General features: G+C 44.6%; 47 protein-coding genes (1 of these 47 running past the window's edge). 26 read left to right on the top strand and 21 right to left on the bottom strand.

The window, feature by feature from the left end; translation table 11 throughout:
* Positions 1-75: 75 nt before the first annotated feature.
* Positions 76-1,230, bottom strand: coding sequence for a phosphodiester glycosidase family protein (locus tag MHH60_RS18015; protein WP_076137751.1), 1,155 nt, complete (start codon positions 1,228-1,230; stop codon positions 76-78).
* Positions 1,231-1,464: 234 nt separating this feature from the next.
* Here MHH60_RS18015 and MHH60_RS18010 point away from each other — a divergent pair, with 234 nt between their 5' ends.
* Together MHH60_RS18010 and MHH60_RS18005 are read left to right on the top strand one after the other, a co-directional pair.
* Positions 1,465-2,052, top strand: a complete 588-nt coding sequence (locus MHH60_RS18010; RefSeq protein WP_038568983.1) for a histidine phosphatase family protein — start codon at positions 1,465-1,467, stop codon at positions 2,050-2,052.
* A 77-nt stretch (positions 2,053-2,129) separates the two neighbouring features.
* Positions 2,130-2,948 carry a GGDEF domain-containing protein gene (locus MHH60_RS18005; protein ID WP_081387703.1) on the top strand — a complete coding sequence of 273 codons (819 nt, stop codon included), beginning with the start codon at positions 2,130-2,132 and terminating at the stop codon, positions 2,946-2,948.
* A 65-nt stretch (positions 2,949-3,013) separates the two neighbouring features.
* Here the strand turns inward: MHH60_RS18005 and MHH60_RS18000 are convergent, their stop codons facing one another.
* From MHH60_RS18000 to MHH60_RS17970, 7 genes are all read right to left on the bottom strand, one after another.
* Positions 3,014-4,246, bottom strand: a complete 1,233-nt coding sequence (locus MHH60_RS18000) for an SLC45 family MFS transporter (protein WP_076137725.1) — start codon at positions 4,244-4,246, stop codon at positions 3,014-3,016.
* 4 nt (positions 4,247-4,250) lie between these two features.
* A complete protein-coding gene (locus MHH60_RS17995) occupies positions 4,251-4,988 on the bottom strand; it encodes a glycerophosphodiester phosphodiesterase (RefSeq protein ID WP_076104695.1) in 738 nt (245 codons plus the stop codon).
* A gap of 103 nt (positions 4,989-5,091) precedes the next feature.
* A complete protein-coding gene (locus MHH60_RS17990; protein ID WP_076137723.1) occupies positions 5,092-5,958 on the bottom strand; it encodes an STM4011 family radical SAM protein in 867 nt (288 codons plus the stop codon).
* The gene (locus MHH60_RS17985; RefSeq protein ID WP_076137721.1) at positions 5,955-7,304 is read right to left on the bottom strand and encodes an STM4012 family radical SAM protein; all 1,350 of its coding nucleotides are present in this window, start codon (positions 7,302-7,304) and stop codon (positions 5,955-5,957) included. Before MHH60_RS17985 ends, MHH60_RS17990 begins: the two co-directional genes overlap by 4 nt.
* A gap of 32 nt (positions 7,305-7,336) precedes the next feature.
* Positions 7,337-8,119 carry an STM4013/SEN3800 family hydrolase gene (locus MHH60_RS17980; protein WP_038568987.1) on the bottom strand — a complete coding sequence of 261 codons (783 nt, stop codon included), beginning with the start codon at positions 8,117-8,119 and terminating at the stop codon, positions 7,337-7,339.
* Positions 8,119-9,456 (bottom strand): STM4014 family protein, encoded by a 1,338-nt coding sequence (locus MHH60_RS17975; protein WP_256715204.1) that lies wholly within the window; start codon positions 9,454-9,456, stop codon positions 8,119-8,121. Before MHH60_RS17975 ends, MHH60_RS17980 begins: the two co-directional genes overlap by 1 nt.
* The gene (locus tag MHH60_RS17970; protein ID WP_076137718.1) at positions 9,416-10,261 is read right to left on the bottom strand and encodes an STM4015 family protein; all 846 of its coding nucleotides are present in this window, start codon (positions 10,259-10,261) and stop codon (positions 9,416-9,418) included. Before MHH60_RS17970 ends, MHH60_RS17975 begins: the two co-directional genes overlap by 41 nt.
* Before the next feature lie 169 nt (positions 10,262-10,430).
* On the opposite strand from MHH60_RS17970, the gene MHH60_RS17965 reads away from it, so the two are divergent.
* Both MHH60_RS17965 and MHH60_RS17960 read left to right on the top strand, forming a co-directional pair.
* Positions 10,431-11,906 carry an amidase family protein gene (locus MHH60_RS17965; RefSeq protein WP_076137716.1) on the top strand — a complete coding sequence of 492 codons (1,476 nt, stop codon included), beginning with the start codon at positions 10,431-10,433 and terminating at the stop codon, positions 11,904-11,906.
* Positions 11,907-11,942: 36 nt separating this feature from the next.
* The gene (locus tag MHH60_RS17960) at positions 11,943-12,473 is read left to right on the top strand and encodes an NAD(+) diphosphatase (RefSeq protein WP_076104689.1); all 531 of its coding nucleotides are present in this window, start codon (positions 11,943-11,945) and stop codon (positions 12,471-12,473) included.
* A 48-nt stretch (positions 12,474-12,521) separates the two neighbouring features.
* Here the strand turns inward: MHH60_RS17960 and MHH60_RS17955 are convergent, their stop codons facing one another.
* The 5 genes from MHH60_RS17955 to MHH60_RS17935 all read right to left on the bottom strand — a co-directional run bounded on the left by MHH60_RS17955 (position 12,522) and on the right by MHH60_RS17935 (position 18,433).
* Complete coding sequence (locus tag MHH60_RS17955; RefSeq protein WP_076137714.1) at positions 12,522-14,210, bottom strand: glycoside hydrolase family 13 protein; 1,689 nt, start codon at positions 14,208-14,210, stop codon at positions 12,522-12,524.
* Between the two features lie 34 nt (positions 14,211-14,244).
* Positions 14,245-15,066 (bottom strand): carbohydrate ABC transporter permease, encoded by an 822-nt coding sequence (locus tag MHH60_RS17950; RefSeq protein WP_172628781.1) that lies wholly within the window; start codon positions 15,064-15,066, stop codon positions 14,245-14,247.
* A complete protein-coding gene (locus MHH60_RS17945) occupies positions 15,063-15,929 on the bottom strand; it encodes a carbohydrate ABC transporter permease (RefSeq protein ID WP_038568998.1) in 867 nt (288 codons plus the stop codon). Before MHH60_RS17945 ends, MHH60_RS17950 begins: the two co-directional genes overlap by 4 nt.
* A 77-nt stretch (positions 15,930-16,006) precedes the next feature.
* The gene (locus MHH60_RS17940; protein WP_076207703.1) at positions 16,007-17,272 is read right to left on the bottom strand and encodes an ABC transporter substrate-binding protein; all 1,266 of its coding nucleotides are present in this window, start codon (positions 17,270-17,272) and stop codon (positions 16,007-16,009) included.
* 156 nt (positions 17,273-17,428) lie between these two features.
* A complete protein-coding gene (locus MHH60_RS17935) occupies positions 17,429-18,433 on the bottom strand; it encodes a LacI family DNA-binding transcriptional regulator (protein WP_076137710.1) in 1,005 nt (334 codons plus the stop codon).
* Positions 18,434-18,779: 346 nt separating this feature from the next.
* Between MHH60_RS17935 and MHH60_RS17930 the strand changes: the two genes are divergently transcribed.
* The 11 genes from MHH60_RS17930 (at position 18,780) to MHH60_RS17880 (ending at position 29,440) form a co-directional block, all read left to right on the top strand.
* Positions 18,780-19,733 carry an AraC family transcriptional regulator gene (locus MHH60_RS17930; protein ID WP_076137707.1) on the top strand — a complete coding sequence of 318 codons (954 nt, stop codon included), beginning with the start codon at positions 18,780-18,782 and terminating at the stop codon, positions 19,731-19,733.
* A gap of 6 nt (positions 19,734-19,739) precedes the next feature.
* Positions 19,740-20,816 (top strand): Gfo/Idh/MocA family protein, encoded by a 1,077-nt coding sequence (locus MHH60_RS17925; RefSeq protein ID WP_076129559.1) that lies wholly within the window; start codon positions 19,740-19,742, stop codon positions 20,814-20,816.
* 51 nt (positions 20,817-20,867) lie between these two features.
* The gene (locus MHH60_RS17920) at positions 20,868-21,599 is read left to right on the top strand and encodes a ThuA domain-containing protein (protein WP_076137706.1); all 732 of its coding nucleotides are present in this window, start codon (positions 20,868-20,870) and stop codon (positions 21,597-21,599) included.
* Positions 21,600-22,568, top strand: a complete 969-nt coding sequence (locus MHH60_RS17915; RefSeq protein ID WP_076137704.1) for a sugar phosphate isomerase/epimerase family protein — start codon at positions 21,600-21,602, stop codon at positions 22,566-22,568.
* A 767-nt stretch (positions 22,569-23,335) separates the two neighbouring features.
* Positions 23,336-24,247, top strand: coding sequence for a L,D-transpeptidase family protein (locus tag MHH60_RS17910; RefSeq protein WP_076137702.1), 912 nt, complete (start codon positions 23,336-23,338; stop codon positions 24,245-24,247).
* 379 nt (positions 24,248-24,626) lie between these two features.
* Positions 24,627-26,477 (top strand): ribosomal protection-like ABC-F family protein, encoded by a 1,851-nt coding sequence (gene abc-f / locus MHH60_RS17905; RefSeq protein WP_076137699.1) that lies wholly within the window; start codon positions 24,627-24,629, stop codon positions 26,475-26,477.
* A 148-nt stretch (positions 26,478-26,625) separates the two neighbouring features.
* On the top strand, positions 26,626-26,925 hold the full coding sequence (locus MHH60_RS17900; RefSeq protein ID WP_141240365.1) for a hypothetical protein: 300 nt from the start codon (positions 26,626-26,628) through the stop codon (positions 26,923-26,925).
* A gap of 4 nt (positions 26,926-26,929) precedes the next feature.
* The gene (locus MHH60_RS17895) at positions 26,930-27,457 is read left to right on the top strand and encodes a hypothetical protein (RefSeq protein WP_076137696.1); all 528 of its coding nucleotides are present in this window, start codon (positions 26,930-26,932) and stop codon (positions 27,455-27,457) included.
* Between the two features lie 35 nt (positions 27,458-27,492).
* Positions 27,493-28,032, top strand: a complete 540-nt coding sequence (locus MHH60_RS17890) for an RDD family protein (protein WP_076137695.1) — start codon at positions 27,493-27,495, stop codon at positions 28,030-28,032.
* A gap of 117 nt (positions 28,033-28,149) precedes the next feature.
* Positions 28,150-28,584, top strand: coding sequence for a MarR family winged helix-turn-helix transcriptional regulator (locus MHH60_RS17885; protein WP_036680418.1), 435 nt, complete (start codon positions 28,150-28,152; stop codon positions 28,582-28,584).
* A gap of 46 nt (positions 28,585-28,630) precedes the next feature.
* Positions 28,631-29,440 carry an SDR family NAD(P)-dependent oxidoreductase gene (locus MHH60_RS17880; RefSeq protein ID WP_076104684.1) on the top strand — a complete coding sequence of 270 codons (810 nt, stop codon included), beginning with the start codon at positions 28,631-28,633 and terminating at the stop codon, positions 29,438-29,440.
* A gap of 76 nt (positions 29,441-29,516) precedes the next feature.
* Here the strand turns inward: MHH60_RS17880 and MHH60_RS17875 are convergent, their stop codons facing one another.
* The 3 genes from MHH60_RS17875 to MHH60_RS17865 are packed head-to-tail and all read right to left on the bottom strand — an operon-like array spanning position 29,517 to position 32,660.
* A complete protein-coding gene (locus MHH60_RS17875) occupies positions 29,517-31,808 on the bottom strand; it encodes a carboxypeptidase-like regulatory domain-containing protein (RefSeq protein ID WP_076137693.1) in 2,292 nt (763 codons plus the stop codon).
* Positions 31,798-32,136: a hypothetical protein gene (locus MHH60_RS17870; RefSeq protein ID WP_076137691.1), complete on the bottom strand. Its 339-nt coding sequence runs from the start codon at positions 32,134-32,136 to the stop codon at positions 31,798-31,800. The genes MHH60_RS17875 and MHH60_RS17870 overlap by 11 nt, the downstream gene beginning before the upstream one ends.
* Positions 32,133-32,660 (bottom strand): RNA polymerase sigma factor, encoded by a 528-nt coding sequence (locus MHH60_RS17865; RefSeq protein WP_256715203.1) that lies wholly within the window; start codon positions 32,658-32,660, stop codon positions 32,133-32,135. Before MHH60_RS17865 ends, MHH60_RS17870 begins: the two co-directional genes overlap by 4 nt.
* 538 nt (positions 32,661-33,198) lie before the next feature.
* Here MHH60_RS17865 and MHH60_RS17860 point away from each other — a divergent pair.
* From MHH60_RS17860 to MHH60_RS17845, 4 genes are all read left to right on the top strand, one after another.
* A complete protein-coding gene (locus tag MHH60_RS17860; protein ID WP_076137690.1) occupies positions 33,199-33,879 on the top strand; it encodes a YjgB family protein in 681 nt (226 codons plus the stop codon).
* Positions 33,880-34,027: 148 nt separating this feature from the next.
* Complete coding sequence (locus MHH60_RS17855; RefSeq protein ID WP_081389116.1) at positions 34,028-35,179, top strand: winged helix-turn-helix domain-containing protein; 1,152 nt, start codon at positions 34,028-34,030, stop codon at positions 35,177-35,179.
* An 84-nt stretch (positions 35,180-35,263) separates the two neighbouring features.
* The gene (locus tag MHH60_RS17850; RefSeq protein WP_076137686.1) at positions 35,264-36,565 is read left to right on the top strand and encodes an MFS transporter; all 1,302 of its coding nucleotides are present in this window, start codon (positions 35,264-35,266) and stop codon (positions 36,563-36,565) included.
* A 785-nt stretch (positions 36,566-37,350) separates the two neighbouring features.
* Complete coding sequence (locus MHH60_RS17845; protein ID WP_076137684.1) at positions 37,351-37,917, top strand: histidine phosphatase family protein; 567 nt, start codon at positions 37,351-37,353, stop codon at positions 37,915-37,917.
* A gap of 800 nt (positions 37,918-38,717) precedes the next feature.
* On the opposite strand, the gene MHH60_RS17840 is transcribed toward MHH60_RS17845, so the two are convergent.
* The 5 genes from MHH60_RS17840 to MHH60_RS17820 form a co-directional block, all read right to left on the bottom strand.
* Positions 38,718-39,500, bottom strand: a complete 783-nt coding sequence (locus tag MHH60_RS17840) for a TatD family hydrolase (RefSeq protein ID WP_076137682.1) — start codon at positions 39,498-39,500, stop codon at positions 38,718-38,720.
* Complete coding sequence (locus MHH60_RS17835; RefSeq protein WP_076137681.1) at positions 39,497-40,630, bottom strand: copper amine oxidase N-terminal domain-containing protein; 1,134 nt, start codon at positions 40,628-40,630, stop codon at positions 39,497-39,499. The genes MHH60_RS17840 and MHH60_RS17835 overlap by 4 nt, the downstream gene beginning before the upstream one ends.
* Before the next feature lie 103 nt (positions 40,631-40,733).
* On the bottom strand, positions 40,734-41,045 hold the full coding sequence (locus MHH60_RS17830) for a hypothetical protein (RefSeq protein WP_076137679.1): 312 nt from the start codon (positions 41,043-41,045) through the stop codon (positions 40,734-40,736).
* A 12-nt stretch (positions 41,046-41,057) separates the two neighbouring features.
* Positions 41,058-41,705: a hypothetical protein gene (locus MHH60_RS17825; RefSeq protein WP_076137677.1), complete on the bottom strand. Its 648-nt coding sequence runs from the start codon at positions 41,703-41,705 to the stop codon at positions 41,058-41,060.
* 171 nt (positions 41,706-41,876) lie between these two features.
* Positions 41,877-42,296 carry a MarR family winged helix-turn-helix transcriptional regulator gene (locus MHH60_RS17820; RefSeq protein ID WP_076137675.1) on the bottom strand — a complete coding sequence of 140 codons (420 nt, stop codon included), beginning with the start codon at positions 42,294-42,296 and terminating at the stop codon, positions 41,877-41,879.
* Positions 42,297-42,514: 218 nt separating this feature from the next.
* Between MHH60_RS17820 and MHH60_RS17815 the strand changes: the two genes are divergently transcribed.
* From MHH60_RS17815 to MHH60_RS17785, 7 genes are all read left to right on the top strand, one after another.
* Positions 42,515-43,081 (top strand): sigma-70 family RNA polymerase sigma factor, encoded by a 567-nt coding sequence (locus MHH60_RS17815; RefSeq protein ID WP_076137673.1) that lies wholly within the window; start codon positions 42,515-42,517, stop codon positions 43,079-43,081.
* Positions 43,078-44,040 (top strand): DUF4367 domain-containing protein, encoded by a 963-nt coding sequence (locus MHH60_RS17810; protein ID WP_076137671.1) that lies wholly within the window; start codon positions 43,078-43,080, stop codon positions 44,038-44,040. The genes MHH60_RS17815 and MHH60_RS17810 overlap by 4 nt, the downstream gene beginning before the upstream one ends.
* A 611-nt stretch (positions 44,041-44,651) precedes the next feature.
* Positions 44,652-45,239: a sigma-70 family RNA polymerase sigma factor gene (locus MHH60_RS17805; RefSeq protein ID WP_036686766.1), complete on the top strand. Its 588-nt coding sequence runs from the start codon at positions 44,652-44,654 to the stop codon at positions 45,237-45,239.
* Positions 45,226-45,984 carry a DUF3600 domain-containing protein gene (locus tag MHH60_RS17800; protein ID WP_076137670.1) on the top strand — a complete coding sequence of 253 codons (759 nt, stop codon included), beginning with the start codon at positions 45,226-45,228 and terminating at the stop codon, positions 45,982-45,984. The genes MHH60_RS17805 and MHH60_RS17800 overlap by 14 nt, the downstream gene beginning before the upstream one ends.
* 255 nt (positions 45,985-46,239) lie before the next feature.
* Entirely contained in the window at positions 46,240-47,625 is a 1,386-nt protein-coding gene (locus MHH60_RS17795; RefSeq protein ID WP_076137668.1) for a helix-turn-helix domain-containing protein, read from the top strand.
* A 148-nt stretch (positions 47,626-47,773) separates the two neighbouring features.
* Complete coding sequence (locus MHH60_RS17790; protein WP_111502786.1) at positions 47,774-47,947, top strand: aspartyl-phosphate phosphatase Spo0E family protein; 174 nt, start codon at positions 47,774-47,776, stop codon at positions 47,945-47,947.
* Between the two features lie 206 nt (positions 47,948-48,153).
* Positions 48,154-49,170: the 5' portion of a LolA family protein gene (locus MHH60_RS17785; protein ID WP_076137665.1), read on the top strand. It continues 69 nt past the right edge of the window; 1,017 of the gene's 1,086 nt are visible here — the first part of the coding sequence; it begins with the start codon at positions 48,154-48,156; its stop codon lies beyond the right edge, outside the window.

Genomic DNA, 49,170 nt, shown 5'->3' with positions numbered 1-49,170 from the left:
GTAGCCGAGCAGTAGCTGTAGCTGAGCCAAATCGCAAAGCTCAGCGCTCGCAACTAATCGTCTGCCCAGGAGATTTTATTGATATTTGACTACAATCGCATTGCTGATCTGACGCCCAGGGGACGTAAGATATTTGCCGTTGTAGTAGAGCCCGCTGGATGCACCACCATCCAGATTCATGGCTTGATACGCTCCAGCTTGCTTCATCATTTCTGCCAGCTGTGGGATGGTGGCTCCACCAGTGGTCAGCAGAATGAGCTTATGGTCGCGTGTTAATCCGAGCGCGCTGCGTGCTCCGCCGCCGGTTAAGATTTTCGGATCTTTGAAGCCTTCTGCCGCGACATTAAGGGATACCTTACCGTTCACAAGAAGACGCGGACCGGCTTGAAGAGCTCCTTCCATAGAACCGGAAGCGAAGCGGCTTGTGAAATCCAGCCCAGGAATCAGTGTCGCCAGATGGTTGCTGTCATAGGTGAAAATCGTCCGGCGATCCCCGGAGCTGTTTTTAAGCATTTTTCCGCCGCTGACAATGTAGCCGTATGGAGCTTTGTATGCTCCTTTTGTATAGGCATCAAAAAATGTTCCGTTAATGGCAACTACGGCATTATTACGTTTAGCCAGACTGCTTAGGTCCTCCACTTTTCCAACCGTATTTCCAGCCAGTACGACATCAAGTTTCACCTTAGGATGCAGCAGGGACACTGTAACTGTCTGGGCTTTGAAGGATCTGCCGCCAACCTTGAAGGTTTTACTAGCGCTGACAACTGGTGACGAATCCGCTTTGATTAGTGCACCGGACTGTACAGGAACAGTGGTTGCAATATCATTACTCTTAAGGGTTAATGAAGAGGCTTCCTTATCCCAAGTTAATTGAATGCCAAGCGTTGTACTGATAAAAGACAACGGGATATATACCGTGCCATTATCACTGAAAGCAAGATCAGTTAGTGTAACCGACTTTTCATTGACGAGCGCAGCGGTTTGACCTAATGTAAGCGTAATGGTGGTGTCTGCATTCGTAATGCTTATACGTTTTTCGTTAGGATTCCATACAGACTGTATACCAGTGAAGCTATTTAAGAGACGCAGTGGTATGTATGAATGGTTATTCTTGTCCACATAGACGGTGTTTTTAGGAACTGGTGTTGCACCAACAGTGGATGGGCAAGTGGCGACAAGTGGAATGAGCAGTAAGAAGGTAAGAAACAGAGTGGACCCTAGCTTTTTCATCATAAACAATTACTCCTTATCTTGTAGCTGTTGTAAAAAACGACAAGGTTTATTATACCTCATGTTCAAAAACTTGGATAACCTTTATTTTTAAATGTTCATAGGGTGAATCTGATAGAATATAGATTATATTATTTATATTAGTACTGAAATTGTACTGAGATTAGCACCATAACTAGCACAATAACCAGCATCACAACGGCCACTAGACTCATTAGCTAAAAGGAGATTTTTATGACTACAATAGGTTTAATTCGCCATGGAAGTACCGCGTGGAATAAAGAAGGCAGAGTGCAAGGGCATACGGATAATTCATTGGATGCTGAAGGTCTGCAACAGGCACAACTACTGGCTGAACGTCTCAGCACAGAACAATGGGATTACATATATTCAAGCGATTTACTCAGAGCGCGGCAAACGGCAGAGGTTATTGCAGAAAGATTAGGCCTTGAGATCACGGGTTTAGCGCCGGGCATTCGAGAGATGTATGCGGGACTTATTGAAGGAACTACGCAGCAAGAGCGGATTGAACGCTGGGGAACCGATTGGAAGACGTTAGATTTGGGTTTGGAAACTCCAGAAGCCAGCGAGCTCAGAGGCAGCGAAGTGATTGAAGAAATTGCGGCGAGACATCCAGGCAGTCATATTCTGATCGTTAGCCATGGTGCGATTTTACGCAGTAGCCTTAGAAGACTACTTCCAGAACTGGACGGCACAGTATTATTGAACAATACGTCAATTACGCGAATAACAAAATCCGAATCGGATGGCTCATGGAACTGCGAGTTATATAATTGTGCGCGGCATTTGGAGAAAGAGTAAGTGTTCAGATAATGTTCAGAGCTTTTTTATATATTGGTATCGCAGTACAGTAAGCTAATTATTTGTAGTTCAGAAGGATGTGCGAATTAAAGGTGGTAGAGGTTCAGATTTATTTACAAACGTTAATGTCCATTATCATCGCAGGGGTTGTAGGTTATTTAGTATTGAGATTTTACCGGGATGTTGCTAGTAAGGAACCAAAACAAAGAGCGGTTTATACGGGCCTTTCCATTATAACTATCGTCGTTGGATTGTGGGCAATGCATCAGCTAGGCAAAAAATCCTTAGAAGAAACTATAGAGGTCAATGGGGGGATTTTCACTCCGTTATTGATATACGCGCTTACGATAGCTGTTTTAATGTTTTTGCTTACACGGTTGAACCTTGTTTTGGCGGAAAGAGAGCAGCTTAAGGAACTTGCCTATAAGGATGGCTTAACGGGGCTGTTAAACAAGAATGGAATGGATCACTTTTGGGATCGCTGCAAAGTAAATGAGCAACTAGCTGTATTGTTTATGGATTTGAACCGTTTCAAATCCATCAATGACAGCTTAGGACATCATGTGGGCGATTTACTGCTGCAAGAGGTGGGAGGAAGGTTAAGTCAATTTTCCAGCAAAAGAAAACGCCATATTTTCCGTATAGGCGGTGATGAATTTGTGATCGTAGCTAAAGGCTGCAATCAGAAGGAAGCGGAGCAGTTAGCGGTGCAGATTCTGGAGAAGACGACCAGACATTATCAGCTGGGAGAGCACAACCTCTTTGTATCTGCGAGCATAGGCATCAGCATTAGTCATGGCAAGGTGGATCATTTCAGGCTGCTGCATGAGGCAGATACAGCGATGTACACCGCCAAACAGCTCGGTACAGGTCGTTATTCAGTTTATAAAAATTAGTTTGTTAAGTGTAAAATATAAGCGTCAGCCTTGGACATAAATAGATGTCTAAGGCTGACGCTTTTTTAGGCTCCCGGTGTGTGAAACTTGTGGGGCACTTGCTTGCGTCCCTTCATCAAGAAAAGGCAGAGCAGGGCAACCGCCATACTAATCGCTGCTACATAGAACAGGATGGAGTAATCAAAAATATCAATCATTAGCCCCAGCAAAGGTGGTGAGCTGATCGCTGCCAGTGAAGAGACCAAATAATACATCCCTGTTCGAGTACCAATACTTTCCTCAGTCCCCGTAGCAACAACATAAGGATAAGAGTTGATGTTGATACAAGCCCAGAAGATTCCTCCTGTCAGGAGCAACGCTCGAAGCACCAGCAGGTCCTGTGCAAACCCAACAAGCGCAAAGACCGTCATCAGGCCACATACGCCGACGATAATGATCTTCTTTTTCCCGAATCGCCCACCCAGCCAACCGCTCGGAATAGCGAACAGCACAAAGGCAAGGGAGAAGAAGGTAAGGGAGAAGGAGGCTGCTTGTTCACTGAGGCCCAGATGGTTTTTGCCATACAATGTAAACAAGGTTTCGACCCCTTGATAAGCTACAAACCAGAAGAAGATCGCTGCCAGTAGAAAGACTGTAGTACGATCCAGCTGGCCGCGAAAGGAGATTCTGGAAGGATTAACTACTGTCGCAGAAGGGCTCTCCGCTGTATCGGATAAAAGCGTAGGGCTTTTATTCACACCATCCCGTTTTTCTTTGATGAAGCGCGATACGATAAACAGACATAACAGGGTAATCAGTCCAGCAACGAGAAATGGCAGTGCAGGATTTGATTTATAGAGGATCGAACCCACGCCGAAAGCCAGAATTGATCCGAATCCACCCATGAAATTAATTAATCCGTTAGCCTTTGTACGCTGCTCTTCAGGTGTTATGTCGGGCATGAGCGCGACGGTGGGGGAACGGTATAAACTCATGGCTAAATTCATCAGCATCATAAATAAAAGCAGTGTAAATAGTCCGGTATGAAACGGAATCAGCATAGTCAGCACGGCAGCGAAGGGCATACCGATCATAAGATAAGGCATTCTGCGTCCAAAACGCGAGGTCGTGCGGTCACTCCGATTGCCGATCCAAGGCTGCAAGAATAAGGCGAAGTAATTATCAATCGTCATCATGAAGCTGATAAGGGCTACACTATGTACATATTTTTCGAGGAAAAAAGGTACAAATGCGTTATACAGACTCCATGTAATGCTGATGCTGAAAAAGCCGAATCCGAGCAGCCAGACTTTTTTCACACCATCACACTCCCTTGTCAGCCAGAAGTCCAGCGAGTAGGTCTGGATGATCGGTAATAATGCCTGATACACCCGCTTCAATTAAATATTTCATCCGCTCGGGATCATTAACGGTCCAAGGATGGTAGGCGACGCCATGCTTCGCAGCTTCTTCGACGAATTCAGGCAGTACCGCAAAATGATAAGCGTGCAACGCAGTCGCTCCAAGTGTAGCTGCATAATCCCAAGGACGATACAGGCCTTCCCCGTACAGAATTCCAGTTCTGATCTCCGGTGCCAGCGACTGACAGTAAGCTAGTGAATAATGGTTGAAGCTCGAAAAAATGACGCGATCGCTCATCTTGAAATCCCGTACGGCCGCGATCACTTTTTCCTCCATGCCCGGATATAAAAAAGTGCCATTTTTAAGCTCGATATTTAGTATGGTATCTCTACCTTGCAGCAGATCTAATAAATCTTCCAGCAATGGAAGGCGCTCATCTTTGAATTCAGGTCCGAACCATGAGCCTGCGTCCACCTCCAGCAGTTCTGCGAGTGTATGATCCTTCACATAGCCGGTTCCGCTTGTCGTGCGGTTTAGAGTTTCATCATGAATGAGGACTAGGCCGCCATCCTTGGTCATTTGTACATCAGTTTCTATTCCGGTTGCACCCAGCTCAAGACCTTTGCGAAAGGCCGCCATAGTATTTTCTGGACACACTGCCGACGCTCCACGATGCGCAAAATTAATGATGTTGTTCATAAGTTATTGTCCCTCCAACTTTAGTGTTTGCTATGCCCCTATAGATGGGGGCTACTTGTCATATTCCACAGAGAGTAAAGAAACCCTGTCTGGAATTTTAAAATCAGTTGTTCATAGCGCCATAAGGGATTCGTTCCAAAAGTCCATCCTCATAGATGCTCCGCAGCTTCAGCTCGGGCATATGAATATAACCGATATAACAATCGCATACCTTCATTCGGCAGCTTCTAACCGCAGAGAGACCTTCGAGCCCATCACGGTAAAGATTGCCTATGACCCCTCTGTCCTTATAGCAGCGTTTCACAAGCCCAGCGCCCTGTACATAAAAAACATCTTTTCCTGCATTGCAGGCTTGGCCAAGGCTTTCATAATCCATAGCATTCACAGAAAAATGTGGATCAATCTCGCTAAGGAAGGCAAAATCCTCTGCTGTATAATAATCTGGTTTATCTTTGTAAGCATTGACCCATAAGTACACGTTCTCTGGTAATGCAGAGCGAAGTGAAGCTATCGCTGAAAAAGCGCTGCGTATTCCAACGCTTCCCACACTAAACGGAACGTCGTTCTCGTATAAAGTCAAACACTGCGACAGAAATTTATCCTCCCGCACTTGCCCGGGGTGGTAGGTGGCCCAAAAGGCCACTTTTTTACGATTCAGCTGGGAGATGAAATCCAGGTTGGCAGAAAGGTTGGTCTGAATCGCTACCTTCTCTACATGGTCCATATTGGAGAGAGCAATCATTGCTTCTTTGTACCAGCGATGAATTAGCCCTTCGCCATAGGGATTAAAAAATATAGAAAGCCGATGACCTGCCGCACCTTGCTCAGAGGCCCAAGCTACAAAGGCTTCCAGCCCCTGGCGGTCCTTGGCGAGTGTAGCTGCGCTGTCTCTTGTTTTGCCAAAAGGACAATAGGGGCAATCATAGTTGCAGGACGTGAGGGAGCCGCGGTAGTAGAGGACCGCATTCATGGCAATACGAACCTTTCCATCTGCTCTCGGATCTCCCCAGAAATAAACCAATCCCCAATCGAATCAGAGTAACCCATCCCTTCGGTGGTAAGGCGCAGGATGCCATCTTCCTCCTGCCCAAGACCGGAATGAAGCAGGTTGGACAGCTCAGGATAATCACTCCAGAGTGATTGATCGAAACGCTGGCTGTAATCTTCAAGCTTCAGCCCTTCGCTATGTAGAATCGCCTTCAGAATAAAGCGGCGTTTCTGTTCTTCAAGACTCAGTACAATTCCGTAATCCGCAGTATCGTAACGATCCGTCGCAACGTAATCAGCAATAATGCTCTCGGTTGCTTTACGGCTTACCCCATAACGGGAAGCGTAATGCACATGGCGGGTGTAGGATCTGGCTCCGCAGCCCAAACCGACCATTCCTTCTTCTTGGCAACTATAATCGAGAATGGGTTTAGCTGTTCCGGCGTCTTCCTTGGCGAAACGACGCATGGAGTATTGGCGATATCCTCTCGCTCTAAGCAGCTGACCAGCGGCTTTGTAGCAGTCTAGGCGAATATCGTCCTGACGCTGGATATCACCAGGCTTCACAATCGTATGCTCTCGAGTGTAGAGCGGATAGATGAAAATTTCCTCTGGCTCAAAGCTGATCGCTTGATTGAGCGAATATAGCCAAGAGTCGACCGTCTGCCCCGGAAGCCCGTAGATCAGATCTAAATTTAGTATGGGAAAATCATATTTCCCCAGCAGCTCTAGTGCCCGATACACCTCATCCGGATTTTGTGGGCGATAGATGGCTGCCGATTCAGCTGCAACAAAACTTTGGATGCCCATGCTGACCCGATCCACCGTATACTCTTTAAGAATATTCAGCTTCTCTTCGGTAATCGTCTCCGGTGAAGTTTCCACTGAGATGGAGGCTGTATTTGTATCCAGTCCCATCGTATCAACGGCAATATGGAACAAGCGGCGGAGCTGATCTGCTGCCAGCAGGGTGGGAGTTCCACCGCCGATCGCAAAACGGGCATAAGGCCTGTGTCTGGTGAATTCCGCCCATTGCTTTGCTTGGCGTTCCAATGCATCCACGTATGTGGCATGAACATTTGCGCGTTTATCAGGCAGGGTAAATAGGTTGCAGAATCCGCAGCGTGCGCCACAAAACGGAATATGCATATATAGAAAGAAAGATTCCGCAGGCTCATCACGCCAGAGTGTTTCTAGCGGCATCGGAGGCTGCAAATCCCTGTAAGCCGTTTTGTGTGGATAGGAATACAGATAAGAACGGTAAGGGTGAGCAGTAATGCTGTCTTTCCACTTGTGAAGCTCTTCTAAAGAGAAGGACGATAACGTCATATCAGTTCTCCATCCTTTCCTTGTTATAAATATTATAAAATAAACTCCCGATAAGGGACGTTCCATACCGTCTCGTGGGCAAGGCGATGCCCCTGATAGCCATCTTCCCCATAAGCGGTTCCATGATCTGAAAAAGCCAGGCAGAAGACCGGATTGCCGCGTTCCCGGAACGCATCGAACAACCGGCCCAGTTCACCGTCCACATAACGAAGAGCGGCGCGCTGGCTGTCTACAGAGTCTTTTTTAGCACCAGGTACAAAATAATGATTTGGTCCGTGAATGGCAGAGACGTTGAGGAACATAAACAATCTTTGCTCGCTAGGAGTATCCTTTAGCAGCTTTAAGGCATGGTTCACCTGATGCTCTGTGGAACGCGGATTGGTCACACCGAAGGTCATCCGCCAGTAGCTTTGCTGGAAATAGCTTGGCAACACACGAGCGAGTGGATTTTTTTTGGTGAAGAAAATAACACCTCCAATACAAACCGTACGATAGCCCTCAGCAGCAAGTCCTGACACGATATCCGGCGTATCGAACAGCCATGTATGGGGATGCGTCTTCATGCCGGTGTTTCGGGAGTGGAACATGCGGATATGCTCAGTCTTATCCGTTGTAGCTGGAGTAGGCAAGAAGCCGCCGAAAAAAGCGTGATGGGCCGCATAAGTAAAGCTGCCGGGAGTATGTCTTTTCTCCCAGGGTCCCGTTCCGCACAGGTTCGGGCAGTTCGCTTCCTCCATAGTAGCTGCATCGTATCGAAGGGTATCAAGCGTGATCATTAGAATGTCATGGGTGCCAACGATAGTGTTCATATCCATTAAGAGGATCCTTCCTTTATAAGCGGTGTTGAGGGATGAGTAATATAGTCTCTGGCGGTCAATACCTTCATTTCCCATTCGTAGGTGCTGCAGCCACGGTATTTCACATCGTACAGCAAATCGCCAAAAGGATTAACATCGGCGACAAAACACTGCTGCGATCCTCCAGATATCAGCACGTCTATCCCGGCAACTCCAGAACGGGGAAATGCCGCCAGCGCTTGCAACGCGGTATTTCGTACCTGCTCCTGTATGAATTCTGATAGACCGGCTTCTGAAGGAGACATCCGCTGGCTGCGTAAATGCAGATTCGTAATTGGGGTGGAACTTACACGAGCAATTGCATGACAGGCCTCGCGGAGAACCACGAGCTGGCGGATATCGAAGGCTTTGCCGTTATGGCCGATCTTAGGGATCCATTGCTCGGCATAACCACCATGTCGATAAATCCAGTTAATAATGCCGGAGATCGTGGCGGTATCTGTGTACCGCCGCAGTTTACCGGAATTATAGTAAATGGGTGGTCGGGTGATATAATTCTCGACCCCCACTGTAGTTAAGGCAACTTCGGCACCTGTAACGGGATGGAGCTGATAGGCGATCACCCCGGAAGCGGCAGAGCCGAAGGCTAGCTTGATGAATACCCGGTGCATTCGCCGGGAGATCATCATCTCACGGAGAGAGGCATAGTCCGTAGGCTGCTGTTCCTCGCCTAATGGACGAGGAATAGTGATGCCTGCCTCACTCAGAATCTGTTGTGCCCGCCGTTTATCGGTCATGGCCGCAATGTCAGCGGGGTCATTTAACCATAGCGAACCTGGACAAACCTCTTTGACTTCGCGCTGTAGTCTAGCCAGCATGCGGCAATAACCGCGGAACCATTGCGAAGGATGATGCAGGACACCCTGCATCTCCTTCAATTGATGGGCTACCTTCACACGGAGTGGGCGCGGATCAGGTCTTTCAGCGTAGGGATGCAGCGAATCGTCAACATCAACGGCATCCGGTGCGCCGAGAGCGATCAATGCTCGTTCTACCTCAAAGCTGCTGCCAGGCGATTCCAATCTCAGCAGCGGAGGAGCCGCACTGAGATCTATGCCGTTATACACGACTGGCTGACTAGATAGCTGTTGCTTCTGCACTTTCAATAGATCACTTAACGATCTTCCTTGCAGAAACTCAGCATACGATAAAATGATGGCGGGTGGCATTCCGAGATCGGAACGCGCTTGCTGAATGCCACTAGTTCGTTTATCTCCGGGAATACCAAAAACGATCATTGGCCGCATGAGGGGCTCATTCTGTGATGGAAGGATAACGCCAGTCTTCCTCATCATCGCTTTCCTGCTTGTCGCTGACATCGACAGGCAATCCACTCTTTTGCCAGCGGCTGATCATCTCGTCAGACATATAATGATGGCTTAGGTTCAATGCCTTTAGTCCCTTGATTCTCTCGCTGGCTAGAAGCAACTCAGCCCCCTCGTCGCTGAGGGTACCTAGAGACAGATCTAGCGTATCCAACTGATCCAGAATTGGAGCATTTGCTACTGCACCGGCGATTTCATCTTGTATTTCGCTATTTTTTAATCCCAGATAGGTAAGTTTAGGGAACTTTCCTACTTCTAAAAGAGGTAGAATATCTGCGAGGCTTCCGTCAAAGCCGTAGTTATCTACGCCAAGATATAGTTCCAGCTTACGCAAATTCGGCAATTGGCTGGCTGCAATATTTTCAAGCACGGTTTTACTCAAGCCACCAGTAATAATAATTAGCTTTTCTAACTTGTCATGTTTTAGCTCTGAGAGGCTTAGCTCATTTCCACCTTGAATGGTGAGTGATTGTAATTCTGGAAAAGCAGGCAACAGCGGTGATAGATCGCTTTGGGTAATCCAAGAAATCTCGCACTCCTCATAACCCATCTCACCAATAAAAAGCTTGCGTAAAGCAGGGAAGCTTGCACTATGCGTAACCAGCGCATCCACAACCTCATCGGAGCTATTCTCGTAGGCTTGCCCCCAATCACCAATAATTAGGCTGGTTAGTGACGCACTTTCAGCGCTGCTGCTTAACTTCTCAATTGCTTTGCCAATTCTTTGACCTTCTTCGAATTCGTCGTATCCGATGCTAAGCTTTACTGCCGTCATGGGTGTTCCCTCCCGGAAAAATTTAACTTCGAAAATACCCTATCATCTGTAGCCGAGGGAGTCAAATAGCTGAATATAACTATAGTTAAACTCTCCATATTATTGAGGTGAAATTTTGTGGTAGGTTTATACTAGAGGCAATTTTATTTTTTTGGAAGGAGTTATTCGTATGAAGAATAAACTTCAGGAATGGATTATTGAGACGGATATAATTAAAATGCAAGAGGCTCTGGAAGCAGGTTTAATCAACTCAGAGGATATAGTTCAAGTGTATTTGGAGCGGATCCATAAATACGATATAGACATAAACTCTATTTTAGAAATAAATCCAGAGGTTATACAAATCGCGCGAGCACTCGATAGAGAACGAGCAGAAAAAGGGAGCCGGGGGAGCCTGCACGGTATTCCTATTGTATTGAAGGATAATATAGACACCGCGGATAAGATGCATACGAGTGCCGGTTCTGTAGCTTTAGCTGGATCAATTGCGGCAAAAGATTCATTTGTAGCGGCCAAGCTTCGATTGGCGGGGGCTATTTTACTTGGGAAGGCGAATATGTCGGAATGGTCTAATTTTATGTCTAGTACAATGCCTGCGGGATATAGCTCGCGGGGAGGGCTTGTACTGAATCCATATGGACCTGGGACGGTATTTGTCAGTGGTTCCAGCTCTGGGCCTGCGGCAGCTGTAGCAGCGAATCTGGCAGCAGCAGCGATCGGAACGGAAACCGCAGGATCTATTATCGGTCCAGCCAGCCAACATGCTCTTGTCGGAATCAAACCTACGGTGGGATTAGTCAGCCGTACTGGAGTCATTCCCATTTCAGTAAGTCAGGATACACCTGGCCCTATAGCTAGAACGGTTACAGATGCGGCAATTATTTTAGGGGCATTAACCGGAGTGGACGCCAACGATTCAGCAACATTTTCAAGCAAAAAATACGCTTATACAGACTATACTTCAAGTTTAGATAAAAGCTTTATACGACAAGCAAGAATAGGTATTCCACGGCATTATTATAAGCATTTAGACACTGAGAGGCTTGCAATTATGGAAGCAGCTATCTTGACCTTGAAGAATGAAGGGGCTACCATTATAGATCCTGTCACAGTACATGTTGAACAACAGAATTGGAATAATGATGTGATTTGTTATGAATTTAAAAAAGGGCTCAACCAGTATTTAGCACAAGTAGATGAATCCGTTCCGATTCACTCTTTGCAGGAATTGATAGCCTATAATGAAAGACATGCTGAGATTGCCTTGCAATATGGGCAAGACACCCTGACAAGATCAGAAGAAATAACATTAACTGAAGAGGTCTATGAAGAGAAGAGACAAGAATACAAGGAATTAGCGCTTGAGCAAGGAATAGATTATGTGTTGGAACAATATAGTTTAGACGCGTTATTGCTGCCTGGTGATGTAGATGGCATGTATATTGCGGCACGCTTAGGTTATCCATTAGTTACCGTTCCGGCGGGATATGTATCTCAAGGCATTATTGATGCGGATGGGGATTCGACCAGGGGGCCTTTTGGTGTTGTTTTTTCCGGAAAAGCTTATAGCGAGCCTACGCTCATAGCCTTAGCATACGGGTTTGAACAAGCTACGTATCACCGGATTCCTCCTCAATTGGAGTAGAATTAGGCTAACTTAGAATAGAAGGAAGCGATCAGTTTGAAGTATTGCCTGGAATGTGGAACTGCGTTAGTAATGAAAGAAGCCGATGGGGAAGGGCAGGTACCTTATTGTAATGCATGTGAAATGTTCCGATTCCCTATTTTCAGCACGGCGATTAGTACAGCAGTATTAAACAGGGAGAAAAACAAGATTTTATTAATTCAGCAATATAATCGGCCAGACTACATATTACTCGCAGGATACGTGAACAAAGGTGAAGATGCGGAAACGACTCTCGTACGTGAGGTAAAAGAAGAGGTAGGACTTGATATTGTCGCTTATGAATATATGCGCAGCTTGTACTTCGCGCCATCCAATACGCTAATGCTGAATTTTATAGGTGTTGCAGATTCGGAGGACTTGAGCCAGGTGAGTACTGAGGTTGATCATGCTGAATGGTTTACCTTGGAAGAAGCCGCCAGAGCGATTAAAAAGAACAGCCTAGCCGAAACCTTCTTACTGGCGATTATCGAGAAATTGAACGCGGGACAGGTACAGGTCAATCCGGTAGCTGTTGGAGGAAAGTAAAAAGGAGCCGTGAGGCTCCTTTTTGTTGTTTCCATGCAAGGGGGGGAATTATTTAAGCTTATACACACGAGCTTCATAAGGGCGAAGCTGAATTGTATTTAGTTCTTCTTCTGGATTTACCTCGTAGTTGGCAATGAGCAGTTCCTTCGTTTGAAATTTCACAGTGGAAGGAAGCTCGAAGGTCGCGGGCTCTCCGAAGAAATTCAATACAACCAGTAGCTGTTCTTCTCCAAGAGTACGCAGATAAGCATAGATCTGCTCGTTCTCTTCAGCCAAGATCGTATAGCTACCATATACGATAATTTCATGCTGCTTGCGCAGCTCAATAAGTCTCTTATAATAGTAAAAAATAGAATCAGGATCAGCCAGCGCCCGCTCCACATTAATTTCCTTGTAATTAGGATTTACGGCTAGCCAAGGAGAGCCCGTCGTGAAGCCTGCCTGCGGCTCGGCGTTCCATTGCATTGGCGTACGGCCATTATCCCGGCCTTTAATGTAAATGGAGTTCATGATAGCTTCTTCCGAATGACCGGCAGCCAAGTATTCTTTATACATATTCAAGATTTCAATATCTTTGTAATCGTTGATGGAATCAAACTGTACATTCGTCATGCCGATTTCTTCGCCTTGATAGATGTAAGGTGTGCCTTGGAGCGTGTGCAGCAGTGTTGCCAGCATCTTGGCAGATTCTTTCGGATATAGCTTATCATCTCCGAAGCGGGATAACATACGCGGCTGATCGTGGTTGTTCATATACAGACTGTTCCAACCTTTACCGTCCAGCGCGACTTGCCATTTGGAAATGATGGACTTGATGTCCGCCAGCTTCCAAGGCTGCACATTCCATTTGCCTCCAGGTCCGGAATCGACGTCCATGAGCTCGAAATGGAATACCATGTTAAGCTCGTTGCGATCCTCGGAAACGTACAAGGAAGCCTCCTCGGGAGTGACATTAACGGCTTCGCCCACTGTCATGATATCGTACTTGGACAGGACCTCACGGTTCATTTCCTGCATATACTCATGTACGCGTGGTCCGTTAACGAAATAGTCTCCTCCGAAGTGGTACGTAGGCTGTTCTCCGTTATTTTCTGGGGCAACGCTAGGTAATTCTGGTACTTTGGAAATCAAGTTGATTACATCCATGCGGAATCCGTCAATACCCTTATCCAGCCACCAGGTCATCATATCGTAGACTTCCTGGCGCAGCTTAGGATTATCCCAATTCAGGTCGGGTTGCTTTCTCGAGAAGAGATGGAGGTAATATTCCTCCGACTTCTCATCGAATTCCCAAGCCGAACCGCTGAAGAAGGAACCCCAGTCGTTAGGCGTCTGTCCGTCTTGGCCCGGCCGCCAGATATAATAATCACGATAAGGATTATCCTTTGATTTGCGGGACTCCACGAACCAAGCATGCTCATCAGAGGAGTGGTTGACCACGAGATCCATAATCAGCTTCATGCCGCGGCTGTGAAGTCCAGCTAGCAGTTCCTCCCAATCAGAGAGTGTTCCGAAATCATCCATAATAGTTTGATAGTTACTGATATCATAGCCGTTATCGTCGTTTGGCGACTCGTATACCGGGCATAACCAGACTACGTCGACGCCAAGCTGATTTAAATAATCGAGTTTCGAGATAATGCCTTGCAGATCACCGATGCCGTCCCCGTTACTGTCTTTGAAGCTGCGGGGATAGATTTGATAAACTACGCTTTCTTTCCACCATTTCTTATCCATGTATAACTCTCCTATCTCTCTATATAAATCTTAGTTATTTAATGGACCCTGATGTTAGTCCACTGATAATCCATTTTTGCGCGAACAAATAGACCACGAGCATCGGGGATAAAGCAAGCAGATACGAAGCAAAGGCTAAGTTGAAATCTGTGCTGAATTGACCTTGGAAGACATACTGTACAAGCGGAAGTGTGTATGAATCCTGATCACCGAGCAGAATCAACGGCAGCATAAAGTCGTTCCAAGTCGACAGACAAGAGAGGATACCAATTGTTGCACTGACCGGAGCAAGAAGTGGGAAAATAATCTTCCAGAACGTTCCGAATGTCGTTGCACCATCTACTGTGGCAGCTTCCTCTAGCTCATAAGGAATAGAGCGGATATAGCCAGTGTATACAAACACGTTAAAAGCCAAGCCATAAACAATGTATAGAATAATAAGACCCAGAATGTTGTTCATATGCAGATCCGTTGTCACTTTGACCACAGGCAGCATAATAATCTGGAAAGGAATAAACATTGCGCTGATAAAATAAAAGTAAAGCGCTTTGAAGAATTTTCGGTTCATATTGCGGGCAATCGCGTAGGCTACCATGGAGTTGGTAAGCAAGATGAACACTACTGATGTTATTGTGATCGTGGCGCTATTTCCTAAGGCGTTAAAGAAATTGGTTGCCTTAATGGCATTGGCGAAGTTCTCAAAATGCAGGCCAGTTGGCAGTGAAAAGATGGATTGAGCCATTTCCTCGGGATTTTTTAGCGCGATAGCAATAGTCATGTACAGCGGAAAAAGGATCAGTAGTGAGCCTAGCGCGATAAGAATCGTTGCAGGCCAGTTGCTTGATTTTTTGATCATAAGTCCATCTCCCGTTTCTGCAGAAATTTAAGCTGAAGGGCGGAGATCACAACGATCACGATAAAATAAATCACGGCGTTCGCCGATTGATAGGCAAATTCTCCGCCTTGGAAGCCGCCTGTATAGATTAAGTGGGCAATGGATTGTGTTGAACGTCCAGGTCCCCCACCTGTCAAGGCTACGATTTGGTCGAATACCATTAAGCCGCCTTTCATCGCCAGCACCATGTTGATCGTGAAGAAGGAAGCAAGCATTGGAAAAGTAATGCTCCAGAATTCTCTCCAGCGGCTAGCGCCGTCCAGATTGGAGGCTTCGTAAAGATCTTGCGGAATCGTCTGTAGACCTGCCAGATAGAGAATCGTGTTATAAGCAATTCCCTGCCAAACGGCTACAATGACGATGCCGATCCAGGCCCAATCGGAGTTGCCGAGAATGTTCTGCGAAAGGAATTCACTGCCAAGCTTCTCGCCCCAGATAGGGAATACATTTGCGAACAAATAGTTGAAAATAAAGCCGACAATCAGCACGCTGAGGATATTAGGCAGGAAATATACACCGCGGAAAAAGTTTTTGGCTTTAATCTTGGCGTTAAGTCCAAGCGCAATCAACAAACTAATGATGTTGATGAGAATAGTTGTTAAGATGGCATATTTAAAAGTGAACACATATGAATTCAGCACATTTTCGTCTTGAAAAATGTTAATGAAGTTCTTAAACCCTACGTAATCAAAGCTGTCACTGAAGCCGTCCCAGTTAGTGAACGAATAATAAATACCCTGCAGTGCAGGAAAGGTGTGAAAGGCAAAGAAAAGAAGCAATGCCGGTATAGTCATTAGATAAAAGGCGACTCGGCGTTTGGCCATCATGTAATCCTCCTTGGAAAAGAGAAAGAGAAGGGGGAATCCCGTTCTCTTTCTCGGCTCTTATTTGTCAGGTCTCGTTATTTCCGGTCAGCTACCTTATCCCATTCTTTATCAAGCTGTTTCAGGTACGCATCAACATCTTTCTTTTGCAGGAAGGCTTGATTGATGGTATCCACTTTCATTGCACTTGGGATGTAGTGGTCCGCAAAGTCGGCCAAGTTACCTGAGGTAAATGCTGCTTTGAAGCCGTCCATTGTTGGATCATCTTGTGTTACACCTTGCACAGCTGGGAATGCTTTTTGCTCGTTAATGTAGAGGCTAACATTCTCAGGCTGGAGCAGGAATTCAACGAATTTTTTAGCTTCTTCTTTATGTTTAGTGCTCTTAGAGATAGTCAACAATGTGTCTACGCCAGAAATGACCTTATTATTAGCAGCATCATTTGTCGCTGGGAAAGGGAATACACCAAGCTCAATGGATGGATTAGCCTTTACGATTTCTGGGATCGCCCACACCCCTTGCAGATACATTGCAGATTCACCTTTAGCGAAAGCTGTGTTGCCGTCATTGTAGCCTTTTCCAAAAATATCTTTTTGACCGAACTCCGTCAGCTTAAGCAGCTTTTCAGCAATTTCGGTGAAGCTGTCTGTGAAAGTCACAGTACCCTCAGTACGTTGCTTGAAGAAATCATTGCCTTTAATGATTGTAGAGAGAGAGTTGAACGGCGTAAGGGTTGTCCAGGAATCCTTAAGGGTCAGGTAAAAAGCATTTTTACCGCTGTCCTTGAACTTTTGAGCGACGGCAATGAACTCATCCCAAGTGGTTGGCACGGTAACGCCGGCTTCAGTGAACATCGCTTTATTGTAAATGACACCACTTGCGTTCGAAGAGAAGGGAAGACCATTCAGCTCGCTCGAACCCGTCAGGTCTTTCAGCATTTGAACATAAGCAGGCTGGATATTTTCAGCAAGTGGATCACTGGAGAAGTCTTCAAACAGACCACTTCCGGATAATGTTTTGTAGGTGTCAGTGGCTCCGATACCCACTACGTCAGGGATGTCTTTTTTAGCTGCACGAGTCTTCAGCACGGTTTCGGCATCCGGTGGGTTCACTTGAGTGACTACGATGTTCGGATTGGCTTCATTAAATTTCGCAACCAGCTTGTCGAAGGTAGCTTTGGCTTCGGTCTTATTTTGGAAAAACTCGATTTTCACTTTGTCACCGGAGGAGTTCCCGCCGCTAGATGTGTTGTCAGCCGCATTGTTACCACTATTGCTACCGCAGGCGCTAAGCACGGACATAGCCAGTAGACTAACCATTACGGGTTTAATTGTTTTTTTCATGATAAATCCTCCTAATAATGTGTTGGGTATTATGGTGAATTTGATAAGAGTAAACGTTTACGTTGACTGCAAACTTAAATGATGTTCATGTTCTTCTAAGCGACGGGTATGCAATAAAGTGGACGGTAAACGTTTACGTAATATTGATAAAAAGACTTAGGTAAGCGATCTTACCGTTTGTCTTTCCACAATTGTGTGATCGACAATCTGGCTGTTGACAGACTCGCCTGTTTCAATCATCTGAATGAGCTTCTCCACGGCGATCTTTCCAATATCGTACAGCGGTTGGCGTACTGTTGTTAAAGGCGGAATAACCATTTTGGCTAATCCAAGATCGTCATATCCCATAATGGAGATATCCTCGGGCACACTTAGACCATTTTTGATAACGGTGGAGAGGGCACCAATCGCCATTTCATCACTAGCACAAAAAACGGCAGTCACATCAGGCGCTTGCTCCAAAAGAGTCTCCATAGCTATACTTCCGCTCTCATACAAAAAATCTCCATAAGCAAGATAGCGGCTGTCAAAAGGAATGCCATTTGCTTCAAGCGCATGCTTATAACCTTCTGCTCTTGGCGCACCAGCGATAAGATCGCTAGGGTTTCCACTAATCATGGCTATTTTGCGGTGACCTTTTGAAATTAAGTAGAGGATAGCGTCAAAAGCTGCTCGATAATCATCTACTTTCACATAAGGGACCTTGGCGAATTCTGTTTGGGAAGAGACCAATACAACGGGGATCCTCATGGTTTCGAGCACATCGTAATATTCTTTCTTAAGGACTTCACTAGAAAAAATAATGCCATCAACCTGTTTCTCTCTCAGGAGCTGCAAATACTTCAACGTTCTTTTACCGTCCTGATCGGTATTGCATACCATCACACTGTAGTTCCGGTCATTGGCCAATTCTTCAATACCCTTGAGCAGATCGGAAGAGAAGGCACCAGAAACACTAGGGAACATAACACCAATGGTTTGTGTACGCTTATTGATTAGACCCCGGGCAATCGCATTGGGTTGATAACCAATTTCTTTGATCGCCTCATTTACCTTTTGTTTCGTTTTGTCCGAATACCCACTTAAATTGTTTAGCACGCGAGAGACTGTGGCAATGGAGACGTTCGCTTTCTGTGCAACATCTTTAATCGTTGGGTTCATTCCTATGAGCTCCTTAAACTACGGTTATCCTTGAATTAAACGCTTACGCTGATGAGAGTAAGTTATGAAGGAAGAGAACGTAAACGCTTACCCCGAATATAAATGCTGGTAGGCGCTTTTGTCAACTGTACTTAAAAAATAAAAAAATGATCAAAAATACGCAAGAGCAGTAATCTTTTAATAGGAATGAAACCGATGCATATACCAAAAATTTACTTAGAAATATCGGAATTGACAAAAGAATATTGGAGGTCTAACATTTAGAGAGTAAACGCTTACGTAAAATTTTTAAATATGGCATGAAAGCCTTGGTTTTAATGATTTACTCGGATAAGGAGTTGTATTTATGAATATTTATCTCGAGATTCCGGATGTGGATAAGCACTTTCCTTACCGCAGTTTACTCTGCAATGGTGATACGTTATGTTATCCGCATTGGCATAAAGAAATTGAAATTATCTATGTTACCAAAGGAAGCCTGAATCTGGGAATTAACGATACCCCTATTCACATGGAGCAGGGCGAGGTTCAGTTTATCAATGGTGGGGATGTGCATTATTTTCTCTCTTCACCTGAGAGTGAACGGGTAGTGATTCAATTTGACCTGAATTTGTTTCAGGAAGTAGCCGCTTTGAACGGTAATGACTACTCACTTCGTGAGGTCTTTACGCTTATGGAGTATTCCAGTTCTAGATGGCCCGTGGCAACTGCCGCGAAGGTCAAAGGGCTGATTGAGAGTATTTACGAGGAAGATGTACAGCGAAGAGAAGGGTATGTTTTTCTAATCAAGGCTAGATTGTTTGAACTGCTGACCGTTATTTTACGTGAGGTACCGAAAAGTCCGATCAATAAACAGCCTAAGTTCTCAGAAGATACACTGAATCAATCGAGAGAAACATTGGAGAGACTAGAGCGGATTTTTATTTATGTGGAGCAGCATTATCAGGAGGCTATTTCGCTGAATGAGGTAGCTAATTATATGGGTTTTAGTCCTTATTATTTTACCAAATTGTTCAAGAAAAACACGGGCATGACCTTTATCGCGTTCTTAAACGAATACCGGCTTAACAAAGCCAAGTGGATCTTGATCAATGAAGATCTGCCGATGTCTGCCGTGGCGGAAGCAGCCGGGTTTGGCAGCGTGAAGACCTTCCATCATTTTTTCAAGGAAGCGACGGGGATATCCCCGCTGAAATACCACAAGACAATATTCGGGAATAATACAGCAAGATTGCAGGAAGAAAGCCCTTCCTCAGCTTTGTATGATAGAGATATCAAAACAGGAATAAGTGGAGGTTAGACCAGAATGACTTTAACAGTAGGAATTATCGGCTGCGGAGGTATTGCGAACGGCAAGCACATGCCCGCGTTAAAAAAAGTAGAAGGTGCGCGAATGGTTGCTTTTTGTGATATCGTCGCTGAACGTGCCGAGAAGGCAAAAGCGGAGTTTGGAGATGAGCAGTCCGTAGTTTACACAGATTATAAAGAGCTTCTTAACGATGCAAGTATAGATGTGATTCATGTATGTACGCCGAATATTTCCCATGCGGAGATTTCCATTGCGGCTATGGAAGCAGGCAAACACGTAATGTGTGAGAAGCCGATGGCTAAAACCACGGCAGAAGCACAAGCGATGATCGAGGCCTCAGAGCGAACTGGTAAAAAGCTGACCATCGGTTATCAGAACCGGTTCAGACCAGACTCAGCTTATCTGCATGCGGTATGTGAGAATAATGAGCTTGGTGAGATCTATTACGCCAGAGCTAAGGCTATCCGTCGTCGCGCTGTCCCAACTTGGGGTGTGTTTTTGGATGAAGAAGCGCAAGGCGGCGGTCCGTTGATTGATATCGGGACCCATGCGCTCGATTTGACCCTGTGGATGATGGATAATTACAAACCTAAATATGTCGTGGGCAACGCATATCATAAGCTGTCCGGTCGTAAAAATGCTGCGAATGCTTGGGGCCCGTGGGATCCTGAGAAGTTTACAGTTGAGGATTCCGCCATTGGATTCATCACTATGGAGAATGGGGCTACCATCGTCTTAGAGGCAAGCTGGGCACTGAATACACTCGATGTCGGTGAGGCCAAAACGGTACTTTGTGGGACTGAAGGCGGAGCAGATATGGAGAAGGGTCTACGCATTAACGGGGAAGCCTACGGTAAAACCTTTGAAAAGCATATCGGTCTGGATGCCGGTGGCGTCGACTTTTATGATGGTGCAGGAGATGATCCAGCTGTGATAGAGGCAGCTCAGTGGATTGACAGCATTGTAAATGACACCGAGCCTGTAGTGAAGCCGGAGCAGGCGTTGGTTGTGACTCGCATCTTGGAAGCTATTTATAAATCCTCTGAAACTGGAATGCCTGTGTTTTTTGAATAATCAAGCAAATTCGATGGTCATAGATAAATATGAACTAGGAGTGTGTCCCAAGTGACAAGAGTAACCGTATGGAATGAATTCCGTCATGAACGGCAGGAAGAAAGAATTCTTAAGGTCTATCCGCAAGGTATTCATGGACAACTGGCAAGTTTTCTTCAAGAGGCAGGACTGGACACTCAGACAGCTACGCTGGATGAACCAGAGCACGGACTGACGCAAGAGGTATTGGATAACACGGATGTGCTGATCTGGTGGGGACATATCGCCCATCATGAAGTAAGTGATGAGATTGTAAACCGTGTACATGCGCGAGTGCTGCAAGGTATGGGGCTTGTAGTACTTCATTCGGGCCATATGTCCAAAATCTTTATCAAATTAATGGGCACCAGCTGCGATCTGAAATGGCGTGAAGCTGAGGAGAAGGAGCGCCTGTGGGTCATGGACCCAAGTCACCCGATTGCTGAGGGTATTGGTGAATACATCGACTTGGAGCAAGAGGAAATGTATGGTGCACATTTTGATGTGCCAGCACCAGAGAGTCTTGTATTTGTCGGCTGGTTCGAAGGCGGTAACGTCTTCCCAAGCGGATCGACCTACCTTAGAGGCAGCGGGAAGATCTTTTATTTCCAGCCTGGTCATGAATCTTATCCAACCTATTACAACAAGGATATTCAAAAAGTTATCATCAATGGCGTAAACTGGTGTGCACCAACGAAACGTGACTATCCGGTTTACGGACATTCTGAAGCCTTAGAGCCTATCAAAGAAAAGGTGGTCGTATAAATGAAATTAGGCGTATTTGATCCTGTATTTGGAAGCTTGAGTCTTGACGAGATGTTAGATAAAATCGCCGCCGCAGGTTTGAATGCGGTAGAAATCGGCTCGGGCGGTAATCCCGGTAATGCTCACTGTCCGACAGATGAGCTGCTTGCGAGCGAGTCAGCACGTCTAGAATATTTGGAAAAGTTCACAAAACGCGGCATTATGATCAGTGCCTTCAGTTGCCATAATAACCCGATTTCACCAGATAAAGAAGAAGCCCGCGCCGGGGATGAAATTCTCCGTAAATCGATCAAGCTGGCTTCACTCATGGGTGTTAAGGTCGTGAACACTTTTTCGGGAACGGCTGGGGACAGCGATGAGGCAAAAGCACCGAACTGGCCAGTCACACCTTGGCCTACCGTGTACAGCGACATCAAAACCTGGCAGTGGGAACATAAGCTGATCCCTTACTGGAAGGAAATCGGCAAGCTGGCCGAGGAGCATGGCGTTAAGATCGGCATCGAGTTGCATGGCGGATTCCTGTGCCATACCCCTTATACGATTTTGAAGCTTAGAGAAGCAACCTGCGATGCTATCGGAGCTAATCTGGATCCGAGCCATCTGTGGTGGCAAGGTATTGATCCTGTAGGTGCCATTAAGATTCTCGGTAAAGCTGGCGCGATTCACCATTTCCATGCCAAGGATACTTACTTGGATCAGGACAACATCAATATGTATGGTCTGACCGATATGCAACCTTATGGCGATGTGCAGACCCGCGCATGGACCTTCCGCTCCGTTGGTTGCGGCCACAGCATATCTGAGTGGTCAGATATCATGAGCGCGCTGCGCACTTACGGTTATGATTACGTGGTGAGCATCGAGCATGAAGACCCTCTTATGACGGTTGACGAAGGCTTCCAACGTGCAGTAACCAATTTGCAATCCATTCTTATTCATGACCAGCCTCAGGGTATGTGGTGGGTGTAAGGTCGAATTAGAAAGCCTTGATTCTCTATAAGAGAATCAAGGCTTTTTTTGTGTGTAGTGGGGATGTAGGGGGAGCGTAAGAGCGGGCGAATGGTAGAACGGAAGAACGGGAGGTAAGAACGGGAGGTAAGAACGGAAGGTAAGAACGGAAGGGGAGAACGGAAGGGGAGAACGGAAGAACGGAAGAACGGAAGAACGGAAGAACGGAATGGAGTAGAAACGAGCTGGCTAAGAGATAGGGAGGAGGTAGGGACGAGTAGGAGCTAATAAGAAACGAACTAGAAACTAACCAGAAATGTACTGGAAACAAACTAGAAACGAACCCAGAAATGAAACAAGAAACGAACGAAGAGCCAACTAAACACGAACTAACTACCAATCAAAAATGAACTAGTATGCTAACGGACTCAGATGCAGCTATTCGCGTGTTTTAGGCCTTTTTGAGCGAGTTTCGGACCCGAGAGACGTTATTGGTCCTGAAAAGCAAGGAATTCGAGGTGTTTAGAGCGAATAACTGCGCTGGAGTCCGATAGCATCCCAAAACAGCGGGAAATTTGCTAATAGGGTCTCTGGGGTCCGCAACTTATGTGCTGATGCGTTAGCTGGTCTTCGCGTGATCCAAGATCGGCTTTTTGTCGTGCATTCACTGGTTACAGTATTGCAATCTCTGCGTCAAGCGGGAGTGGACGAGTTGAAAAGAATAGGTACAGGCTGGTACGCAACATATTTGAAATGATTTCGTCTTTATATAACGGAGGTGGAGCAAGATGAATTTATGCTTTTCGGGAAGCCGGTTTCAAACTTTTTTACAGCGGAACATTAAACTGATGCTTGTATTTGGGCTTTTGTTCGCTGCTTGCTTTACAGGAGTTGGAAGGGTAGAAGCTGCTGGCTCAGATCTGATCATCGTGAACAAAAAAACAAACAAACTCGCGTATTTCAGTGACGGCAAGCTGGTGAAGACTTTTCCGGTTGCCACAGGGAAGTCGAAGGAACTGACGCCAGAAGGTAGCTTCAAAATGGTGGTTAAAGTAAAAAACAGACCCTACTACAAAGAGAAAATTCCCGGTGGTGATCCGGCCAATCCGCTTGGTGACCGCTGGCTGGGGCTGGAAGTGAACGGGACCTATGGCACGACTTATGCGATTCACGGCAATAATAATGAGTCATCGATAGGGAAGTACGTTAGCGCCGGTTGTATTCGAATGCATAATGATGATATTCATTGGCTGTATCCAAAAGTAGCCAAGAATACTCGAGTTATCATTACAACGAGCACACTGGCTATGGAGAATATTGCAACTAAAAACGGGTACTCTGTGGGAAGTAATAAGTTTGTGGGGACTTTTGAGATCAATGGGACGACAACAAAGCTGAAGGATCCTTTTATATTGGAAAATTCCCGTGTGTTTGTTCCGCTGAGAGAATCCGTGGCCTTACTGGGTGGAACTTTGCAGAGTGAAGCGGGGACAGGTGCACTGCTAATTACGATCGGCAATCGTACGGTGACACATAAGCCATTATCCAATAAGGCTATTGTGAATGGCAAATCCATTACGATTTTACCGTCACGCAATGAAAATAACCGATTACTAATTCCGCTGAGTATCCTGCCTGATTTATTTGCTGTTCAGGTGCAGTGGAATGCGCAGACTCAGGTGGTAAAGATTAAGTTATAATTGTTCTTGACCTTTTAATTCTGATTTAAATTGTTATATACTGTACTTATTCTAAAAATACGGACAATTACGGAGGGCCACCGACTGATGAATAACTAACACGTTTCCTGAAACAGACCAGAAAGTTTGTGAAGTGCATATGCACAAGTCACGGAGCACCCGCGCAGGGTGATAACGGTCAGGGATACGTGTGTCGGTCGGGGGTCTTACGATGCTTTTATATGGATAGTTCTATCTATTGTGTTGGTTTACTCTGCATCCAGCAGGTGAACACGGCCGTAGTCTATCCATGTCTGGGCACATTCCCCCTTCATACGCTATTCGACCGCAGACCGCTGGCTGCGGTTTTTTATTTGCAATGAAATCGGAGGAATGAAAGATGACTGTAATTAAAGTGAAGAATTTACGTAAGGAATGGAACGGGATCCCTTTATTTAAGGAGGTATCCTTTGAGATAGCAGAGGGAGAGCGCGTGCTTTTATTCGGACGAAACGGGATTGGCAAAACCACACTGCTTAAGGGGCTGATCGGTCGGCTTACTTTTGAAGAGGGGAGTATCTATCATGGTTTGCCATCTGAAGAATGGGGTGTGCTCGATCAACAGCTTGAGGTACCTGAGGAAGTAACCGCATTGGACTACGTTCTTTCAGGCTCAGCACAGCTGCCTGAATTAAAACGCCAGCTTGAAGCTCTCAGTCAGAGATTGCAGGAGCAGAAAGCTGATAACGAAGCTGAATTGGCTGAATATGCAGAGGTGTACGATCGTTACTTGCAGCTTGATGGATATGGCTGGGAGGTCAAAGCGGAAAAAAGTCTAAAGCAGCTCAAGCTTGAACGTGCAGTCTGGGACTTGCCATACGCCTCACTTAGTGGTGGGCAAAAGACACGGGTGCAATTAGCAGCATTATTAGCCCGGCAGCCCAAGCTATTGATTCTGGATGAACCGACCAATCACATAGATGGAGAAACGATGGAGTGGTTGGAGCATTGGGTGTGCACCTACGCTGGAACCGTGTTTTATGTATCACATGATCGTACATTTATTGATCGAACTGCAACGTCTGTGCTGGAGCTTAGTCCGGAGGGATGCCGGCGTTATTCGGGTGGATATACACAGTACCGGGAGCAGAAGACTATAGAGCTGAGAACATTGGAGGGACAATATAAAAAGCAGGAGCAGGAAAAGGAGAAGCTGCTGGAGAGCATTAGGCGGTATGCAGAATGGTTCCAGCAAGCGCATCGTGCTGCCGGACAAAACGATTTCCTTCGTTCGAAATCCAAGAAAAATGTGTCTCGTTTCCATGCCAAGGAAGCAGCGCTGGAACGGTTAAATAAGAATCGTGTAGAATTGCCCCGTGAGACTGGCAAGCTGAAGATGAAGCTGGAAAGCGAAGAGTTTCTGGCAGATTCTTTACTGACACTCCGTGAGATAGAGTTTGCCTATGAGGGAAGTGCGCCTTTTCTTAGGGATTTCAGTTTGTCGCTAAACCGGGGAGACCGACTGTCTATTCTGGGTCCTAATGGTGTTGGAAAGTCTACGCTGCTGAAATTGATTGCAGGGATCAATAAGCCTACAAAAGGTGAAGTGCGGCTGCATCCACGGACGACAATCGGTTATTTTGCACAAGAGCTAGATAACTTAGAAATGAACTCTACGATTCTGGATAGCTTGCTTGAACTGCCGGGAATGACCCAGACGGAGGCGCGGACGATTCTGGGTTGCTTTTTATTTACACGGGACGATGTATTTAAACGGATTGGGGATTTGAGTCTGGGGGAGAAATGCCGAGTGGCTTTCCTCAAGTTGTATTTTGGAAAAGCGAATTTATTGGTTTTAGATGAACCCACTAATTATCTGGATATTGACACTAGGGAACGAGTAGAAGAGGCACTTATGGTGTATCCCGGCGGGTTAGTAATGGTCTCGCATGACCGTTATCTTCACTCTAAAGTGGCTAATCGCTTGGTGATTTTAGAGCCATCTCAGGTACCAAAGTTTTTTCAAGGAACGTATGCTGAATATTTTGCAAAAGACAGAACCCGTCTGCTTACTGGTATAGAACAGGCTCGGGAGGATGACCTCGCCCTTCTGCAGCTGCGTCTGAATCAGTTGATTCAGAGTAGCAGTGTGGATTCTGAGGCGGAGAATGCAGTGCTAGTGGCGGAAATCGTTAATTTGCAGCGACAAATACAAGAACTAAGGGGCGAGGGGAAACCCGTATCCTCCTAAGCGGATAAAAAACACAACCTTGCTCAGGATAAATTTAACTTGGGCAGGTTGTGTTTTTAGTTAGGAGTCGTAAGGTGTAAGGTGTATAATTTGGAGGAATGTGGATTTTTTTTGGCGATAAAGAAACCTTGAGAGGATGGTTGCAGAATTGCTGAAATTGGGCTCTTTTATATTGGAATTACTTCGCTTATGTATATTGCTTGTGCTGACTTTATTAGTTTTGGGTTGGGCAGAAAGATTGATCTATCAATTGATATTTGGTCAACCTGTGTATAACTGGAGTATGGGATTCGGGAATTTATTGTTATTTTTTATGCTGTACCGGAATCATTTTCAGTTTAAAGGCTGGTATAAATCAGAGAAGAATCAAAAGCTAACGCTCTTCACCACAAGAATAATCACCGTAATTTCCATAGGACTAATAATCCTGCCGATAGGGCTAGGCTGATCTTATGAAGATTAGAATCATTGGCGCTTGCGGCAGCGGCAAATCCTATATCGCCCGGGAGTTATCTAGAAAATACGGTGTAGAGTATTACGAGACAGACAACTTGGTATGGGACAGAAGTGCCGAGAATTTGCGCTTTTCAGTTGAAGCAAGGGATGCTCAGTTGGAAGAAATCCTTGCTAAACCCTCATGGATTCTGGAAGGTGCACATTACAAATGGGGACAAGAGAGTTTTAAAGCTGCTGACTTAATCGTTATTTTGAATCCTAATAAAGTGATCAGGGATTTGAGAGTGTTTACAAGGTTTATAAAAACAAGACTGGGTTTAGAGCAAGCGAATTACAAGCAGTCATTTAAGAATCTGTATGTGATGATTTTTGAATGGAACCGTGGATATGATCAGGAGGCCGCACATAGGATTATAGAGTTAACGGATACTCTGTCTGATAAACGGGTAATTGTTAAAAATAACAAAGAGCTGGAGCCCGTTATCCAAGAGCATCTGAGGAAGGGATTGTTAAATAGGGATTAAGCGACAAAGTAAACGATAGAGAGAGGAGTGCTTGCATGGATAACATTCTACCCGAGCATTTGGATCAGGAGAATTTCATAGGGTTTTGGAAAAGAGTGCTGGCTTCCATTCTTGATTTCTTGGTCATTGGAATACCTGGGGTTATCGTATACTGGATACTCAATTCATTAGCTGTTTCATTACACTCGGAGATACCTATTATCCTGGAGTACATTTTGTTTATCGCCTTTGATATCTTTATGATCGTTAGATTTGGTGGAACCCCTGGGAAGCTGATTTTAAAATTAAAAATTGTCAATGAGCAAGGGAATTACGCTACAGTGAAGGAAGCTCTGATTCGAAATGTTTTCCGAATGATTAGTATGATTCTTTCAATGGTAATTGCGGTCAGCAGCTATGACTTTACCGTTATTTCCGCCAAATTATCCTTATGGTCGGATTTGGCTTTTGATCTCACTCAAATCCTGGGTCCAATCATGCTGGTGGATTACTTGTTGGTTGGATTCCATCCCCGTAAACGTGCGATTCACGATTTGCTGGCTGGCACTTATGTTGTTGATAAATCCGCAATTTGAAGAATGCTTTTCACCAAGCATTCTTTTTTTTAATATTAGGTATTTTACTATTAAATATTTTAGTGTTAAAATACTTTTATAAGCAGCCGATCATCATGAATGCCAAAGGAGAACCTCTTGGAAAATCCAGATATTTTTAAGCTAATACATGCAGTTGAATTATTTACGAATGAAGTTATTGTTCGATGGATGAACGCATTTGATCACAATATTGGGATATCTCCAGTTCTAGTCTTGGGCGAATTGAATAAAAAAGGCCCCTTGAAGCAGACTATTTTGGCTAAGAGACTAGGATATACGCCGGGAGCAATGACTAACATTGCTAATCGCCTAATTAAGCAGGGGATGGCCGAGAGAAAATATAACGAAGATGATCGACGGAATGTACTTCTATCTATCACGGACAAAGGAAAAGACGTTCTGAAGGAAGCACAGCTTAAGGGACAGGAGCTAAGAGCTGAAATGTTCCAAAAGCTCAATGAGGAGGAACTGCAGCAATTCTTGAAAATCTATGAGAAGTTGTTAACGAGCTTTGATAGCTCTGAAACATAAACCAAGTCATCTTAGAAGCACAATAACATTATAAAGGGGTATGAACATGGGAAGAGTTCAAGGTAAAGTTGCATTAGTAACTGGAGGCGCTTCAGGTATTGGCTTATCAGCTGCCACTCTATTAGCTAGAGAAGGAGCAAAGGTTGTCATTGCCGATTTTAATGTGGAAGCAGCCAAAGAAGCAGCATCTAAGATTAAAAATGAAGGCGGAGAAGCTGAAGGTCTTTTCTTAGATGCCTCCCAAGCGGATTCGATCAAGGAAGCTGTTGACTTCACAGTTGCTCAGTATGGCACCATCACAGTATTGTTCAATAATGTAGGTCTAACTAATCTGCAAAAAGACCTTGATGTGGTCAATATAGATTTGGAAGAGTGGGATCGCCTGATGAACGTAAATACCAAAAGTGTTCTGTTAGGCAGCCGGTTTGCTATTCCTCATATGATTAAAGCGGGCGGAGGCTCGATCATTAACACGGCTTCGATGTCAGCATTCGCAGGGGATTCATTGCGTACTGCTTATGGCTCCTCTAAGGCAGCGGTTGTGAACCTTACTCGTTACATCGCTACACAATATGGTAAAGACAAAATCCGTTGTAACGGGGTGGCACCAGGGCTGATCCTAACACCTGCCGCTGCAAGAAATATGCCGCCAGCGGTATTGGATATTTTCCAAAAATTCAACGCGCTTCCTTATCACGGTGAAGCTGATGATATCGGCAATACGGTTTTGTTCCTGGCATCGGATGAATCCAAATTCATCACAGGCCAAACGATTGAAGTAGAGGGTGGCCACTATATGTCTAACCCAAGTATCACGGATTTCCAGAATTACATGATGGAAGCTAAATCTAAATAAAAGACTCGCGCAATTAAAAACCCGGTCCATGCTCGAATTTGTCGAGCGGGACCGGATTTTTGTTTATTTTAATGAATTAGCGTACCTCTAAAACCTCCTGCATAAAGGCCTTCAGAGCGGAAGGTTTGGCACTTGCAATCCATTGCTTCAGCACATCCTTCTGACCGTTCACGTACCATTCAAGCTTCTCTTTTAACTCTTGGTCAAAGACTTTAGGTTGATTTTTTCGTTCCGCTAACAGTTGTTTAATCATTTGTGGCCAGCGATACCCACTATGACCAAAGCTGAGTTCAGGATAACGCTCAGCTAGTGCCATTACCGAAGAGAGTGATTCACCAGCGTATAATTCTGCCGCCAAAAAGCTGCCAATAAAACGATGGCTATCATCATACTTTAGGGCGATCGCGAATTGTTTACGAGCTTCTTCCAGCTTCCCTTGTTGCATGAGGGCTGTGGCATTAATAGAAAGTACATAACCGTTAGTATTGGGTCGGTTTAGTTCGTTGTAGTAGGAATAATATTTGTTATACGACTTCCAGTCCGCATGCTCAAAATAGTACTGCGATAATGTGAAGGCGTAATTAGTAGAAGGCTGTAGTTGTATTAGCTTTTCGAGTAAAGGAATTGCCTTATCTTCTAATGTTGTATCCTTTGTGAGGGAAGATTTTGCCAGCATCAACTTTATTAGCATGTGCAGGGCATGAACATCCTGTGGGTCATCGTCAATATTTTGTTGGTACATTTCTAGTGCCTGATCCGTTTTCTTATCCAGTAGTAGTTGGTCAGCCGCAGTAAGCTCTCTTTCCTTGAGATAAAAGAACGGCAGATTGCCGACGGTGTCTTCGTTCAATCTGTAGCCATTACTGCGGGTAATCAGGTGTCCATCAGCATCTAAGGCTTCAATATTCCAAGAAAAGCGCACTTCGGGATTCATAAATCCGAGAAGGGAGAGGGGGTCAATAGATTCCCAGCCATCTCCCCTGCTGCCATAGGAAAAACCGCCGCCATCGTAAAGTTCTTCTACAGGAATGGAGATATGATTATCTACAATACGATCCCGAATTTGTACGCCCAACACGGCCCCCTCCCCGCCACCGCTTAAACGATAGTAAGCTGCACCTTCAACAGCTTTCCAGCGGAAATCTATGGTCTTGCCTGTTAGGGTTTCCTGATTAATGGGAGACTGCAGCTCAAGCAGAGGTTGTAGAACTATGCTCTCATTCAACCTGTCATCTGGTTTTACTTCAATCCAATCGTCATATTGTACAGGCCAAGTCCAGCCGTCGATCTGATCATAGCCAAGTCCAAGCTGTAACTGATAAAAGCCCGGAATCACACCGTGAAATTCGAAACGTCCTTCAGTATCTGTGACGATTCGGTAGGGTTCAGCAGAAGTGATGCTATGGTTAACTTCGCTTTCAGCGCGGAGAAAAATACCTGCCCGCGGAACTGGGGTGCCATCGCCTCGTGTAAGGGTACCGGAGACGACAGCAGTTGAAGTGTTTCCCATAGCTATAGCAGACTGAATTGCGGTTCGAAGCGATTCCAGCTGTCTTTCAGTATCTGAAGTCCCAGCTTCTGGTGCTGCTTCTGATCCTGTATTGTCTGTGAAGCCTTCGTTCGGACTGCTGGTGGCAGCGTTCATTTGTTTATGAATATCCTGCCAGAATTTTTTGTAGCTCTCCAAGCCATCTTTTACTACGGCAAGTGCTTCCTGCGCTTCGCCTTTTGTAAAGAGTAAACGCCCGGTAAGCCATGCTTTTTGTGCGTTTAGCTCTTCCTGATACTCGGATGGAAAGGGGGTTTGTTCAAGGATTGTTTCAGCGGTTGTTATATCGCCACTATTTAGGGCTCGCTCCGCTCGAAGGAGCTCCAATTGTTTAGCTACAGAGGAGCTGCTGTTTAACTGTTTCGCTGCGGTGATTAGCGCTTGATCTCCATCTTCCTTCCGGCCAAGAGCATCATATTCATAAGTTAACTGCTTAGCCGCAAATATACGTGTATTATCCGAAGGCCCCTCAAGGATATATTCCTCAAGCAAAGGTACTATGTCCTCCGGTAACAGACCGGAACGCTGGGTTTCATCATTATTCCACTGGCTCATCGAAGGGCTGACATTAACGTCATATCTGTAGGGATCATAGCTGTGATCCTTATCAAGGATATTTGTACGGATTAGCTCGATACGTTTACTCCCGGTTGTGGAAGCCAGCTTTTGCAGAAGATCAGTTCTATCTATGTTAGATTGAATAGTTGTGCTCTGATCCATCTGCCTCTGTGAAGGTAAGAAGTTAAACAGAAGAATAAGCAGGGAGGCAGGGAGCAGCACGAATAACACCAGATGTTTGATTTTTATCTTAATTCTCATGTTTTTTCACCGCCTGCTCGTAGATATCCTTCCAATACGTATTGCCTCCAGCTTCGATTAGTTCTCGGTTCGCACGCTGCGGGGTATTTTTTTGTGGCTGCTGTTTAATCTCTGGCTGATGCAGGGTCAGCGAAACGATTAGAATAATGGCACCGATCGCACCTATAGGTTTGACAGGGATCTCAATTTCTTTATTCCACAGCGCCAATAAACGGGCTCCAAAGGTTGGAGGGTGAGTCTGCTTAATAACCCGGTCGTGTCCATTAAACTGGAGGTTCTTTAATTCTTCATCCAGCTGCTTTTTGACCGCATTGCGTTCTGTATTCATAAGAAATGTCCCTCCTTCACCAAAATCTTTTTTAAGAGCGTCCGGCCTCTGGCGAGTCTGGATTTGATCGTATTTTCAGATGTATTTAATTGCTCGGAAATTTCCCGGATACTCATCTCATGAAAATAATATAACATCAGACATTCACGGTATAGATAATCGAGATTTTTCAGGGACTCAGCGAGCCTGACATTATGCCATTCCACCATAAAAAGCTCTTCTGCTCCGGCAGTGAAGTCAGCATCTTCGTTAATTTGCAGCTCTGACCCTCCCGCCGGGAAAATATTACGCCAGCTCCAAGTCCGTTGCCTCATGCGGCAGCGATTGACCACTATCCGTATCAGCCATGCCTTCAGCCGATCCGGCTCCTGTAACTGACTCATTTTGGCATAAGCTTGAATAAAAGTATCTTGTACCGCTTCTTCGGCACTTTGTCTATCTTTGAGCAGTAAAGAAGCGGTTCGCAGCAGCATATCTCCATATTCGTTCATTAACAGGCGGAGAGCTGACTCATCTTTTGCCACAATTCTCTCTATAATATTCAGATGCAGCTCCCCTCCCTTTACTAATAAGATGCGGCTTGGAGGATTAAGGTTGCGTTTGGATGGAAAATTCTTCAACAAATGTCGCGATTGCAGTTCGTGTTCTCAGAAGGACGCAGGAATGCCGGATATGGGTTTACTGTGGAATCTATTGCACGTAGTGCAATGGATTGCTTTTTCAAGCAGGATTAGCTCCTTTCTATTGTACGTTTTGCAAAAAAACACATTGGGGCTGGGAATGACGTCTAAGGTTATATGGTTCTTGAGTTTATGAGCTTATAGTTAGATGGAGTTATGTGGAGATTTTAAAAGAGCAACTTACTTGAGTTAGGTGTCGGAAAAAAGGGTTTTATGTAGAAAATAGAGTGTGTATGAATTTATATTTGTAGATATGGGTAAAAGAGGGTTAGCCAGAAAAATTGCCGCTATCCTGCAACTATTTGATTTTCACCTCGTCTGTATGTTCAGTTTCATTTTTTTGCAAGACGACTTTAAGGTAATCCACTAAGGAGATGACATCATGCCAGTACAGATAAAATTAATAGCAGGCTCTATCCTACTCGCAGGAATGATTGGGCTTGCTGGATGCAGCTCGAACAATGAGGCGGGGAATTCAGAATCCCAGGCAACGGCCCCAACAGAAACGGCTGTAACAGCAACCTCTGAGCCGGAAGTTAGTCCATCAAGCACCCCAGCAGAAACTGCACCAGCAGCGACTTCCTCCCCTACGGAGACTGATAAAGATTCAACCAGCTCAAATTCACAAAATAGCGACAAACAGCTTAAAGAGTTACTCGAGCTTGCCAAAAAGGGGAAGGTACCCGGTGTAAAATATGCCGCTCATACCGGACTCATTGATGAGGTCGAAGCGGATTGGGGCAAACCTGATCAACAAGAGTCAGCGGGAAAAGGTATTTATGCTACCTACACTGACAGACATGTCGTGTTTGGATTTAATAAAGGAAGTTTAATCTTCGATGTTCGTTCAAGTGATTCCTCGCTGCAAAAGCTGACGCTGAAGCAAATTGAGGCAACACTCGGCAAGCCAGATGATACCAAAGTGAACGGAGAGGATAAGATTTACACCTATCAAGCCAATGACCAATACCAGCTGAAATTTATTATTCCAAGCTCGACCGGTACAGTAGATCATATATCCGTATTTAGTGAACAGGATTCCTTTAACAATATGGCTGGGTAAGTGGCATGGGTTAGAAGAGGAGAGAGCAATCACGCAGAGGAATCTGTGGGTTGCTCTTTTTGTATGTTCTTTTTTGAGGTGGAGTAGGCCCTGGACGGACTGTTATAATGTAACCAATGAGCGGGTTCGGGGAAAGTGAGGTTCTATCATGCAGCTGGAATTAAATGAAAGTGAATATAAAGTGACCGCAGAAGGGATAACGATAGAATTATTCCCAAAAGAATTTACGCTTTTTCAGTTCTTGTACAAAAACAGAGGGCGTACATTCAGTCGGGAACAACTGTTGGATAAAGTATGGCCGCTTGAATATCCGGTAGAGCGAACGGTAGATGATCATATTTATCGGCTTCGTAAAAAGCTAGGCAAGCTACAGGGCCTGGATATTAAGACTGTTCGGGGATTTGGTTATAGTCTGACTATGCAGGAGCCCTCAGCTGCTATGGCTAATCCGACTACATATGACTTAGAGATGCAAAAGACGATGCGGGAAGTATTTAAGAAATATCACCTATATGGCCAAGGTCGCTCGATGTTAATCCTCGCACGCCAACAGGATGTTTTGGGGTATGCGATGGATCCGTTTTATTCGATCTATATTCATTTTGTACAGGGAGATTTGGATTGGCTGCTGAACACAACCGAGGTGGGGATCGAGGAACGGTTTTATTCCTTATTAATCTGTTATGTTCTATTGGGTGATCCTAAGAAAAAACTAGAGTTCTGTGAGTTGGTTCTTGAAAAAAAGATTCTTTTGCCGCCTCAGCATCGCGAAGTGGAGATCCTTAATATTCTGGATTTGTACATACTGGCTGGGCAACCGGAAAAAGCACTGGAACGACTAAAGTTAACATATGAAGTGATTAAAGAGCCGGGGTATGAGAGTTTTATTCCTATAACGGCGACCTCAGAAATGCTTGCACACTTGTGGATGGGAACAGAAGATCACGTAATAGAAGGGATGGCAACAGACATTGAAGCGCTTTTGCTGGAGAAACCTTATTTGCGTGAGATCGGCAGTTACAAAGTTGCAAGGGGCTTGTGGTTTCTACGGCGCCAGTCTTGGCGTGAAGCCGAGCAACTGTTAGATGAGGCACTTCAGGTGCTTGAGATGTCAGGGTTCGTGCCGATGCGGATATATGCATTATACCGAATTGTTCACTATTGTAACCAATTTCCACCCAAGCCAGCTTTGTATCGCAAATATGTGAATTTATTTGAACGAGAGAAGGAAGATCGGGGGTTCCATCGGTTAGAACAATCCTTGGATACCGTGCTTACGAACCTTGTGACCGCCCCCTGACTGCCCCTGATAATTCTCTGACAATTCTCCATTACATTAAGGTCATGCTAATAAGTTCTTAATTGTAATTTGGAGGTATGTTTAATGAACGCTTCAACACAAGCAGGCACGAGCCTGCTTAAGAACAAGGTGTATATACGTGTGTACAGCGCATTTGCGACGGCGACCTTTGGGGATTGGTTCGATGCCTTAGCGATTCAGGTACTCGTAGGGTACCGTTGGCAAGCCAGCCCGCTAATGCTGGCTTTGATTCCGGTCTCCATAGCTTTGCCGGGGATTTTGCTGGGCTCGTTTGCAGGGGTAGTGGCTGACCGACTGAACAAGCTGAAGCTGATGCGGATGTGTGATCTGCTTACGGCATTGTTAACCGTATTCGTATTATTTGCTCCCAGTATGGTGTGGTTGCTCCCGTTATTGATGTTGCGTGCTGCCATTTCTACGTTAAACGTGCCTGCTCAGCAGTCGATGACCCGCAGTATGGTTAGAGAAGACCAGCTGCTTCAAGCTACCTCGCTTAATGGGCTTGTAAATCAAGGCTCGAAAATTGCGGGACCTTTACTGGGCGGCTTCACGTTGTCTGTGCTGACCCCGCAGTGGTGTATTTTGATCAATGCTTGTCTCAGAGGCTGCTCTTATTTGCTCTTACTTACCGTTAAAAACAGTGAGGCAGGACAAGTCAGCTCGGAAGATAAGGGGGATCAAGAGGAGCGTGTTGCTCTCCGCACCATGTGGAAGGAAGGCTGGAGCTTTATGCTGCGCAGTAGATTGCTTCTAAACAGCATGCTGTTTGGTTTAGTGGGTGCGTTGGCCATTCAGATGATCGATTTTCAATTCACTAGTCTATTCAGAATTATTGCACCTTCTGAGGAATCTATGCTGGGCTGGCTTGTTGCGGCAACGGGTGTGGGGGCTGTATTCATGATCATGGTCCTGAACAAATTGAATAGGGGAACAGGCTACGGCTGGAAGCTGGGTACGGGTTACGCGCTTATTGGTATATCGGTCGGAGGGCTGGGCCTGCTTCAGCCGGGAGTCTCCATCCTTACTGTATTGCTGCTAGGATTTTTATTGGGTCTCGGGAATGGAATGTTTATGATCACGTTCAATCATTGTCTGCAAAAAGAAACGCCCCCGCACATGACAGGGCGTGTGTTCGGTATTCAGAGTACCATCCTTAGCGGTGTTATGATCGGCGCGCCACTCCTCGGCGGAGTGATGGTGCAGGTTGCTGGGCCTAGCCGTATCTTTTTGAATTTTGGCATCGTAATCGCTCTGATTGGTGTGCTGGGCATCACATTCGGGCGTGTACTGTGGCCCGCGCAGAAAGAGAAGAGCGATAGCTCTGCGGAGCAATCTAGGACGGTTGAGGTGATGGAGGGTAGCTAGGAGGTAGCACGCTAGTCTAGCTAGCTGGACTTCCTAGCGGGACTAGAAAGCTTGAGTGGGAGAACAATCTAGCGTGACTCCCTAGCCGATACTTAGCTAGAGCTTAAGTGGCAAGGACAATCTAGCGTGACTCTCTAGCCGATCGCTTGCGAGACTAGAAAGTTTGAGTGAGAGAGACAATCTAGCGTGACTCTCTAGCCGATCCCTAGCGGGACTAGAAAGTTTGAGTGGGAGAGAGAATCTAGCGTGACTCCCTAGCCGATCCCTAGCGGGACTAGAAAGTTTGAGTGGGAGAGACAAACTAGCGTGACTCCCTAGCATTTAGTTGCAGAATGTGCAGTTAAATTCCCTTTCAGCGATCGAACTGGGACTTAGTTGTACTTTGTGCAGTTATTATTTGATTTTCTCCCTTTTAGTCTAGGAATGATGATTTTTAGTTGCACAGAATACACTTATTTGCTCAGGAGTTCTCTTTTACCGCTTAATAGTTGTATATAGTGCAATTAAGAGTCTCCTTAGTCATAGTCGCCTTAATATGTGACTTCTCAGTGAGCGATTTCTCAATAAGTGACTTCTCAATAAGTGACTTCTCAATAAGTATCTCTTTAATAAGTGACCTCTCAATAAATTATTACTATGTGATCTAAAGCAACTGCTGCACGAAACGTTATAAGTTACAATATTACCTAGCCCGATAGGACAGTTTCATGTCCGTAAGGGCTTTTTTAGTGTGTAGAGGTGATTGGCTAGAATATTAGAATTCGTAGAGGTAAAGGAGGGAAAGGATGGTTACTTTTATTTATATGGTGAGGCACGGTGAGTCGCCCAAACTGCCCGGAGGAACTGAAAGGACTCGTGGACTAACTGCGAAAGGGGAGGCAGATGCCCGCAAGATAACGGAAAAATTACGTCTGGAAGGAATTCAAGTCTTCTATTCAAGTCCATACCTTCGGGCTATACATACGATTTCTGGATTGGCGGAGGAGTTAGGAGCAGAGATTCAAAGTGTTGAAGACCTGCGGGAAATCCATTTCTCGGACGGAAGTACGATTATGACTGATCAGGAACTGTATCCATTACTGGCAAAAATGTTTGAAGATCCGGATTTTGTCCCAGTTGGTGGGGAATCCATTCATGCGTGTCAGAAGCGATCAGTTAGTGTACTGGCAGAAATTCTGAGTAATCACAGTGGTCAAAAGGTTGCTATTGGCACTCACGGTGCAGTCATGACGCTTATGATGAACTATTTTGATGCCAAATATGATCTGAATTTTTTACTTCAAACCACAAAGCCGGATATTTATAAAATGGAGTTCACAGGCGGAACGTTAGTGGGTGTGGAGCGGTTATGATTATTGGGGCTGCCTACAGGCACCTCGAGCATCATCAACCTGAGACTTACGGACCCAGATGACATTATTCGCAGATTATTAGCCTTTGGAGCAAGGTTTCGGACTCCAGCGTCGTTATTCCTTAAAAAGAGCACCTTATTGGGTGTTTTTTATACCAATAGCGACTCTGGGGTCCGTTGTCATCTCAAAAGTGGGGAATTGCTGCATATAAGGTCAGCTGTGTCCGATAGCGGCTTCACACGCGTAAATACGTACGGGTGAATACGTACGAGAAATACATACATGTAAATGGTACGTGTAACTACGTACAGGTAAATAAGCGCGTAAACTACGTACACGTAAATACGTACAGATAAATAAGTACGCGTAAACTACGTACACGTAACTATGTACAGGTAAATAAGTACGCATAAATACGTTTGTGTAAATACTTGCATGTATAAGTACGCGTAAATGCGTACAGGTATAAGTACGTGTAATTACGTTCGTGTAAATACATGCATGTATAAGTATAAGTAAATACATACGCGTAACTACGTACAAGTAAATATATACGCAAATATATGTACGCAAAAATATTACCGACTCAAACGAAAATTGGTAAGGGGATTTGAATTAAGTAAGGTCGGCTTGTGAACAGTACTTCCACTATGAAAAATACGGATTTACTAGCCAAGCTGTGTTTAATCATAATGTTGGTCTGGCGTTAGGGCAGGCTCGCTAAGGAGCGGCTTTTCTATTTTCTATGAAGCTATCGATCTATCTATAAGCTATAAAACTATCTACAAGCTATAAAGCATCTACAAGTTATAGAAATGCTTAGTATTCGCAGTCAGTAACTCTTCCGCTTCGCCGGGGGTGTAACCATGGAGCACTCCCCAAGCAGCGGCGACTTCGCGAATCATAGACGGATGGGTGATTTTCCCCGCACAAGGTCCTTCGAACGGCCAAGGACCATCGGTTTCAGCCATGACTAGCTCTGGGGGATAACGGCGGGCAAGCGCCTGAATCTCTGGCTCATACAGGATATCCGGGGTGAAGGAGATATAGTAGCCGTTCTTCATCATGCGGGCAATGGCTTCTTCCGGACCTTTGAACCAGTGGAAGTGGGCACGCTGTATGTTATGTTTCTCCAGGAGATCACAAGCAATAAGCGCATCTTCATAGACAGCATGCAGCACCACAGGTTTATCGAGACGGGCAGCTAACCCAAGCAACTGATCCAGCAGCTCAATATAGGGCTCCATATCAAAGGTTTCGCCACGTTCTAAGGCTTCAGCACGCGAATAGTAAGGTAGCCCGATTTCCCCCACAGCAATATAATCCTCAATAGATTGACTCTCGATCCATTTCAGTAGAGCAGCCAGCTCAGCATCCTGCGGCAAGGGTTGCTCTGGATGAAAGCCATAAGCTGGACGGATCACGCCGGGATTTATGGCTGCAAGTCTTTGGGTGCGTATACAAGAGTCCAAGTTCATAGAGACAGCGATAAGGGCTTTAATTCCCATGTCAGGCAGTTCACTCAGTATCTGTTGGGCAACTTCAGGTTCATATTGCTCTAAATGTATATGGGCATCAATCATAACTGTTCACCCTCCACGTAAGAAGCTAATTCCTCATGAACCTCAAAGCGAATAGAGTCGGGTTCCATTCCATCTTTTCCCGGTTTGTAGGCAAAAGTTAGTGTGCCAATACTCTCCAGAAATCCAATATAAACATTTGTTTCCGCCTTTAGCTTGCCCTCTTCCACTATGTAGTGAGTAACAGCACCAATGCCGGCTTGTTCGCCTAGATTGCCATCTTCGGCACGATCTGGATATCGCAAGGTTACCATGGATGGACTTGAGCCTTTAACTTGAATTTGAATCAGGGCATCTCCTTTATCATTGGAAATCTTTGACGCAACCATTGCGGAGGCAGCTTTATCCGCGGAAGGGACAGTGACTTCTTTCCACTGGTTAGGCTTAATCACGTGAAGCTCCTGCATAGACATGCCTGTACCTGTTCCGAGCCACAGAATAACAACGATTTCTTCCTGCCCATCCTGATCGATGTCGGCATAATGAATCTCAGGAGGGTATCTTAGGAGTCTGGGTGCTTCCCAATCAAATGTATGCTTGTTATCGTTCACCTCTACAACAAATCCTTCGTAGGTACTGCCATCTTTAAGGGCAGTATACAGCTTCACTTGGTCATTTTCTGTAGCAGTAGCAAGAGGTTCGCTGGGTGTTCTGACGGTAGTACTAACATCCCCTGATGTTATTAATACTTCAGTTCCAGCTGCATTCAGCTGCGCAGTGGCACCAGACAGAGAGTTTAAGGAATCGGCTGGAATATATAAAATACCGTTTCGTAGAATAGCTGGTCCTTCAAGCGAGGTTTGATATCCGTCAGCTTGCATATACTCATTGTCCGGCGTCAGAACATAACTGCTGCTTCCGTCAGAGATGGTTAAGGTCTTTAAGTTATTATCCCATTTTTGTTCTGAGGTGTAGTATTCCATTAATACTTTTGCAGGTACATAGACCTTATCATCTAGGAAAAAAGGGGAGAGAGTAGGAAGAACGGCTTCGCCGTCGACGATTAGTTTCAGTGGTGCTGAAGTAGCTTGTGTTTGGTTAATAGCCATTGTTGTATCCATATCTATGGTTGCCGATGCTCCGCATCCGGCCAAAAAGAGCGTGATAGCTCCGATAGCGATGATTTTATTCATAATTACCTCCAGGATAAAGTCCAGTCCCCTTAAGTATAGAATAAAACAGCGCGTTGTAGTTCACTTTCTATTAACAAAGAGAATACAAGCTTGTTACAGTTCGCTAGTTTTTAATAAAATGCAGGCAGCCACGCAATAAACGACGAGTGTAATAGAAAGAAATGAACAAAAGTAAGGAGAGGCAGAGACCGATTGGAAGGCTGAGAATGTTCGGTAAATCATAATCTGGGAGGGCATTTAGTCCTATCCCTTGAATGCCAACAATACCTAGTACACCACCGATAGGTGCAATGATTGCACAGACAACACTCCCCACGGCCCAGACACTAAGGATCGGTACACAGAATAAGATGGTGGCTCCTTTGGTGATGTTTTTGAGCACAGTGGCTCCTGACAAATGAGTGCTTTTTTTCATGTAAACTCTCCTTTATGGGTTTAAAAATACAGTTCGGTCAACTTGCGACTTAAGATCCACCGTCAGACTTTTGCTATAGCGGATTTCCCCAATGGTACAACCCGGTCCGACGATGATTTCTTCACCGCACACAAGGTCAGCTGTCGTCCGGTATAACGTTATGTTAGTTCCTTCAATTGTTGAGCAGGTAAGTTTTCGAAAAGGGTGCATCAGCGCATTAATCAACTTGGAAGAGGGTTTAACGATAATGTTACCGCCAGCTCTCATAACCTCGACAGTGCTTCTATTGCCTAAACGGATCTCAATCGATGAATCTGCAGTTAGTCTCTTTATCTTCACAGCACCTTCAGCATAAAAAGTCCCAGCTGCAGCATTTTCTGCTACGGACATGTATCCAGAAGAGCGGAGATTATCTGCTTGGATATTTTGAACGCGCAGACTCCCTAGATTGTTTACCTGATTGGCCTTACAATTCCCCCAAATTGTACAGTCACCAGATACTTTGAGTTTAGAAGTCGAGACGCTCCCTTTGGTACTTAAGTGGCCAAACACATCAACCGTGACCGCATTAATATTCTCTCGAACAAACTGCGAACCTCTTACCTTCAATGGTGGATCGATCATGTCAGTATGTTCATAAGTATTGTTATTATTGGACATTTACAGTACCGTCCTTCGAAATATATTTTAATCATTAAAATATATATTCATTATAATATATAGTCAATATAATAATTTGGGAATTAAACCTAAAAAAACACTGCCGTCAGTTTCCTGACAGACAGTGTTTATAGAAAAGAGTATTGCTGATAAGGAACAAAATGAAGACGGTTAGTGCATCATTTGTTCCATCAATTTATTTATTTGTTCTAAAGTTCCGGAGATTTTATTCAGATCTGGGGTAGGAAATGCTTCAAATATTGTATGGATACGCTGATCACCTTGTTCTGTGAGGACAATATTGACAACTCTGCGGTCTTCTTTAGTACGTACCCGTTCAATAAGTCCAGCTTCCTCAAGCTTATCGCACATGGAAGAAGCAGCTCCGGGTGTGACCACGAAACGTTCAGAGATGTCAGTAATGTTCAAGCTTCCTGTAAGCCGGAGTTGAAACAGCAGCATGATTTGATTGTGAGTCAAGGTTTCTTTTTTAGTGATCATATCAATGAAAAACTGGGATTTCTGCTGCACATTTGCCATAGATTCCATGACCTTATGGATAGCATTTTCTTTCTCTTCCTTTGTGCTCATAACATTGCCTCGCTCCAATTTACTTTAGTTACTAAAATATATAGAAGCTATAATAAGCTTGTCAAGTTGACGGGTTACTGTAGCTTGGTTAGAAAGACTGAATGTAGCGCTGGAACTCTTCTTTTATTATAACTTGTAATGAAATTGGAAATGTATCGTATTAACTGATGAATTTACTTAGCTAAGTGAAAATTTGGTGGGAAAGGAGAGTTCGTTTGATGCATGAGCGCGCATTGCTTCATCCTTTTGTAAACGAGAATATACAGGAAAATGCTGACATAGATGTTTTGTTCACAACGATTTTTGAAACCTACTATAAACGAATATTTAACTACATCGCTTACCGGGTTAGTTCTCTCCATACGGCTGAGGATCTGACAAGCCTTGTTTTTGAGAAAACGTTGGCGAAACTATCGACCTATTCTCAGGAAAAAGCTCCTTTAGAGGTATGGTTATTCGCCATTGCCAGAAATGTGGTCAATGATCATTACCGGAGTTTTAAAAGGAAAAGTTTCTTTTCGCTGGATGCCGTCAAGGAACTGGTTTCTAGCAGGAAAGATCCGGAAAGTTTGATCCTCCAGGGAGAACGTAGTGGAAGGCTTAACGAAGCCTTGAATACATTGAGCTCAAAGGAGCGGAATATTGTGGCTCTAAAATTTGGTGCGAATCTGAGAAATAGAGAGATTGCCCATATTACGGGAATTTCGGAGAGCAATATCGGTGTGATACTCTACCGGACTATGAAAAAGCTGAAGACTGAAATAGGGAGCGTGGAGCAGCTATGAAGAGTAAAGACATACAGCAGAAGTTCTCAGCAGATTTAGATGAAAGTATATATGGAGCGGCAAATGATTTAAAGGGTGCTGGGGAGTACAAGGAGCTGCTGGAGCTAGGCAGGGTTCTGGCCCATAAAGATTTCAGCGAGGGTTCTGACAAAACAGCCATTCTGAATAAGGCACGGAGAAAGTATGCCGGCCAAAAGGAGGAGAAAGGATTGCGTACAAAACATAGATTAAGACGTCTTGCTATTATGCTGGCTACTTTGCTAGTGGTTAGCGTATTAAGTGTAACTTTTGTGCAGCCGTCATTTGCGCAGGAGCTGTTAATGAAAGTATTGCAAACGATAAACTTAGGCCACATTGTAGCCCATGAAGTAGAGTTTTCTGCGGATTCCCACGTGATTCCGGATGACTTTAAGGGGAAGATTTTTGATAGCAAAGGAAATGCGCTTGTGACCCTCGGCGCTGCTCAAAAGGCAGGTGATATCTACAATGCTGACGGGGAAAAAATCGTCGGAGTTGAAGACGGCAGACTGGTTACGCAATCTGAGAGGGATCAAGAGAAAGCGGAATTGCTGATCGAGAGGGATTCTAGCAAGCTAAACGAATATACGATTTTTGATGTGGGCTTACCGGCGTATTTACCAGAGGGTTATACCTTTGATCGTGCAGAGTTTTATAAGGATAGCAATGGTGAAGTGATCAACAGTAAATATATTAATTTATATTTTGTTAATGAAGCTACCGATGAGATCATCTCGATGCAGCAGCGGCACGCTGATTCCGAAACGGCTTACGAGATGTCGACGGATGGCACCATCGAAAAAGTGAAGATTAACGGAGCTGATGCTGTATTGGTTAATGGAAAAGGGTTGGACTGGGAAGCCAATGGAGTGTTATACGGTGTAACCTCAGCTAGCTTGGACAAAAATGATTTGATCAAAGTTGCTGAGTCTATCCGCTGACTGATTTTTTAGAAAGATAAGCGGTTACTATTCGAGTGTATACGGGTAAGGGGATGATCCATAAGGATCTCCCCTTTTTCGCTTTATTGAGGGCACATGCAAACAACGATTGGGAGAATATAGCTGTACTTCGTACAACTATATTCCTGCGAAATATCTCTCCAATGAAAATAGCTGTATTTCGTACACTTATTTTAACGATTTACACCATTGTAGGAAGTTTTTCTGCTTTTTAGTTGTATAGAATACACTTAAAATCAGAGTAACCCCTTTTGTATACGGAATAAGTGTACAGAATGCAGTTATCTCATAGATTTCGGCAGGGTCCGGCCAAAACTGGTGTGAAAAGCTGAAGACCAGCTTCCACCTGCGAATAATCTGTTCAAGCAAAGCTGAAGACTAGCTTCCACCTACGCGTAATCTGCTCAAGCAAAGCCGTGGTCAGCCTCCGCCGACTTCATCTACTCCAATAAGCCGCTGCAGAGTAAACACCAGTCAGCGATTCTCCAATAACCGTAAATCGCTGACTGGTTGTTTTTAAAAATAAATCGAACGATTTATTCTCTATTTTACCAATACATAGTGTAAGACCGAAGGAGGGATTGAGAGGTATGAAACATCCAAATGAATATTCTCAGCTCATTGCGCTTACGCTAGCCGGCAGCCGTGAAGCGTACAGTGAACTATATGAAGCAACGATTCGGGATGTGTATCAGACCGTTCATTTTCTCGTTCGCGAAACCTCCGATGTGGATGATGTTGTTCAGGAGATTTATATTCAGGTGCACCGGTCGCTTGAGCAATTTGATGTCAATCGTCCTTTTAGGCCTTGGCTTATGGGGCTGGTTATGCGGCAAATTCATGCCTATCGAAGAAAGAGATGGACGCATCTCCGAATGGTCAAAAAAGTAGAGCAGACTGATCTAAGGATGGAACCTGATTTCACTAGTGATGTTGTGGACAGGTTAGCTAACCGCCGTCTACTAGCAAGTGTAGACCGTCTTCCATTTAAGCTGAAGCAGGTGATTATTCTGCACTATTTAAATGAATATTCACAGGAAGAAAGTGCCGCGATACTGGGTATCCCTCTGGGGACGGTGAAATCCCGTATTCATGCTGCACTGCATAAGCTTCGTCAGAAGCCAGAAAATCATACTCTTTTTAAGGGAAAGGTGGAGGACCTGCATGAATTTCAATGAAGAGTTACGGACAGTTCTGCAGGAAGAGGCGAGAAATCTAAGTGCCCCACCGGAACTGAAGGAGCAAATACTAAATCAGACCGAGACTAGGTTAGGGGGAAGACGAATGAAAAAATGGCTTGTAGCAAGCCTTTTGGCGGCTGCATTATTAATTCCTACTGGAGCATATGCCGGATATAATTATTTGGCGGATACCCTGTATGGCTCACAAGCAACTGCTGCTACGATTGGAGTAACCCAGCAACAATATGACAGGCTTGAAGCCAAGCTGCAGAGCGCGAAGCAAAGCTTTAACGAAGAGGAATTTACAAGATTGATGTCTTTATTAGAGGAATTGGGAGCTTACAATCTGCAAATGGCCGATGCGGACGGAGTCTTTCACCTGGAACAGTTAAGTGCGAAGGATCAAAAGGCATATAACGATTTACAGGTTGAGCTTAAACCTTATTTCGAGAAAATGAATGAAAATGAAATCCCTCAGGCAAAGGCGGCTGTCGTTGATCGTGATACTTTCTGGAATGGCTTGCTGGAAAAAGCTGAACAGAGGCTTACTAAAGAAGAGTTTGCGGAGATCGAACATTTAATAAATGAGTTGCAAAGCTATGATGCCAAGGTATTTGATGCAGATGGAAGTGTTCATATGGATCGGCTTTCGAAAGAGGAGATACAAAACCAAGAGAAGTTAATTGAAGCGCTCGGCCCTTATATAAATAAGCTGGACATGATGATTAAACCTAGTTCTTAGTTGAATTTAAATGCATGTATTGAATAACAATGGATAGAAGTAGCATTAGAAAAGCCACCAGAAAAGGTCTAATACACCTTGTGTTCTGGTGGTTTTTTACATTCGGCTAATTTGTATTTTATACATCACTAATTGAATAAATTTATAATCAATTGAGTCAAAAAAAGTATTTGACCACTGGAATAATTAGACATATTATTATTTAAATACTATTGATCTATATATGAATCATGATGGCGAAAGGTGGCTTTGATCATGAAGCAGATGACCATTCGTGCAGAACTGGCGGTCTACCTCAAGAAGAATGGAATAACGATTAATCAATTCGCAGAGGTATCTAAAGTAAATTCAGGCACGATTAGCAACATTATGAATGGGAATCGTCCTATAGCCATGCAGCAATTAGATCGGATTACAAAAGGTATGGGATTAGAGGAAGGCTGCTTTTACGTTATGTATGTGGAGGAGTGTTTTATACATTCCAATCCCAATTGGAGACGTCTTCGACCTTTTCTATATCGCTGTGCTGAACTAGATAAGCTGGAATGTATAAGTCGGGTGATTGGAATCATGATGGACAGCCTATCTTATACACACCCGTTGTTTGATACAGCAGAAGATTTCTTTGCACAAGGGAAGTATGAAGCTGCAGCGTTGTTATACCGGAGTGTGGCGGAGAGTGAGAAGTATCAGCATTCAGAGCGGCTGGCTTTTTGCCAATACAGATTGTTTACGATTGCTCTAGGGGGCGATCAGGATGTGAATTTGCGAGCAGCGGTGCAGTTTGAGGGCTTTGTAAATCGGCTTGATGAAGTTGATCAGCTTGACGCACTGAAGGTTCTGGCGAATACATATAGCGCTTTGAGGCATTGGGATAAGGTAATGGTAATGACTAAGGAATTGGGCAAAAAAGCATCCATTCAATATAATTATAATAATGAGCGAGCCAGAAAAAACGGGGTACAGAAGGAACCTGCAATGCCCTTATTTTCATATATTTTATATTCTTATGTGTTACGTTCAGTAGTTTACAGAGAGCTTGGAGATTATGATAGAGCATTGCATTATATCAATCTTTACATGGATATGAGCTGGATTCGTGAGGATACGGAGGAAGCTTTGCAACTTATGGATCAATGTATGGGTTGGGCGCAGGCTAATATTTTTTTGCTGAAAATTTTAAAAGGTGATGCAGCAATGCTTCCCGAATATGTGACCTATATTGAAGATAGAAAAGAAGAATTTCTTCCAGGCCTGTTCAAAATCCTTCAGGCAGCCAATCACTATGATTTTAATGTGGACGATATTCTTCAGCGGTTTGAGCCAGAAATATCAGATTTTAGAGATCAGCAGAGAAACCCTAAATGTTATAATCGACAAATTATCGAAGACAGATACACTTTTTTTATGGCTGAAATAGCATTGTATTATATAAGAAGAGGAAAATATGAGCTTAGTATAAAATATATAATGGATAGTTTAGAGAATTCTGTAAGGATTAATAACGAATCATGTATAATTAAGTGTGTCGGAATGTTTGAGCAGCTTCGGCATATTGCATCTTTAGAAACGCAGAAGGAGTACCAGAATCTGCTTAGAATCAATGAAAAGAAAAATTGCTTTGTTATTGACAGTGCTTAGTAGTGATAGTTTCATAGAAGATATCAGTCAAGAGAGTTCTCAGATTAAATTTGGAATCGCTTTTTTTTGAATTCTAGTAATGCACTTCAATGTAAAATTAAGAATTTGACATATACCTCTAGAATATTTCATTAGGGAGGTAGTGTTAATGAATGATCAGGAAATTATCCAAAAGAGAATAGAGGGTGCTAGAAACAAACTTTATTTGATGGAGAGGCAACATGGAGGGCTTTTGCATCCAAATGTGATCAGACAGTCCATGAGATTAGATGAATTAATTAATCAGTACAATAAAGCAGTACATAGTGATAACGAGAATTGAAGAGAATGGTTAAAACACTCTACATAATGATATTACAACTTCTGATGAAGTATAGAGCCAGCGCTGTGCGCGGGCTTTTTGGCTTGTTGGAGCTTATAAAATAAATCAATGCAACACGCTTGTCATGCCCGTCTGCATATTGCGGCCAAGTCCCTCATAGACATGTACTAATCAATGCATTCAAAACAGGTTAAGGGGATGATGTCATGCGCCGGATAACATGGGTACTCGCGATCATTATGAGCGTGGCCCTGGTGATGACGGGGTGCGGGAAGAAGGATGCCGCTTCCGTAGTCAAGGATTTGAACAATGTGGCTGACAAGTTGGAAAGTAAGCAGGGAACGTACCAAGGTTCTGGCACAATGACCCTGTATACCGGGGAACAGCCGCAGGAGTATAAGGTAGAGGTATGGTACAAGAATCCTTCCTACTACCGGATCAGCTTGGCAAATGTTCAGAAGGATATTACGCAGATCGTACTTCGTAATGATGAGGGAGTGTTCGTACTCACACCAAGTATGAATAAGAGCTTCCGTTTCCAAAGCGATTGGCCGGATGATCAAGGTCAGGTCTATCTGTATCAGACGTTGGTTCGTGGCATAGTTTCGGATAATAATCGCCAATTTGTGGAAGATGGGGATAACTATGTGTTCGAGGTAGCCGCGAATTATCAAAGCAATGCCCTTGTACGGCAAAAGATTTGGCTTGATAAAAAGACTTATGAACCTAAACAGGTTCAAGTCTCGGATTCTGAAGCGAAGGTAGTTGTAAACGTGAAGTTTGACACCTTCAAATTCGATACGGATTTCACCAAGGATTCTTTTGATATGGAAAAGAACATGGCCTCAGGTAAGTCCGCAGAGAGCACAGTAGCTGAGGTTGACGAGAATGGTAATCCGGTTACAGCTCCTGAAGGCCAAGAACCGGCTGAGCAACCAGTGGCTGCAGAGCTTGGAGACTTTGGGATCATTGAACCTGATTATATTCCAGCTGGTGTCGAGTTTAAGGACTCGCATAAATTGGAGGGGAACAAAGACCATGCTGTTCTCATCCGATATGATGGGATTTATCAGTACACTATTATGGAATCCCGTCCACTGGACCGTGCGGTAGCACTGGCGCCTGGAACCCTGAAAGACCTTGGTTTTACATGGGGAGTTCTGAGTGGGGATGAGCAGCAGACATTGACCTGGATGTCTGAGGGAGTAGAGTACCGAATTACA

This window comes from Paenibacillus sp. FSL H7-0716, from assembly GCF_038002705.1.
Lineage (GTDB): Bacteria > Bacillota > Bacilli > Paenibacillales > Paenibacillaceae > Paenibacillus_AQ > Paenibacillus_AQ odorifer.
This window is presented reverse-complemented; position numbering and strand designations above follow the sequence as displayed.

What these genes read in the sequence shown, in the direction of transcription:
- MHH60_RS18015 (WP_076137751.1), bottom strand. Translation starts at nt 1,230, where the DNA reads ATGAAAAAGCTAGGGTCCACTCTGTTTCTTACCTTCTTACTGCTCATT.
- MHH60_RS18010 (WP_038568983.1), top strand. Translation starts at nt 1,465, where the DNA reads ATGACTACAATAGGTTTAATTCGCCATGGAAGTACCGCGTGGAATAAA.
- MHH60_RS18005 (WP_081387703.1), top strand. Translation starts at nt 2,130, where the DNA reads ATGTGCGAATTAAAGGTGGTAGAGGTTCAGATTTATTTACAAACGTTA.
- MHH60_RS17995 (WP_076104695.1), bottom strand. Translation starts at nt 4,988, where the DNA reads ATGAACAACATCATTAATTTTGCGCATCGTGGAGCGTCGGCAGTGTGT.
- MHH60_RS17990 (WP_076137723.1), bottom strand. Translation starts at nt 5,958, where the DNA reads ATGAATGCGGTCCTCTACTACCGCGGCTCCCTCACGTCCTGCAACTAT.
- MHH60_RS17985 (WP_076137721.1), bottom strand. Translation starts at nt 7,304, where the DNA reads ATGACGTTATCGTCCTTCTCTTTAGAAGAGCTTCACAAGTGGAAAGAC.
- MHH60_RS17980 (WP_038568987.1), bottom strand. Translation starts at nt 8,119, where the DNA reads ATGGATATGAACACTATCGTTGGCACCCATGACATTCTAATGATCACG.
- MHH60_RS17975 (WP_256715204.1), bottom strand. Translation starts at nt 9,456, where the DNA reads ATGATGAGGAAGACTGGCGTTATCCTTCCATCACAGAATGAGCCCCTC.
- MHH60_RS17970 (WP_076137718.1), bottom strand. Translation starts at nt 10,261, where the DNA reads ATGACGGCAGTAAAGCTTAGCATCGGATACGACGAATTCGAAGAAGGT.
- MHH60_RS17965 (WP_076137716.1), top strand. Translation starts at nt 10,431, where the DNA reads ATGAAGAATAAACTTCAGGAATGGATTATTGAGACGGATATAATTAAA.
- MHH60_RS17955 (WP_076137714.1), bottom strand. Translation starts at nt 14,210, where the DNA reads ATGGATAAGAAATGGTGGAAAGAAAGCGTAGTTTATCAAATCTATCCC.
- MHH60_RS17950 (WP_172628781.1), bottom strand. Translation starts at nt 15,066, where the DNA reads ATGATCAAAAAATCAAGCAACTGGCCTGCAACGATTCTTATCGCGCTA.
- MHH60_RS17945 (WP_038568998.1), bottom strand. Translation starts at nt 15,929, where the DNA reads ATGGCCAAACGCCGAGTCGCCTTTTATCTAATGACTATACCGGCATTG.
- MHH60_RS17940 (WP_076207703.1), bottom strand. Translation starts at nt 17,272, where the DNA reads ATGAAAAAAACAATTAAACCCGTAATGGTTAGTCTACTGGCTATGTCC.
- MHH60_RS17935 (WP_076137710.1), bottom strand. Translation starts at nt 18,433, where the DNA reads ATGAACCCAACGATTAAAGATGTTGCACAGAAAGCGAACGTCTCCATT.
- MHH60_RS17930 (WP_076137707.1), top strand. Translation starts at nt 18,780, where the DNA reads ATGAATATTTATCTCGAGATTCCGGATGTGGATAAGCACTTTCCTTAC.
- MHH60_RS17925 (WP_076129559.1), top strand. Translation starts at nt 19,740, where the DNA reads ATGACTTTAACAGTAGGAATTATCGGCTGCGGAGGTATTGCGAACGGC.
- MHH60_RS17915 (WP_076137704.1), top strand. Translation starts at nt 21,600, where the DNA reads ATGAAATTAGGCGTATTTGATCCTGTATTTGGAAGCTTGAGTCTTGAC.
- MHH60_RS17910 (WP_076137702.1), top strand. Translation starts at nt 23,336, where the DNA reads ATGAATTTATGCTTTTCGGGAAGCCGGTTTCAAACTTTTTTACAGCGG.
- abc-f (WP_076137699.1), top strand. Translation starts at nt 24,627, where the DNA reads ATGACTGTAATTAAAGTGAAGAATTTACGTAAGGAATGGAACGGGATC.
- MHH60_RS17895 (WP_076137696.1), top strand. Translation starts at nt 26,930, where the DNA reads ATGAAGATTAGAATCATTGGCGCTTGCGGCAGCGGCAAATCCTATATC.
- MHH60_RS17890 (WP_076137695.1), top strand. Translation starts at nt 27,493, where the DNA reads ATGGATAACATTCTACCCGAGCATTTGGATCAGGAGAATTTCATAGGG.
- MHH60_RS17880 (WP_076104684.1), top strand. Translation starts at nt 28,631, where the DNA reads ATGGGAAGAGTTCAAGGTAAAGTTGCATTAGTAACTGGAGGCGCTTCA.
- MHH60_RS17875 (WP_076137693.1), bottom strand. Translation starts at nt 31,808, where the DNA reads ATGAGAATTAAGATAAAAATCAAACATCTGGTGTTATTCGTGCTGCTC.
- MHH60_RS17870 (WP_076137691.1), bottom strand. Translation starts at nt 32,136, where the DNA reads ATGAATACAGAACGCAATGCGGTCAAAAAGCAGCTGGATGAAGAATTA.
- MHH60_RS17860 (WP_076137690.1), top strand. Translation starts at nt 33,199, where the DNA reads ATGCCAGTACAGATAAAATTAATAGCAGGCTCTATCCTACTCGCAGGA.
- MHH60_RS17855 (WP_081389116.1), top strand. Translation starts at nt 34,028, where the DNA reads ATGCAGCTGGAATTAAATGAAAGTGAATATAAAGTGACCGCAGAAGGG.
- MHH60_RS17850 (WP_076137686.1), top strand. Translation starts at nt 35,264, where the DNA reads ATGAACGCTTCAACACAAGCAGGCACGAGCCTGCTTAAGAACAAGGTG.
- MHH60_RS17845 (WP_076137684.1), top strand. Translation starts at nt 37,351, where the DNA reads ATGGTTACTTTTATTTATATGGTGAGGCACGGTGAGTCGCCCAAACTG.
- MHH60_RS17840 (WP_076137682.1), bottom strand. Translation starts at nt 39,500, where the DNA reads ATGATTGATGCCCATATACATTTAGAGCAATATGAACCTGAAGTTGCC.
- MHH60_RS17835 (WP_076137681.1), bottom strand. Translation starts at nt 40,630, where the DNA reads ATGAATAAAATCATCGCTATCGGAGCTATCACGCTCTTTTTGGCCGGA.
- MHH60_RS17830 (WP_076137679.1), bottom strand. Translation starts at nt 41,045, where the DNA reads ATGAAAAAAAGCACTCATTTGTCAGGAGCCACTGTGCTCAAAAACATC.
- MHH60_RS17825 (WP_076137677.1), bottom strand. Translation starts at nt 41,705, where the DNA reads ATGTCCAATAATAACAATACTTATGAACATACTGACATGATCGATCCA.
- MHH60_RS17820 (WP_076137675.1), bottom strand. Translation starts at nt 42,296, where the DNA reads ATGAGCACAAAGGAAGAGAAAGAAAATGCTATCCATAAGGTCATGGAA.
- MHH60_RS17815 (WP_076137673.1), top strand. Translation starts at nt 42,515, where the DNA reads ATGCATGAGCGCGCATTGCTTCATCCTTTTGTAAACGAGAATATACAG.
- MHH60_RS17810 (WP_076137671.1), top strand. Translation starts at nt 43,078, where the DNA reads ATGAAGAGTAAAGACATACAGCAGAAGTTCTCAGCAGATTTAGATGAA.
- MHH60_RS17805 (WP_036686766.1), top strand. Translation starts at nt 44,652, where the DNA reads ATGAAACATCCAAATGAATATTCTCAGCTCATTGCGCTTACGCTAGCC.
- MHH60_RS17800 (WP_076137670.1), top strand. Translation starts at nt 45,226, where the DNA reads ATGAATTTCAATGAAGAGTTACGGACAGTTCTGCAGGAAGAGGCGAGA.
- MHH60_RS17795 (WP_076137668.1), top strand. Translation starts at nt 46,240, where the DNA reads ATGAAGCAGATGACCATTCGTGCAGAACTGGCGGTCTACCTCAAGAAG.
- MHH60_RS17790 (WP_111502786.1), top strand. Translation starts at nt 47,774, where the DNA reads ATGAATGATCAGGAAATTATCCAAAAGAGAATAGAGGGTGCTAGAAAC.